Origin of the sequence: Paraburkholderia nodosa (genome assembly GCF_001718195.1) — a bacterium.
Classification (GTDB): Bacteria; Pseudomonadota; Gammaproteobacteria; order Burkholderiales; family Burkholderiaceae; genus Paraburkholderia; species Paraburkholderia nodosa_A.
The window spans coordinates 344,417-400,169 of record NZ_MCNV01000001.1 but is presented as its reverse complement, the minus strand read 5'-3'; the positions used below and the strand labels follow the sequence as shown (position 1 = coordinate 400,169).

Below are 55,753 nucleotides of genomic sequence, written 5' to 3'. Positions count from 1 at the left end.
TCAGGCTCGACGCGCACGCGCTCGGTCTTGCGCAGCCACCACGGCCACAACGCCGCGCCGCCAAGCCGCCAGGCGAGTTCGGGCACGAGCGGCAGATGAAAGAACGCGATGTACCACGACTTCAGCAACTGCGCCGGGACGCGCGGCTTGAGAAAAACATGGTCGAGACACGGGCCGGATATCGAGGTGTACGAAGCAATGCGCGAAGCGTTCGCCGGATCGGTCACGGCCTCCCAGCACTGGATCGATCCCCAGTCGTGCGCCAGCAGATGAAACGGCTGCGCGCCGCAGGTGGCATTGGCGACTGCAAACAGATCGCGCGCGAGTTGCGCGAGCGCGTAGCCAGACTGCGCACGCGGCGCTTCGGAGGCCCCCATGCCGCGCACGTCGTAGGCGATCACGCGAAAGCGCGTCTCCAGTTCGCTGCGCAGCGCGCTCCAGATGCGCGCCGAGTCCGGGTAGCCGTGCACGAGCACGACGGGCGGCGCATCGTTGGGCCCGCTGACGTAGGCCGCGAGGCGCACGTCGTCGGACTGGACGAACACGGGTTCGGGCGCGCCGCGCATGACGTGGCTCACACCGCGCGCGGCGTCGCCGCCGGATGCAGCGGCACACGGCGCGGGGCGGCGCGCGAGGCGTACTGCGCGTTGGTCTCGTCGATCTGTGCAACGAGGCCGTCGATGCGCGCGAGATGCTGCCGGTTGTCGTGATCCCACGGATGAAAGCCGGGCTTGAAAAAGCGCAGCCATTCGAGCGCGATGCCGGGAAACACGCCGTGACGCGGCCCGTAGAGAAACTTCACGAGCTTCCATGTGCCGCGCACCTTGCCTTGGCGTCGGCGGTGCGCGCGCAAAAGCGCCAGATGATAGTCGAACACGATGAGCCAGAAGAGAACCGTGGTGGCGAGCATCGTACCGGTTCGCATGAAATAGCGCTTGACGCCTGGCTCGATCACGAGATTCCAGACATCGAACGAGACCGACTTGTGCTCGGTTTCCTCCAGCGCGTGCCAGAGCCACATCTGCTTGTAGCCCGCCACCGAGCCTTCGATGCGCGTGCCCGTATCGGCGAGCAGCAGGTCGGCGAGCATGGCCGTGTAGTGTTCGAGCGCCACGGTTTGCGCGAGTTGCAGCGAAGGCGGCAACACCTTGCGCGCGAAGTTGAGGATGGCCCACAACCGCTTGTCGAGCTTGTGCGCAGGCAAGCCCGCCGCCTGCAGCAAGTCGTTGTATTCGACATGTTCGCGCGTGTGCATCGCTTCCTGGCCGATGAAGCCCATGACCTGCTTCTTGAGTTCGGGGTCCTCGATGCGGTCGCGATAGTGCCGCACCGAATCCATGAAGAAGCGCTCGCCCGCGGGAAAAAGCAGCGAAAGCGCGTTGAAGAAGTGGGTGACCGGCACGCCCTGGACGTGCCAGTCACAGGCCCTTTCGGGCGGTAATGCGAAGCGGATGTCGCGCCGTATCGGCATCATGTTATGGCTCCCTGTTGTGTGCCTGCTGTTATTCATTGCGTGGCGGCGGACCCGCGCGCGGCGCGGCGGCGCGCCTTCGTGGCTTCGCGCCGCGCGCTCATCACGACCAGCGCCTGGTACGCGGCGGGCAACGTGCGCGCGAGCCAGTCGGCTGCGCGCGCGTCGCGGCCAATCAGCACGCGCCGCGCGTTGCGCCTCACGCCGTTGAGGATGATGCGGGCAGCGTCGTCGGCAGTGGTGATGAAGAACTTCTCGAAGTCGTCTTTGCCTTGCTGCTCGCTCGCCACCATAAAGCCGACCATGTTGTGCGCCACGCGGCTCGATTGCGCGATGTTCGTGCGAATCCCGCCCGGATGCACGCAGGTCGCGGACACGCCGCAGCGCATCATGTCGAGTTCCTGGCGCAGCGCTTCGGTAAAGCCGCGCACGGCATATTTGGTCGCGTTGTAGCCGCTCATGCCTGGTTGTGCGAAAAGACCGAACACGCTCGACGTATTGACGATGTGTCCGTCGCCGCTCGCCTTCAGATGCGGCAGAAATGCCTTCGTGCCATGCACGACGCCCCAGAAGTTGATATTCACGATCCACTCGAGGTCGCTGTACGCCATGCCTTCGATGGTGCTCGACAGCGCGACGCCCGCGTTGTTGAAGACGAGGTTGATGCCGCCGTGCGTGGCAACTGTTTCGTCGGCCCACGCGAATACGGCGTCGCGCTCGCTCACGTCGAGCGCGCGCGTGCTCACGCGTACTGAAGGGGCAAGCGCGCCCACGATGCGAGCGGTCTCCTCGAGCGCCGGGGCGTTCCGGTCGGCGAGCGCGAGATGGCAGCCGGCGCCGGCAAGCTGGAGCGCGAGCGCGCGGCCCATGCCCGAGCCCGCTCCGGTGATGGCGGCGACCTTGTTGTCAAAGCGTTTCATGGGCGGCTCCGGGTGGGACGATTGCGCCTGTTCAGGCGGCCTCGGTGGGTTGCGTGGCCACGGCGAGCGGCGCTTCGTGCTGTGCGGCATGCGGCGCGCGATAGACCTGGTAATCGGCGAGGGAGAAGTGCGCGGTGGCGCGGCGAAAGCGCCAGGTGAAACCGGGCCACAGTGTCGTGTTCCTGCCGTTGCGCGGGTCGAGGTACCAGCTCTTGCAGCCGCCCACCGACCAGATCGCGCGGCCAAGCTTGTTCTGGATGCGCTCGTTGTAGCGCGCTTCCACATAGGGCCGCACATCGATCGAATCGGCGCCGTCGCGCTTCATGGCGGCGAGCGCGCCAAGCACATACTCGATCTGCGATTCGATCATGAACACCATCGAGTTGTGGCCGAGGCCGGTGTTCGGGCCGACCAGCATGAAAAAGTTCGGATAACCAGGCAGACTCGTGCCGAGGTAGGCATGTGCGCCGTTGCGCCAGGTCTCGACGATATCGATGCCGCCGCGGCCCACGATCGTGCCCGGCGGGAATGGATCGGCCACCTGAAAGCCGGTGCCGTAGATCAGGCAATCGACCTCGTGATGCACGCCGTCGGCGGTAACGACGCCGGTGCGGTCCACGCGCACGATCGCGTTCGTCACCACCTGCACGTTCTTGCGTGAGAGCGCCGGATAGTAGTCGTTCGATATGAGCACGCGCTTGCAGCCGATCGTGTAGTCGGGCGTCACGGCCGCGCGCAGTTCAGGATCGGGCACCTGGTGGCGGATATGGCGCAACGCCAGCTTCTGCACGTTCTTCATGAGCGCGGGATGCACCGCGAAGCCGAGCACGCGCGTTTCGAGCATCCAGTAAAGGCCCGCGCGAGCGAGCGCCTGCGTGATGGGCAGCGTGCGGAACAGCCATTGTTCGAAGCCCGAAATGGCGCGGTCGGGCTTGGGCATGATCCACGGCGGCGTGCGCTGGAAGAGCGAGAGTTGCGCCACGCGCGGCGCGATCTGCGGCACGAACTGAATAGCGCTTGCCCCCGTGCCGATCACGGCGACGCGCTTGCCTTCGAGCGCATAGTCGTGGTCCCAGTGCTGCGAGTGGAAGGCCTTGCCTTCGAAGGTGTCGAGTCCCGCAATCGCCGGCAACGCGGGGCGCGAAAGGCCGCCCATGCCCGAAATCAGCACGCGCGCGGTGAGGCGCCGGCCATTGGCGAACGCAAGGCGCCAGCAGTGCGCGGCTTCGTCCCATGTCGCGTTCGTGAGTTCGTGCCCGAAGTTGAGCCACGGGAAAAGCCGGAAGCGATCGACGCAGCGATTCAGATAGGCGCGAATCTCGGGCTGCGGCGCGAACATGCGGGTCCAGCGCGGATTGGGTGCGAACGAAAACGAGTACACGTGCGATTGCACGTCGCAGGCGCAACCGGGGTAATGGTTGTCGCGCCAGGTGCCGCCCACGGAGTCAGCCTTCTCGAACACCGCGAAGTCCTGGTTGCCGCTTTGCAGCAGGCGGATCGCCATGCCCAGGCCGGCAAAACCAGTGCCGATGATGGCGATGTCGATCGCGTCGCCGGTACGGGCGGGTGCGTTCATCCGGAGCGTCTCCCTGTTGTCGATCCATCTATGACTGTGACATTGATGGATGTAAACATAGTGCGATCGACGCCAATGCGCAAGGGGCTAGATTCAGCGCTCTAACACATCAACAACAGTAGGGGCGCAAGGGGACGCCAGCGCGTGAAAGGCCGCCTGGCGGGGCCTTTCACGCGCTCGGGGAAGCAGAAACGAGGAGAGACGACGCGCGCGTTTAACGCTTCTTGAGCGCGGTTTTCTTCGCGGGGCGAGCCGGTTTTGCGGCAGCCGGCGCGCGCGCGGCGCTCTTGCGAGGCGCGGCTTTGGGCGCGCGCTGCTTCGCGGCGCTGGCAGGCGCGGAAGCGGGCGAAGGCGCGGCCTCGCTTGCACGCTCGCGGCCGAGCGTCTTGTCGAGGATCGTCGCGACCCGGCCGCCGAGGTAGTCGCTCGACTGCGCTTCGAGCGCGCGCAGGATCTCGTGCTCGACGAACACCGTGGAAAGCGGGCGCAGCCGCCAGATCGCGTCGACGAGCGCGGGCATGTCCGTGGCGGGCGGCAGCGCGCCCTGATCGTAGCGATCCAGATGGCGCACGACCATTTCCACCAGCACGCGCGCGATGGCGTCGAAATGCGGACGCGTTTCTTCGAGCACGTCGAGCAGTTCGCGTGCGGGAATGCCCTCGCGCACGGTGGCGGCCGCGGCGTCGAGCATGCCCGGATTGCGCGAGACGAACGACAGTCCCTGGCGTTCGAGCAGCCCGAGGTCCGCGAGACGCGAAAGACTGCTCGGCGCCTGCGGCCCGAACAGCTTGATGAGCTGCGGCAGCGAATACGTTTTTGGCCGCGCGTGCGACCACGGACCGCCGATCGCATTCTCCAGGCCGAGGATCGAGCGCAGGTCGCCGCCGTCGTCGATCGCCAGGATGAGATCCTGAATGTTGGCGAGCGTGTAGCCGCGCGCCAGCAGGTGGTTGATCAGCTTGAGCCGCGCAACGTGCGAATCGTTATAAATGCCGACGCGCCCGCGCTTCTCGGGCGGCATGAGCAGGTCGCGGTCCTGATAGGCGCGCACGTTGCGCACCGTCGTGCCCGCCACGCGAGCGAGTTCGTCGACGGTGTATTCGCTGTCGGTAACACGCTCGGGCGCGGAATCGGTCACGGGGGCTTTGGGCGTTTTCGGCATGCCGCGATTTTAGCGCGAGCGGCCCCGCCCACGCGAGCGCACGGGAGGGTGCATGCTCTGGCGCGGGCGTTCTCGCCCTTACGCGCATGCGCCTCCTCGCCGTTGCGCCGGCACGACGCGCCCTTAGAAGCGGTAAGAAAGCGCGAGGAACGAGATGATCGGATCGGCCTTGAGGTCGGCCCGGCTCACGCCGAGCTCGCTGCCGTCCGCTGCCTTGACGATCACCGAGGACGTCGTCTTCAGCGGAATATAGGTGACCGACGCAACGATCCCCAGATGCTTCGTGACGTTGTAGGTGGCCCCGAGATTGAAAACCGGCGACCACGACGACGACGCCTTCGCGCTGATCTGCGTTTGCCCCGACTTGCCGGCGCCGGCCGCGAGCACGGAGCCGAGATCGTCCTGGGTGGCCTTCACGAAGTTCGGGTTGAGCTGGATGTCCGAGAACCAGTTGTACGACACGCCGATGCCGAGGAACGGGCGGAATTTTGCATCGGCGTCGCGAAAGTAATACTGGAAGATCAGCGCCGGGCTCCATTGGCGCACGCTGCCGACGATGGGGTTCGTCGCCGGATCGCTGAGATTCTGGCTACCGAGCGCGCCCGCCGGGCCTGGCGGCTTGATCGTGCCGTGACCATAGAGCTTGAACGTGGGCGGCACGCCCGCCACCGAGGTAAGCGCGATATGGTCCGTGAAGAAGTGGCTGATGACGAGGCCGACCGTATCCGCATTCGATGCCGAAAGCCCCGTGCCCGCCGAAGTGAACGAACTGGGCAGCCGCAGCGGCGTGTTGATCGGCACGGGCGCGACGTCCGTGGTGAGCGGCGTGCTCGAATGCTGCGTCGTGACGTGAAACCAGCCGAGTGCGACGACGTTGTCGCCGGCGTGCTGTGCATACGCACTCGCCGTCAGCCCGGCGGTCAGCGCCGCCACTGCAATGCGTTTCATCATGTCCCTCCCAGGAACGGGTGCGCCTTACCCGCGCGCGGGACGGCTCGATGCATGCTTCGGGATGTCCGGCATGCGTCGTCCGCCTTTGCTGCGCGCGCCTTTGTGGCCCGGCCGCCGCCGCATTGCGCGACGGCCGGGAGTGGCCACCTCGTGAATGGCGCGGTTTGCCGCGCCGGTTATTGTTCGATACGTTACTTCGTCATCCTTACTGAACGAACGCGCCAGCCGTGAAGTACGGGTCCGACGGCGTCGTCATGTCGAGGTAGCCGAACACGCCGCCCGTGAAGATCATCTTGCCGGTGGGTGTCGAGCCGGTGGAGGCGCCCACATGCGTGGTCGTCACCGTGCCCGGTACGGTCTGGGTGAAGTTCAGATCGAGGGCAGTGGCGAGCGCGGCCTGCGAGGCGTTGAACGGATCGAGCAGCGTGGCCTGCGTGCCTTCCAGCGCGAGCGTGCGATAGTCGAACTGGCTGTCCACGCCGATGTATTCGCCGTTCTGCGAGCCCTGCGCGATAGCCGTTTGCGGCGCGAGCACGGAGATGCCCGATTCGTCGTCGGCCACCGGGCCCGTGGCGCCGCTTTGCGGATCGACGCCAACCTGCGGATACGCCACGCCGGTGCGGACGAGCACGGGCACGAGCTGGCCGCGCAACTTGCCGACGATCATGAAGCCCTTGCCGGCCGGCTCCGTGGTGACGAGCGTCGGCTTCACCTGCCCCTGGAAGTGATCGGTTTCGAACGCGCCGCTGCCATCGGCCGACTGCGCGAAATTCGTGCCGGGCTGCTGGCATTTGCCGGCGTTCACGCCCGTGTTGTCGCATTCGGTCCAGGTGCCGTTGGCGTTGATCGTGATCTTTGCGTCGACCGCTGCGGGCTGGAAATTTTGCGAAGGCACCTGGTGATAGCCGAGCTGGCTGTACGTGCCGGCGACATTCGCGAGATTCGTTTCGATCGCGGAGAAGCCGATGAACGGGTAGTACGGGAACGTCGTGTCCGGCACGACGCCAATACCGCCGGAGCCCTTGTACGCGATCTCGGCGCCCGGAATCGTGCCGCCGGCCACGCCTTCGCCGATGAAGACGCGCGCCGGGCGGTTGGGGTCGAGACTCGCGCCATTCAGGCGGAACGCGCACTGGTTGAGCTTCGCCGTGGGCAGCCCGGTTTCCGCCGTCAGCGTGCCGGTGGCGACCTGGCCTTTGCGCGTGGGCGTCACGGTGCCGGTGGTCTGCGGGATCGGCGACTCGACATAAGTGATCTGCCAGGTCATTTTGGCCGTGTCGAGCTGCAGCTTGACGAGTTCGCCGTCGCCGCCGCCGCCGGTGTACACCGTGTTGTAATCGAGCGAGGTGGGGCAAAGCGCTGCTTCCACGAGCGGAGGGCTACTGCTGCTGCCGTTGCCGCCACCGCATGCACTGAGCGCTGCGATCGTCGGTGCGGCAATCGAGAGCGCCGCAAAAAGTTTCCATTTCATACCGCGTCTCCAGAGTCTTGTTGTTGGCGAGAGCGACTGACAGTCATTCGCAGTGCGAAATTAAGGCGGTCGTCAACGATCAGGATGCCGCGACCGCCTGATGAACTACTGTGGCTGGATCAGTGCACCGACGCCGAAGTAAGGCTGATTGGGCGTGGCGCTATTCGCCGAGCTGGCCGTGACGCCGCCGTTCTCCTCGCCGTTGATGAAGATGCCGTAAAGACCGCCCACCGCAATCAGATTGCCCGCTTTGCCCTGGGTATCGGTTACGCCGATCAGGCCGGGGTGCGTCTGCGTGTAATCGAGCGTGAACTGGCTCTGCGTCGTCATCGTCGAGGGCTTGAGGAAGCCGGCTTGCTGGCCGTTGATGAGCGTTGCCGTGTAGGCGAAATTCGAGTCCGCGCCAATGTAGCTACCGTCGAACGCGCCCGACGTGAGCGTCGTCGCGGGCGCGAGCAGGGCGATGCCGGACTCGTCGTCCACGGCGATCTGATTGCTCAGGCTGATGGTTTCGTTCACGTAGCCGGTGCGTACGACCACGGGCACGATGGCCCCATTGAGCTTGCCGAGGATGAGGTGCCCGGCGCCGCCCTGGCGGCTGACGATGACGTTGTTGCCGAGGTTCAAGGGGAACGGCAACGGTGTGGGCGTCTCGATCTGCGGTGCGTCGGTACTGTCGAAATAGCTGCCGCTCGTGCTCGCCGTCCATGCGTTCGCAGCGGTTGCGCAACTCGTGTTGGTCGCGCCAGCCGGCACGCTGCAATTGCCGCTTGCGTCGTACTGCTCCTGCGTCACCTTCGCCGCCGGCGCGAAACTGCTGGAAGGCAGGATGTGATAGAGCAGCGCGTTATACGAGCCTTTGAGATCGGCGAGGCTCGTGCTGACCGACGAAAAGCCGATGAACGGATAGAAGTCGAACGTGCGCGGCGCCACCCCGCTGAAGAGCAGATTTGCAGTGGTGTCGCCGTCGATGTTCACGGTCGCGCCCGGAATGCCGCCGCCCGCCACGCCAAAGCCAACATAGATCGTGGGCGGATTGTTGGCGTTGTACGCCGTTGTGTAGGTGCTGCCGTTGATCGTGCCCGTGCCCGCCTGAAGCTGGAACGCACACGTGATCTGCGCGGCGGTCGGCAGCGAGCCCGCGGGCGGATGCTGCACGGCGCCCGTGATGGTGAGACCCGCACGCGTGTTCTGCACCGAACTCGCGGCCACGGGAATGGGCGAGGCGAGGAACGTGAGCTTGTACGTCATCTTCGTCGGGTCGATGTTCAGGCTCACGACCTCGCCACTGCCTGCACCGCCCAGATACGTGTTCGCCGCGATGTCCGCCGCGGCGGGACACAACGCCGTGGCGGTCGGTGCGCTGCTGGGCGGACCCTGGTTCGCGCATGACGAACCCGAGCATTGCGCCGGGGTGATGGGTGCCGGATTGCTGGCGGTACCTCCGCCGCAGGCGACCAGCAAAGGGGTCGCGGCCGCGGCCAGCATCAAGCTGCTGCGGACAATGCTCTCCATGATTTGTCTGCCTCCCTGTGTCGTATTTATGCGCAGAAGATTGGATCATGACATTGGCCACTGTCAATTGAACGAACCGTCTAAAACGCGTGACGAGGTCGCTCTTGCTTGATGCTTCGCGGTTTGCGCACCCAGCAAGCGGGGTTTTTCCCGAGGCCGTCGTGCACGCGCCGTGGGCCCCTGCGCAATTGGCGTGCCTGAAACGCCTCGTTGACATGTCATCGCGATTCGTTGCGTCCGCGACGGTCCCTGAAAGGCAGAGGAAAGCTGAGGATGGGATCACGTTAGCGAGACAATTGATTCGGATTGCAGATTAAGATGCGCGTGCTGTCTGATGGTGAGGATATTCGGGAGCCGTCATCGCGCCGCCATGCTCGACGGTGAGTGCATACGGGAACGGCCGGGATGAAGCACTGCACAAACCTGCGTAGCAAGGTGGGCGCTCCAAAGAAAACCAAAGGTGAGCGTGTGCGGGAGCGCAAGTTCACTGCGGTGTGCGCCGCACGGGTTTTCGCTGCACCGTTGCGCATATCGGCGGCCAGGTTCAGGTCCATGTGGTGCACGTCACGCAACTCAAAGGTGAGTGTTTCCGGGAACATGAACGCAACGTGAGGCGTTGCTGCGTTGCGGCAGTATCGCCGCGGCCGGGTCGTGATTCGCGGTATAGTCATTCGCGACAAGAGGCCTCGTTGTGCGCCCTGCGCTTCACCGCCGCCGCGTCCGAGCGGTCTGCAACGGAGTTATCGATGGGTATCCTGGAAAGGCTTTGGCCGCGCGCCCGCGCGAAGCAGGCGCCGCAATCGCCGCAAATCCAGACGCTGATCGAGCGTCTGCTCGTGCTCAGCCCTACGCTCAAGCTCGTGCCCGAGTGGCGCGAGCGGCTCGCCCCCGCGCTCGCGCAATCGGTCGCGTACGTGCGCGAGGTGGTGGACCGCATGCCACCCGCGCGCGAAGCGAGCGCCGCCACCTGGTCGAGCGACCCCTATATCCACGCGTTTTTCGCTGCGCCCGACGAGGTCGGCCATGTGCTGAGCCGCTCGCCTGAACTGCATGCCTGGTTCGAGGCTCATCCACTTGCGCGCGAGACTTACGCGGTGCTCGGCATGGCCCTGAACGAGCGGCATGCCTTCGGTGCCGAGCAGCATGGCGACGAGGTGCACACCGATGTCATGCAGACGACGCTGAGCTTCGACGACCATCAGGTGCGTGTATGCGGCGAAACCGAGAGCGACCTTCGCGAGCAGATCGTGCAGCGCGTGGTCGAGCAGATCGCCCTGGAAGGCCTCGAGCAGATCGGCGCCGACGAGTCGCGCCGCGACGTGCTGGAACAGGAGCGTGCGCTGCTCAGGACGCGCCTGCAACTGCTCACGCGCCACGGCGCGGGGACGCAACGCATGCTCGGCGAGCACGCCGTGCCAAACGTCGCCGAAGTGGCGAAGGTCGAGGCGCAGATTGCGCAGAACGAGAGCGAGATTGCCGCACTCGGCCTCAAGAGCGAAGCGCTCGAACACCAGCTCACGGTAATCTGCAGGGTGCTCGCGAATCCCGCGCAATACACGAACGTCGAAATGCGCGAGATCTGCCTGAGTCCGATGAATGTCCTGCTCGCAAACGGCGGCCCGGGCAACAGCGCCTCGATCACGTTCCCGCTCGCGCGGCTGCCGTCGAGCCCGCAAGGTCTGCGCGCCTTCTCTCTGGTGCGCTTCGCGCGCACCGACCTGCAACCGTTGCCGCGTGTGCTCGTGGAAGACAGCCGCTTCATGATCTGAGCGTGGCGTCGCGGTCATAGGTGAGAAGATCCGGGAGCCGCGCGCGTGGCATTGCGACGGTTCGTGAACGAAGCGTGCCGAAATCACCGTCGCGCGTGATCGGCAGCGGAAGTTTCGTGATCCCGATGGACAGGAGAACCTGGTTCCGGCGCGCAAGATTTTCCTGGTAGTCCCAGGTTAAGGGATGCGAATATTGCCGACTACCAGGTGTTGGCAGTCGAAACCTTGCGTGTCCGAGCGCGAGACGCCGAAAGGTGAGCGTTTTCGGGAACCGTGAGCAACGGTGCGAAATGGCGCATCGGATCGCTAACCGCTTATGCAAAAAGCCCCTTTAACAGGGGCTATTTTGTCATCAGCGGCGACACCGCTGCTGGTATGTCGCCGCGAAAGGTGAGTGTTTTCAGGAGTGGTGAATCAGGCGCCCTGCGACGCCGGCCAGGCGAGCACGCCGTTCGCGTCGATCGAGAAGCGCAGCTCGCTGGCATGCGATGCCGGCGCATCTTCTGCGGCGATATCGAAGGTTTCTCCGGCGATCTCGACGGTAACGTAGCGGTCTCCGTGACGCAGCGACGTGCCGGCAATACGCCCTTGCCACGCGCCTTCCTGCGTCGCGACGAGCGCGCGCGGCGAGACCCGCCACATCACGCGCGTGCCCACCGCAAGCGATGGATCGGCGCAGGGCAGGCGCAGTCCCGCCGGCGTTTCGATCGTGCCACCGGCACGCACGATCCCCTCGCCGACGTTGTGCAGGCCGAGCAGTTCGGCCACGCGCAGCGTGGCGGGCCGCCGGAACACGTCGGCCACGGCGCCCGCCTGCAGCACGCAGCCCTGTTCGATCACGAGCACTTCGTCGGCGAGCAGCGCCGCCTCGTCGGGGTCGTGCGTGACGATCACCGTCACTGCGCCTACTTCGCGTTGCAGCGCCCGCAACGACTGCTGTAGACGGCGGCGGCGCGGCGTGTCGAGCGCAGCGAACGGTTCGTCGAACAGCAGCAGTTGCGTGTGCCGCGTGAGCGCGCGCGCGAGCGCCACGCGCTGGCGCTGGCCGAACGAGAGCTGCCGCGGCAGGCGTTCGGTGAGCGTGTCGAGGCCGAGGTGCGCGAGCCAGTAGCGGGCGCTGGCCGCGTCGGCATCGACAGGAAACGCGAGTTGCTGCGCCACGGTCATGTGCGGGAAGAGCCCGTAATCCTGCGGCATGTAGCCGATCTGGCGGCGCTCGGGCGGTAGCGCGCCGAGGTCGGTTGCCCCGAGCGTGACAGAGCCCGCGTCGTTGCGCTCGAGCCCGGCGATGATGCGCAGCGCGAGCGACTTGCCCGAGCCCGAAGGGCCGATGATCGCGAGCCGGCGCGTTTGCGGCTGCCACGCCACATCGAGCGTGAACGCGCCGAGATGCCGGCGCGCCGCGAAGGCAAGACGCAGGCCGGCGTTTTCGGCCGCGGTGGCGGCCGGCGTGATACTGGTGAGTTCGTCGCCGTTGTCCAGGCTCACCGCCGGCGTCGGGCGTGCGCCGCGGCTATAGACGGAGAGCACCGCGCAGATGATCGCAATGCCGAGCGTGGGCAGCAGGAGCGGCATCATCGCGGGCAAGCCCTGGCCGCCGAACACGACGTAGGTATACACAGGCAGCGAATACGGGTGATACGCGACCATCACGGTCGCGCCGAATTCGCCGAACGCGCGCAGCCAGGCGAGCGCGAGCCCCGCGCGGATAGCGGGCCACGCAATGGGCAGCGTGACACGAAAGAAACGGCTGGCGGCGTGATGGCCGAGCGTGGCGGCAACGTCGTCGTAGACGGGATCGACGGCGCTGAACGCCGAGCGTGCCGCGACGATCAGGAAGGGCGCCGCCACGAAGGTCTCGGCGAGCACGATGCCCGTGAAAGAGTCGGTGAGCGAGCCGCCGAAGAGCTGGCCAATGCCGCTATACGGCCCGATGAGAAACAGCAGCAGCACACCGCTCGTGAGCGGCGGCAACGCGAGCGGCAACTGCACGACGAAGCCGAGCAAGGCAATGCCGCGCGCGCGCGAACGCGCGAGCCAATAGCCGAGCGGCACGCCGCCCACCAGGATGACGAGTGCGGCCACGCTCGCGCTCGCGACCGACACGCCGACCGCCGACCAGGTGGCGTGCCAGTCGACGCCGGCCCAGTCCGCCTGCCCGATCTGCGGAATGCTCGCAACGAACGGCGCGCACAGGTAGACCGCGAGCAGCGCGCCGAGCCACCAGAGCGGCTGGGAGCGTTTCACGGCAACCTGTTCGGCACGTTGCGCGGCTTGTGTCATTGCTGTGCGGCGTCGATTACGGCTTGCACCGACGGCGGGATCGCCTGGATCTGACCGTTGACGGCAGGCCTGGTCACATCCACGCCGTGCTCGGCGAGCAGCTTGCGGCCTTCCGCCGAAAGCAGGAAGTTCACGAAGCGCGCGGCGCCGGCGCTGTTGGGAGCGTCGTTGAGAATCGTGAGCGTGTAGTTCGCCTTGATCTTCAGTTCAGGCGCGGGGTGGATCGCCGGAATCTTCAGGTCGGACGTTTCGGTCGAGTAGAAGAAGCCAGCGTCGAGCTGACCCGATTGCAGACGGCCAACGAGCGTTTCTTCCGGCAGCACCTGCTCGGGATTCTCCGGCGTGCCAAGTGTTTTCTGCACGAGATCAGGCTGGTTGTACGCCTGCGCGGCCTTCGTCATGAGTTCGACGGTGAACGCGCCCTTCGGGTCGAGCTTCGGATCAGTGCGGCCGAGGCGGATGCCCGGTTCCTGCAGGACCTGATCCCACTGCTTCGTCTTGAAGTCGGCGGCGAAACGGCTCTTTGGGTTGTAGCCGATCAGGAGCGGCGATTCGGCGAAATTCACGTACCACGTGACGTGATTGCCGCTGGCCTCGCCCATGAGGCTCGTGTTGACCTTCGGGCTCGCGCTGATGAACACATCGCCGCGGCGCAGCTTGCCCTTGATCTCATTGGCGATCTTGTTCGAGCCGGCTGCGTAGCCCTTGAAATGCAGGCCCGTTTCCTTTTCGAACGCGGGGCCCACGCTCTTTTCCATGAGGTTCACGAGCGAGCCTGCATAGAGCACGTTGACATCGGATTCGTCGGCGAATGCGTTGGCGCTCGCACCCATCGCGCCCATCACACCGCTCATCACGACGACTGAGGCCGCCAGCTTGCGGATAAACATGTTCGACACCCCGTTCGTTATAAAGGCCCATATATTACGATGGACTGCTGTATTCATGTGCTTGCGACATTCGCTATTTTGGCGATCCATGCCCGTGCGCGTCACAGTGACACGGCTAAACTGAGGCTCCGGTTCTTTGCCGTTTCATTGTTCTGTTCAATTGTGGAGGTCCTTATGCGTACCAGCGCCCGCAACCATTTCTCCGGCCAGATCAGCGCGGTCAAGGCCGGCGCTGTCAACGACGAAGTCACGCTGCGCGCCGACGGCGGCCTCGAGATCGTTGCGATCATTACGCATGGCAGCGCCGCTTCGCTGGGTCTCGCCGCTGGCAAGCCGGCCTTCGCGCTTGTGAAGGCATCGTCGGTGATCCTCATGGTCGACGGCGATGCGAGCAAGGTGTCCACGCGCAATGTGGTGGCGGGCACGGTTTCGTCGGTCACGAAGGGCGCGGTGAACGCCGAAGTCGTGCTCGCGGCCCCGGGCGGTGCGCAGATCGCGGCCATCGTAACGAACGACAGCGTCGATCGTCTCGGCCTCGCGGCGGGCAAGCAGGCTGCGGCGCTTTTCAAGGCATCGAGCGTGATCGTCGGCGTAGACGGTTGATGCGCTCCAAACTCGCGTGAATGCCATGACACACGGTAGACAGGACTCCGGCGCGCCGCCGCGCGATGTCGATGCGCTGGCCGTCGCGCGCTGCGACACTCTGACGGGGGCGCCGGAGGCGCCGCGCACGCCCGACGCCTGGCTCTTCGCGCGGCTCGTTGCGGCGCGCGAGGTGCGCGGCGAATTGCCGTTGCTCGGTCTAACGCGCGCGCAGTTCGACGCGCTCGGTGCGCGGCACTTCGTGTGTGCGGTGACGAGTGAAGCGCTGCACACGCACGGGATGGCCGATGCGTCGCATGCTGCATTCGCCACCGCAATGCATGACTTTCTCGTTGCGCTTGCCGCGCCGCAAGCCGACCCCGACGACGTGCGTTGCCTCGCCGCGATCGTTGCCCACGCGTGCCTGCGTCCCGATCATCTGTGGCGCGATCTCGGCCTGCGTGGCCGCGATGACGTGACAGGCATGCTGGAGCGCTTCTTTCCCGAGGTCGTGGCGCGCAACGTGGAAGGCTTGCGCTGGAAGAAGCTGCTGGCGCGTGAACTCGCGCTGGCGTCGGGCGCCACGCCAGGCCCTGCGCCCGGTTGCCCCGGCTGCGAGGACTTCGGCTTCTGCTTTCCCGCCGGACGTTAGCCATGTAGAGGGGAACGGCGCGTAGCACGCATCGTGTATGCTTGCGCGCATGACCAAGTCCCCCAACGATCAACCGCGCGCAGACGCTCCCGCGCCCGCCCAGGCGCAGAAACCGGGCCGACCCGAGGTGCGTTTTCGCATGCGCATCCTTCAGGATGGCACGATCGCGCTCGGTCCAGGCAAGGTGTCGCTGCTCGAAGCCGTCCGCGAACATGGCTCGATCTCGGCTGCGGCGCGCAGCATGAACATGTCGTACCGCCGCGCGTGGCTGCTGATGGATGAACTCAACCGCGCGCTGGAGTCGCCGGCCACGGTTTCGGAGCATGGCGGGCAGAGCGGCGGCGGTAGCATGCTGACGCCGGTGGGCGAAGAGATCGTGCGCCTGTATCGCAGCATCGAGGCGCGTGCGGCGGCGGTCTGCGAGGCCGAGATCGAAGCCCTCGTCAAACTCGTGAAATCCTGACGCGATGTGACGTGACGTGCCGCGGCGGCGCACTGCCGCCAACGCCAGGCGCCTAGCCGTGGCGCAGGCAGAAACGCGAGACGGGCACCGCCGCGAGCGTGGGCGGCGCGTTCGCATGGAGCCGCATCATCAACTCGACGAAGCTGGCGAGACTCGCCGTTCGCAATGGGTGCCACGTGACCTGATGCCGTTCGCACACGCGCCTGAGCGTGCTCATCGAATCGTGGTCGATGCAGTCGACGGGAAACACCGCGAGATCCGCGTTGGCGAGGGCTGCGGCGAGCAGGCCCTTGCGATCTTCCACACCGCCGTCGTGCACGGTCAGCTCGCCTCCCGCCGACTCCACCCAGCGCCTGAGCGCGTGATTCGAACCCGGCCTGCCACCCACGTAGACGATCCGGCGGCCCTTTAACGCATCCTCGGGAAGCGTGCGTTGGGCTTGCGGGTCTTCGTGCGCGTGCGTGGTCTGCTCCACCGCGTGAACTTCGGCGCGCAAGGCGTCGATCAGCGCGTGGGCTTCGTCGAGCTGCGCGCGTAGCGTGTGGAGTGCGGCGGCATCGGCATTCGCGCGCTGCTCCGCGATCTCGCGGCGGCTCGTGTGCAGCGCGACCCGCGCGTCGCGTGCCGCGAGCGCTTCCTGCAGCGCCTCGAGCTGCGCGTGCTGCGGGGTGTTTTCGCGCTGCGCCGTCAGCTGTGCGGTTTGCGCATCGAGGGCGTTGCGCGCGGCGTCGCGCTCACGGCTCATCTCGTGCAGGCGCGCCTGCTGACGCTCGATCTTGGCCCGGAGTTCGGCGTTTTCCGCTTCCAGCGCCACGAGGCGGCGCAAGTCCGCGCGATTGGCCGCGCCAACCAGGTGCGAGAGCATGTGCAGCTCGCCGAACGCGGCCTGGCGCACTTCCATCGTCGTGGCCGGATGTGTCATCACCGCCCAGTACGCGGGCGGGATGTCGCCGTTCGCGAGCGCGTCGTTCCAGAGCGCGAGCACGGCCTGCGTGTCGCGCGCACTGGCGAATCGGCGCACCGCGCCTGCATAGCGGCTGTCGAGAGCCTTTTGCAATGCCTTGCCGCCTGCGCCGCCTTCGATCGCCAGTTCGACCGCGGCGTGATGGATCTCGAGATCGCTCGCGCGCTGGGCGTCGAGCCGGGTGAATTTCGGGACGAGCTTGCGCAGCTCGTGCGTGCTCAGGCAGGTGCCGATGATGGAGCAATGCAGATGGGCGTCGAGTTCGACGAGGCGCGTGCGCTGACGCGCGCGGGCGAGTTCGGCTTGCGAAGGGCCGCAGCAGTCTGCGCTCGCCATCGCGCGCAGCGCGGTCTCTTCGGCAGATGTGCCGCCCGGCGTGCGGGCGAGGCGGAACGGCGGTGCGTGCATGGTGACCTCTGATCCACTGCGGAACGCGGGGCTGTGCATGGCGTGAGCGGCGACTGCGCCTCGACCCGGCTGGGCGCCCCGGCTGGGCGCCGCCGGCTGGGCGCCCCCGGCTGGCTGCGCGTCGAGAGCGCAATATACCATGGAATATAACGAAGGCCGGATAACGGCCGGGGGACGCGGTTCAGGTGGCGGTTTCGCGCATGAGCGTCGTTGCGATGCCGGTGACGGTGACGGCATTGGCCACTGACCAGCCTGCGGCCGCCCCGGACGATTGCGCTTCGCAGCGCGCTTCGAATTGCGCTTCGGCCGCGTTCGCGTGCTGCGCAAGCACATGTTCGACGCCGAGCCCGACGAAGGCCGCATCGAGCCGCTCCAGTTCGGCCACGGTGCGGCGCAGCGCTTCGGTGTCGAGACAGAACGCGTCGCTGAAAAGCGCATCGCGCGTCTTGTCGAGGCGGCGCGCGTCGCGAATCGCGCGCTTGAGTTCGCGCTGACGGGCGAAGCGGGCCAGATCGATGCGTCGCGAGAGCGCGACGAGGAGCGGCTGCAGCGACACCCCGGCTGGCGATGCGTGCGCGTCAGCCATGCCGCCACTGCCAGCGCCGTCCCCACGCGCGAGCATGCGCTCGAAGCGCTCGATGCTGTTGCGCAGCCGCCGGAACGCGTCGATCAGGTCGCGGATCAGCTCCGCGCGCTCGTGCCCCGACGCGGGGCGCAGCGTGGTGATCGTGGCCGCGAAGCCGTTCGCACCGGCCGGCGCGGGTACGCGACGCACCTGCGGTATCGATATTGCCGTTGTTGCGCTTACGAGGCGCCGACTACTCGCCAATTCCTGCCTCCGTCTGCTGGATTGTCGTTCGATGTATTCTATAGGATACATCGATTCGGAGACGGAGCGCATGAATCGCGCGGCGCCCGTGTTCCTGTGGCGCCACGCCGCATGAACTAAAATTACCGCTTTGCGCCTCGCTTATTGCCTCGTTGCGCGCGCACCCGATTTTTCGCTTTTCCCGCTGTTCAATGACCACACCTTCTCCGGAGGCGGCATCCGACGACCCGCCCAGCCTTTCGCGCAATCGCGGTTTCCAGCGCTTCTATGGCGCGCGCGTGCTGTCGTCGCTCGCGTTCCAGATGCTCGCCGTCGCCATGGGCTGGCACATCTACGCGCTCACGCATAGTGCGTTCGCGCTCGGTCTCGTCGGCCTCGCGCAGTTCCTGCCGATGTTCTGCCTCACGCTCGTCGTCGGCCACGTGGCGGACCGCTACGACCGCAGACGCATCGCCTCCGTCTGCCAGCTCATCGAATGCGCCGCCGCCCTGACCTTCGCGGCCGGCACGGTCGGCGGCTGGCTGAGCGCGCCGGTCATCTACGCGCTCGCCGCGTGCGTGGGCGCAGCGCGCGCATTCGAGTCGCCCGCCATTTCGTCCTTGCTGCCGGGTGTCGTGCCGCGCTCGCAGCTGCCGAACGCGACCGCGTGGTCGACCTCGGCGAACCAGACCGCGAACATCGTCGGCCCGGCGCTGGGCGGCCTGCTGTACGGCATCGGCGCGACGCCGGCCTACGCGGCCTGCTCGCTCGCGTTCGCGGCGGCCGCTACGCTCTCGGGCACGATCCCGCTGCGCGCCAAACCGCCCGCGCGCGCCCCCGTCACGCTCGAATCGGTGTTCTCGGGCATCGCGTTCATCCGTTCGCAGCCCGTCATTCTCGGCGCGCTGTCGCTCGATCTGTTCGCGGTGCTGTTCGGCGGCGCGACGGCACTCTTGCCCGTGTTCGCCCGCGACATCCTGCACGCCGGGCCCATCGCGCTCGGTCTGTTGCGCTCGGCGACGGCCGCGGGCGCGCTGGCGGGCTCGATCTGGCTCGCGCATTTTCCGCTTCGGCGCCGCCCGGGTCTCGCGATGTTCGGCGGCGTGATCGTGTTCGGCTGCGCGACGATCGCGTTCGGGCTGTCGCATAACATCGTCGTGTCGCTGATGGCGCTGGCGGTGCTGGGCGCTTCCGACGTCGTGAGCGTGGTCGTGCGCACGTCGCTCGTGCAGCTGCGCACGCCCGACGAAAAACTCGGCCGCGTGAGCGCGGTCAATTCGCTGTTCATTGGCACGTCGAACCAGCTTGGCGAGTTCGAGTCGGGCCTCACCGCTGGCTGGTGGGGCGCGCAGCGCGCCGTGCTGGTGGGCGGCGTGGCGACGATCTGCGTCGCGCTGCTGTGGATGCGGCTCTTTCCGGCCCTGCGCGACACGCGCTCGCTCGAGCGCGAAGAGGCGCACGCCACCGCCAGCGCGAACTGATCGCGCATGCGGCAACCCGCGGCGCCCCGTTTCACCGCTGCCGTGCGCCGGGGTTTGCCGTTATCCTTTCGCGAGGGCCCGCTCGCAGCAGCGGAGGTAGCGGACCCCCGTTTTTCTCATCCACCCATCAAGTCATGCATCCATCGACCATCGTCCCGAGGAGCGCCGCATGCGCGTAGGCCGCCCCGTCAAGGCGCTGCCGCAGCCGCTGTGCGATTACTGCGGCGCGAAAGCGGTGCTCGCGCGCTTCGCCGACGAGGCCTACCCGTATCGCGACGATCACGGCCCGCTATGGGTCTGCACGCCCTGCGAGGCCTGGATCGGCGTGCCCGCGCGCAGCACGCGCAACGTGCCGCTCGGCCGGCTTGCCAACGCCGCCCTGCGCGACGCCAAGAGCCGCCTGCACGACGCGCTCGAACCGCTGGTGGCCGCGAAGATGCGGCGCGACAAGGTCAACGCCTTCGAGGCACGGGGCAAGGCCATCCGCTGGCTCGGGGACGAACTGGGCTTCGACCTGCCCAATCCGTCGATCCACCTTCTGAGCCTCGAGCAGTGCGAGCGGGCCATCGCGCACATCGAGGCGTTCATGGCCGCGCGACGCGCCGACGGCGGGGGCGAGCGCGAACCGCGCTGAGCCGGCCGCCGCCAGCCGCTTGCCCGCCTGTCAGGCGATGCGCGGCGCATGTCTGTCACTGATAGTTACATTCGATTTGAGGGTCGGCGCTTAACCTTCGGCGCGCCGTGCCGTTATTGCACGGAACAGACTCTTACTTGCCCTTCCATGGCCAGGACCATCCCTTTTCCGCAGCGCTCGCAAGCCGGTCGCCCCCGACGCAGCAAGTCGATGCTGCTGCCGATCCCGCGCGCGGTCGCCAACGAACTCGCGCTGCAGGTGCATCTCGCGCTCGCCGCGCTGCGCCGCGGCGGCACCGGCGACGACGCACGCGCGTTGCTCCATGCTCACGTGCTCGCGCAATCGATTGCGGAGGCCGGATATGGCGCGCTCGAGCCGGAACAGGTGCGAGCGGCGGATGCCGCGCTGATCGCCTGTTTCGAGAGCGGCAACACGGGCGGCGGCTGGCAGCTGGACGATGCGGGATTCGAGGCTGTTGCGCAACTCGTGAATGTGTACGACCGCCAGTTGCAAGGCGCGCCGCTGTGGGCGCTGACCGAGGCAAGCGAGCGGCTCGAGCGCATGGGCGCAGGCGATGCCAGCCAGCACGCATTGCGCAAGAGCGCGTGACGCGCGCGACGCCGGGTACGCACCTTGCGGCCGGGGTTGAATGACCGTCGCCGCACAGACGCAGTGGGTAGCAGGCAGTATGGTGAAGTGAACGATCCCTCTTTGAAAGACAAGCCGGATCGAGGCGACAGACGGAAGGCCGCCGGCGGGGGATGCATCCCCAAAAAATGCATGGCCGCGCCGATCGAGCCAGGGATGCGCTGTGGCGAACCGGGCGCGTGCCCGAGCGGGCCGCCGGTGCGCGCTGTGGTGACATTGGCACGAGATTTGACGCGGGATGCGAATCGTGTTGACTTCGGACAGGTGGCGCGCCTAAAATTCGCCCGTCTTAACAAAAGGGGCTGACGCCTTGGACAGTAGCAGTTGTCGATCTTCGAACAGTTTCGCTGCCTGACCGGCAGGACGTCCGCGCTCCTTTTCTTCCAGCCGCCGTCTTGCCAGCCAGGCAGATGGTGCGCGTCCAGCAGTAAATCCTCGTGCACTCTTGAATAGCGTCGACCGACGCCGCAGCGCCTTGACCGTATCGAGCGCCGCGGATGGCCGACATCGCGCCGTAAGCCCGCCCTGATCGATGCGCGCTTGCGGCACGGTTCGTTCGTTGCGCCCTGAGCGCGACGCGCGGATCGACACATGCGCGCTTTGAAGCCCTTGAAGCCGCTTCGCGTTCGAGCTACCGACTCGATGCAAGCCCTGGGCTCAGCCGCCGTGACGATAAGGAGTTCCGATGTCTGACAGTGACAGTTATCCGTTATGCCGCTTCCTTTCGAATTGCACTGAGGAAAGCGGGCAGACGCGAGCCGCCGCGCGCTGAAAGATTGCGCCCTGCCGGGTCTGCTGGCTTTCCTCCCCAACGCGTCCCCCGCGACGCCAGGAGAACCAGTATGAACTTCGGCCTTCTTTTGCCGCATCTGTCGCAACTGCAGCAAACGCAGCACACCTTCCATCCCGATCTGCTCGGCGCGCGTGAGCGCGCGAGCGCCCCGCCGCCCTGCCGGGAATCGCGACTCGCCGCGCGCTGGCGAGACCTGCGAGCGCGCGTGTTTCGGGTCTGAATCAGACAAGCAGTAACGGATCCCCGCGCGTATGCCCTGCCGGCCAGGCCGGCCCTACGCGCCGCGCGAGGGATTCGCGCAATAACCCATCGCCGGTGCTTCGACATGAACCAGTTCAACCACACATTGCGAACGACCCGCCGCGCAGCGCGCGCCTGCGCCGGCGTGCTCGTGCCCACGCCAGTACTCGCTAACGGAGGCCGCTAATGGAGTTCAGCTTCAACCTGAACCGCACGGCCAACGCCTCGGCGTGGCGCGTGCTGCCGAACCGCTGGGACTTCGTGGCGTTCCCGCTGATGATCGGCCTGATCGCAATGGCGGCCGTGGGCTTTCACGAAACGATGGCGCCCATTGCCACGTTGAAGGCGCAGCCCATCTCGCTCGATCCCGCGAACCTGCCCGAGTACGCCATGCGCACCACGCTGCGCATGCTTGCGGCGATGGTGGCCTCGCTCATCTTCACGCTCGTGTACGGCACGCTCGCGGCGAAGAGCCGCCGCGCGGGCCAGGTGCTCGTGCCGATTCTCGACATCCTGCAGTCGGTGCCGGTGCTCGGCTACATCTCGTTTACGGTCACGTTCTTTCTCGCGCTCTTTCCCTCGCGCGTGCTGGGGGCCGAGCTCGCGGCGATCTTCGCGATCTTCACGAGCCAGGCGTGGAACATGACCTTCAGCTTCTACCAGTCGCTGCGCACGGTGCCGCGCGATCTGGATGAAGTCTCGCGAGGTTTCCATCTCACGGGCTGGCAGCGCTTCTGGAAGCTCGAAGTGCCGTTCTCGATGCCGGGCCTCATCTGGAACATGATGATGTCGATGTCGGGCGGCTGGTTCTTCGTGGTGGCCTCCGAAGCGATCACGGTGGGCAACAACACGATCACGCTGCCGGGTGTCGGCGCGTATCTGGCCCAGGCGATCGCGGAAAAGAACCTGCACGCCGTGGGCTGGGTGATCCTCGCGATGGTCGTCGTGATTCTCGCGTACGACCAGTTCCTGTTCCGCCCGCTCGTCGCGTGGGCCGACAAGTTCCGCATGGAGAACACGAGCTCGGGCGACGCGCCCGAATCGTGGCTGCTCGACCTGATTCGCCGCACGCGTCTCATTCACCGTCTGCTCGTGCCGATGGGCTTCCTGCTCGCCACGCTCGCGCGCATTCCGTTGCGCGTGCAACTGCCGAAGTCGCTGCCCGTCGTCACCACGATCAGCAAGCGCTCGCGTATCGGCGACATCGTCTGGGCCGCGTTCGTGATCGCGCTGACTGTGTTCGTGGTGTGGCGCGTCGTGGCCTATGTGCGCACGGGCGTCACGCTCGATGAAGTCTGGCACGTGTTCGTGCTCGGCCTCATCACGCTCTTTCGCGTGCTGCTCTTGATCGCTATCGCTTCGGTGATCTGGGTGCCGCTCGGCGTGCTGATCGGCCTGCGTCCGGCGATTGCCGAGAAGGTTCAGCCGCTCGCGCAGTTCCTCGCCGCGTTCCCGGCCAACCTGCTGTTCCCCGTGTTCGTGATCGTGATCGTGCGCTTTCACCTGAACCCGGACATCTGGCTCTCGCCGCTCATCGTGCTCGGCACGCAGTGGTACATCCTCTTCAACGTGATCGCGGGTGCCAGCGCCTATCCGAACGACTACAAGGAAGCGGCCACGAACTTCCGCATTCGCGGCTGGCAATGGTGGAAGAAGGCCATGCTGCCGGGCATTTTCCCGTACTACATCACGGGCGCGATCACGGCTTCCGGCGGCGCATGGAACGCGAGCATCGTCTCCGAGTTCGTGCAGTGGGGCGACACGAAAGTCGTCGCGCATGGCCTCGGCTCGTACATCGCCCAAACGACCGCCGCCGGCGACTTCCCGAAGATCATTCTGGGCATCGCGATGATGTCCCTGTTCGTTACGTTGTTCAATCGCGTGCTCTGGCGTCCGCTGTACACCTACGCCGAGTCCCGGCTGCGCCTCGATTGAGATGGAGTGACATCATGCTGAATCCGAAAATCGTCTCTTCCGACCTGCTGCCGATGCGGCCCGCTCCCGGCCAGGAAGTGCTCGCCGTCAAGCATGTTTCGCGCGGCTTCGCGAAGAAAGAGGACGAGCGCCTCGTGCTCGACGACGTGAACCTCACGCTGCGCGAGGGCGAGATCGTCGGCTTGCTGGGCCGTTCCGGCTCGGGCAAGTCCACGCTGCTGCGCATCATCTCCGGGCTCATCGAGCCGACCGAAGGCGAGGTGAACTGGCTCGGCAAGCCGCTCGAAGGGCCGGCCGAAGGCGTGTCGATGGTGTTCCAGACCTTCGCGCTGTTCCCGTGGCTCACGGTGCTGCAGAACGTGGAAGCGGGCCTCGAAGCGCAGGGCGTGGGCGCGCGCGAGCGCCGCGAGCGGGCGCTGGCGGCCATCGACCTGATCGGTCTGGACGGCTTCGAAAACGCCTATCCGCGTGAGCTTTCGGGCGGCATGCGCCAGCGCGTGGGCTTCGCGCGCGCGCTCGTGGTCGACCCGACGCTCCTGCTCATGGACGAGCCGTTCTCCGCGCTCGACGTGCTCACGGCCGAAACGCTGCGTACCGATTTGCTCGACCTGTGGACGCAAGGGCGTCTGCCGATCAAGTCCGTGCTGATCGTCACGCACAACATCGAGGAAGCGGTGTTCATGTGCGACCGCATTCTCGTGTTGTCGTCGAACCCTGGGCGCGTGTCGGCAGAGATCAAGGTGCCGTTCAAGCATCCGCGCAACCGGCTCGACCCGGCGTTCCGCAAGCTCGTCGACGACATCTACGCGAAGATGACGGCGCGCGAAGCCGCCGAGGCCACGACTCGCCGTCTCGAAGTGGGCAGCCGCCTGCCGGACGTGTCGACCAACATCATGGCCGGTCTGATCGAAACGCTGGCGGCCGCACCGTATCACGGCCGCGCCGACATGCCGGAAATCGCGCGCTCGCTGCATCTGGAAGTCGACGACCTGTTCCCGATCGTGGAAATGCTGCAGCAGCTCGGCTTCGCCGACGTGCGCGAAGGCGATGTGCTGCTCACGCCGCCCGCCCGCGTGTTTGCGGAGATGGGCACGCAGGCGCGCAAGCTCATGTTCGCCGATCACCTGCTGCGCAACGTGCCGCTCGCGGCGCGCATCAAGAAGGTGCTCGACGAGCGCCCGGGCCATCGCGCGCCGCGCGTGCGCTTCGAGCAGGAGCTGGAGGACGTGCTTTCCGATGTCGACGCCGAAGAAACGCTCGATACCGTGATCGAGTGGGCGCGTTACGGCGAGGTCTTTTCGTACAACGACCAGTCGGAAATCTTCAGTTTCGAGGACGTCGAGGCGTAAGGCCTGCGTCCCTGCAAAAACAAGAACGGGCGGCGAGGGTGACACCTCAACCGCCCGTTTTTTTGCCTGCAGAATCTGCTGGCCTTACTGGCCGATCCCGATCAGCTCGATTTCGAACGTGAGATCGCTGTTCGGCGGAATCGGGCCGACCGCGCGATCGCCATAAGCGGTCGCCGCCGGGCAGGTCAGCTTCGCCTTGCCGCCGACCTTCATCTTCTGCACGCCTTGCGTCCAGCACGGAATCACGCGATTGAGCGGGAAGGTCGCCGGGCCGCCGTGCTTGTCGGAGCTGTCGAATTCGGTGCCGTTCGCGAGCGTGCCGCGATAGTTCACGCGCACGACGTCGGTGGCGGTGGGCTGCGGACCGGTGCCTTGCTTGATGTGTTCGACGACGACGCCCGACGGCAACTTGTCGATGGGGTTGGCGGCGAACGCGGTCGTTGCAACGGTGGCAGCGGCGACCAGGGCAATCAGTGATTTCATGAGATGTCCTCGTTGAATGGCAAATCGATTATATCGGGCGCGCCGCGCAAGCAGAGGAAAGGTGAGCTTCTTCGGGACTCACCGCGCCGCGCGTGCAGCGCCTCATGCCACCGCTCGCAGACCCTTGATTAGACGGAGAACTTTACCCTGCCAGCGTTGCGCCGCGACGTTGCTCGCCCCGTATCGGTGAGACTTTTCGGGAGATCGATCGGGCGAAGCGACGGGTGAGGCCGGCGCGCGCGAGCCGCGCACCGGCCATGATGTCCACGCATCAATTCGGCTTGCCGCTCGACGACCCGTTACCGTCGCCCGACGCACCGGCGCGGCCGGCGCGCGGCTTGCCGCCTTGCGCGCCCGTCTTCGAAGCGCCGTGCGCCTGCGCCCGCGCGCGATCGTTGTCGGTGGCGTCGTCGTCGTGATCGTCGCCGTGCGTATGCCCTTCGACATCGTCACCGCGCGCCATGCCCACGAGGAAGTTGCGCTGCGGATTCGCCAGCTCGATGCCGCGCTCCGTGAAGCGCAGCAACACGCGCTTGTTGAACTCGCGCTGCACACCCCAGCGCGCCGAGTCCTTACACTGAATCTGCCCGACAAGCGTGACGGCCGCGCCATCCACCTGATCGACCCCCCAGTATGCGAAGTCGCTGAGAATGCCGTTCTTGAACGCGTCTTCCTTGCGGATCTCGGCGCCGATGTCCTTGAGCGTGTCGATGGCGCGCTGCAGATCCGCGCCATGCGCGATCTGCACCTTCACCGCCGCGTTGCCGATGCCGCGATTCGTGTTGTTCACCGTCGTCACCGAGCTGAACGGCACGGTGTAGAGCGAACCGTCGCCGCCGCGCAGGCGCACGGTGCGGATCGAGAGAAACTCGACCGTGCCCGAGACGCCCGCCACCGTCACCCAGTCGCCCACCTGCATGGCGTTTTCCGTCAACAGGAAGATGCCGGTGATGAAGTCCTGCACGAGCTTTTGCGAGCCAAAGCCGAGCGCCACGCCAAAAATACTCGCTCCCGCGATTAGCGGCGCGGTGTTCACGCCGAGCTGCGAGAGCGCGGTGAGCCCGACCACGACGAGGATCGAAACGAGCAGCGTCGTGCGGAACATCGGCAAGAGCGTGCGCAGTCGCGCGGCGCGTACGAAGTCGCCCGCGTCGGTCCATGCGTTCAGGCGCCGCTCGGCCGCGCCGTTCGCGAACTCCCAGATCGCGACGGCGGCAATGACGGCGATCACGATAGTGAGGAGTGCAGAGCCCAGCAGATGCCCCATCGGCGCGAGCGCGAGAATGCGTGCGGGACGCAGGCCCCAGACGTGCAGCAGCAGGTCGAGCGAGACGATCCAGATCGCCACGACGACGATGCGCCGCAGTGCCGGGTAATAGCGATACGCACGGCGCTGGCCGAAGCTCATCTTCTCCTGATCGTCGCGCAAGCCGAACGCGCGGCTCAACGCCCCGAGCAGCACGATGGCGCTCACGCGCGCGGCGAGCAGCACGACGAGCGAGAGTCCGCCCGCGCGCAGCAGCGCCGCGTAGCCGCCGCGCAGATCGAGCGCCCAGACGAACCAGAGCGCGAGGACGACGAAGAGCGCCACGCCCACCCAGATGTCGGCGAACCATTGCATGAACCAGGCATACGAGCCATGGCGTGCGGCGGCGGCGCGCATGGCGTCGGCCACGGGGCGGCGCAGCTGCAGGATCATCACGGCAAGCGCGAGGTGGCCGACCAGCGTGACGACCTTCACGAGTGCGAGATGCGCGTCCTCGGTCATGCCGAGCGGCACCGCGCCGCCAATCGCTCCGCCCACGCCGCCGATCACGACGACGCGCACGAGCCAGCGCTGCGCGTAAGCGGCCCAGTCGTCGGGTAGCGGCACGAGGCGCAGCGCGGCGGCGTCGGGCGCGAACAGCAGCTTGCCGAACATCACGATCACGCGGCAGATCACATACGTATCGACGATCTGGCCCACGGCTTCGGCGGGCGCGGCGTCGTCGGGGCCGAAGAGCGACAGCACGCCCGCGGCGCACAGGCCGAAGGCGATCACGGGCACGACTTCGAGCAGCATCACGAGCAACGCGCCCGGCAGACGCTGCAAGAGGCGCCAGTGATGCGCGCCGCGCAGCGCGTGGTACGCCTCTTTCGCGCGGTCGGCGGCGGTTTTTGGCGAGGCGCTGGCGTTGTCCTCGGCTTGCGCCGCGACCACGGTGGCGCGCGCTGCCGCGTTGGCGCCCGCGTTCGCGCGGGGGCCGGCGTTCGGGTCGCTGTCCTTTTCGTCCTGGCCGCTCTTGCCCTCGGCCGGCTCCATGCCTGCGGCTTCGCGCAGGGCGTCTTGTTGCGCGTCGGCCTTCGCATCGGCGGCTTTCGCCTGCGCGGCGAGCGCGAGGCTCGTGCCCGTCGCTTCAGGTGTTTGTGGCTGCGGCGTCGGCGTGCCGCCTTGCGCAGGGCCGGCGTCCTCGCGCTGTTTCGCGGCCTGATGCGCGGCAATGGCGCGCTCCGGCGTGGCGACGACGCGGCGCAGCAGCGTGGCGAGCGCGAGCGCGGGCACGAGCGTGAGCAGCAGCACGCGCAGCAGCGCGAGCATCAGCGCGTGGCCTTCCGGCGTGTTCAGATGGTCCTGCCACCAGTTGCGCGTGGACCAGAGGCCGAGCAGCGTCGCGAACGTATGGCTCAGATGCTGGCCCATCGTGCGCGCGCCGTGCGCCGCGTGATCGGCGATCTGCACGACCAGACCGTTGGAGCGCAATGCGCCCGCGAGCGGCGCCGAAGCGGCTGTGGATGCCGCCGCGCCGGAGGCCGCGGCGGGCGCACTGGCCGCCGCGCTCGCCGAGGCGGGCGCGGCCAGCGCGCCAGCGGCGGCGATGGCGCGCAGCGTGTCTTCCATGTGGCCGCGCTGCACGGGATCGTCGAGAACCTGCAGGGCGGCTTGCGCCTGGGTGGGCGTGAGCGCCACGGGGGCGGCCGGGTTGGCCGCGTTGGCATTAGCGGCGGGCGCGGCAGGCTGCGCGGGATGCGCTGGGCTCGCGCCGGGCTTGAACGCTTCGGCGACGGTGGCCGGTGTCGCCGCCGCTGCACGCGACGCGCCGAGCGCGAGCGTCAGGCCGGCTGAAACGGCGAGGACGGCAACGAGAGCTTGCAGGCGCGACGCGCGCGGGAACCGAAAGGCAGAAGAAAGGGACATCCTTGTCATGGGCTTACGGGTCGCGACTGCGGCGACCCTTCAGTGGCGGCGGAGGAAAAGACAGCGGGACCAAACGCGCGGCTGGAAGCGCGTTGGCGCGGCGCATAGCCTGCCGGCGCCCGATTCGTCGGAACGTTCGACGCGCTGCCGCAATTTCGGTGCCCACTTTGTGCGTGGGTGGCCCGCAGGGCGTTTGCGGAACCGCCAAAAAATGGCGCGCCGCGCGAAACGTGAGTGCTGACTATGCCGGGAGTATGCCTCTTTTACCTTACGAACGCGGATGAGACGCGCATGCCGGGCGCCGATAAAAGGGACGTTTCATTGCCATACGCGGTTCGTGGCGTACGCGGGTTTTGATCAGTGGCGCGTGCGCCCGGGCGAATGCTACCGTTGCACGGTCAACATTCAGGCCCGCCAGAGGCCGACGAGGAGAGCCATGAACAGCGTCAGCATGACCGGAGTGCGCAAGGGCAAACTGAGCCGCACGCAGTTGATCGTCGCCGCGACAATCGGCAATGCGCTCGAATTCTTCGATTTCACCGTCTACAGCTTCTTCGCGCTGACCATCGGCAAGCTGTTCTTTCCCACCATGTCGAGCTACGGGCAGTTGCTGGCCTCGGTGGCGACCTTCGGCGTGGGCTTCGTCATGCGGCCGCTGGGTGGCGTGGTGATCGGCGCGTATGCCGACCGCGCCGGACGCAAGCCCGCCATGACGCTCACCATCTTCATGATGGCGCTAGGCTGCATGCTGATCGGCCTCGCCCCCACCTACGCGCAGATCGGGGTGGCCGCGCCGGTCCTGATCGTGTTCGCGCGCTTGCTGCAGGGATTTTCCGCGGGCGGCGAAGTGGGCGCATCCACCACGCTGCTGATCGAGGCAGGCACGCCCGTCAATCGCGGCCTGCTCGGCAGCTGGCAGTTCGCGAGCCAGGGGATGGGCGTTTCGCTCGGCGCATTAACGGCCGGACTCCTGACGACTTTCCTCGCCGCCGACACGCTGCTCGCCTGGGGCTGGCGCGTGCCTTTCCTCATGGGCGTAGCGATCGCGCCGCTCGGTATGTGGATTCGCCGGCGTCTTGACGAGCAGTTGCCGCCGCAGGCGAGCGTGGTGCGCATGCCGGTGCTCGCCGTGCTGCGCGATCACTGGCGGCGCTCGGCGCTCGGCATCCTGCTGACGATCGGCTCCACGGTCACGGCCTATGTCGTCACGTTCTATATGCCGACGTATGCGATTCACGAACTGAAGGTGCCCGCGCCCACGGCCTTGCTGGCGGGGCTCGTTTCCGGCGTCGTGACCTTTCTGGTGGCGCCCGTATCGGGCCTGCTCTGCGACCGGTTCAGCCGCCGCGCGCTGATCTTCTGGCCGCGCGTGGGTGTCTTGCTGTTGATCTACCCGGCGTTCCTGTGGCTCGCGAGCGGCCCGGATGCCGCGCGTCTTTTGATCACCGTAGGCGGCCTGAGCGTGCTGCTTGGGCTGCAGGCCGCGCCCTCCATCACGATGCTGCCCGAGATGTTCCCGCGCGCCGTACGCGCGACAGGCATGGCGATCGTCTACGGCATCGGCGTGGCGATTTTCGGCGGCTTCGCGCAGACCGTTGCCACCTGGCTCGTGAAGAGCACGGGCAATCTGCTCGCGCCCGCGTGGTACGTGATGGCGTGCGTGGCGATCTCGTGCCTCGCGTTGCCGTTTATTCGCGACCTTACGGGCAAGCCGCTCGAGGATTGACGGTTAGCCTTTCTGGCGCGCCGCTTCGAGATTCGCGTCGAGCTGCCGCGCCAGACCGTAGAGCATGCCGAGCGAGGGCGCCGCGACGCCCACACGCTGTGCCAGTTCATAGGGCGCGCCAAGAAGTGCTTCGACTTCGAGCGAGCGGCCCGCTTCCACGTCTTGCAGCATCGAGGTCTTGAACGCGCCTAGCTTGCGCGTGATCGCGTTGCGCTCCTCGATGGTCATCGCGAGGCGAATGCCGAGCGCTTCGCCGATCGCACGCGCCTCGGCCATGACCGCGCTCACGAGCTGCGCCGTGAGCGGGTCGTCGAGAATCACGTCGGCGGTCGAGCGCGTGAGCGCACTGATGGGGTTCATCGTCATGTTGCCCCAGAGCTTCGCCCAGATATCGGCCTGCATCGGCGCGGCCTTCGTGACCTCGAAGCCGGCCCGCGCCAGCAGGTCGCGCGCTTCCTGCGCGTGCGCGGCCATGTGCGCCGAGCCCTCGCCGACGATCAGATGATTGCCGCCGCCCTTGCGGATCACGCCCGGCCCCGCAATCGACGACGACAGATGCACGACACAGCCCGAAGCCTGCGCGGGCGGCAGCGCCTTCGAGACGACACCACCGGGATCGACCGCTTCGAGCGGGCCATTCGCATGCGTGCCGCCGAAGCCGTGGAGAAACCACCAGGGCACGCCGTTCATCGCCGAGACGATATGCGTGTGCGGGCCCACGAGCGGTGCGAGCGAAGCGGCCGACTGGGCGAGCGCCTGACCCTTCAGGCAAACGAAGACGATGTCTTGCGCGCCGAGCGATGCGGCGTCGTTCGTGGCGTTGACGGCTTGCGTGTAGCGCGTGTCGCCTTCGACGATCGTCAGACCGTCGCGGCGAATCGCTTCCAGATGCGCACCGCGTGCGAGCAGGTTCACGGCGATGCCCGCGCGCGCCAGACGCGCCGCGAGCAGGCCGCCGATCGCACCGCCGCCGATGACGGTGATCTTCCGGTTCGGGGTGTTCATACTTTCACTCCTGATAAGACGGGTCGATGCGCGTGACACGACGGATCAGCGCGTCGAGCACGTTCTGGCCCGCGCCGTGTTCGGGCGAGAACTGCAAGGCGTCGCGCGTCGAGCGTTCGGTAATGGCGGGCGAGATCGGCAGCGTCTGACCGCGCATCGAATCGGTCACGACCTGCACCTCGCACGCGCGATTGAGCGTCCAGAGCAGCGCAAAAGCGTGCGCGAGGGTCACACCATGCGAAAGCAGCCCGTGGTTGCGCAGAATGAGCAGCCGCTTGTCGCCCATCGACTTCAGAATGCGCGATTTTTCTTCGGCGTGCACGGTGATGCCTTCGAAGTCGTGATACGCGACCATGTCGTGCAGTTGCGCCGAATAGAAGTTCGTATACGCGAGGCCGCCTTCCATGCACGCCACCGCGAGCCCTGCCGTAGTGTGCGTATGCATCACGCAATGCGCGTCTGCCACGTTTGCATGTATCGCGCTGTGAACCACGAAGCCGGCCGGGTTGATCGGATACTCGCTCGGACTCAGGATATTGCCCTCGAGATCGATCTTGACGAGATTCGAGGCCTTGATTTCGTCATACGTGAGCCCGAACGGGTTGATGAGGAAATGCTTGTGCGGCCCGGGCACGCGCAGCGTAATGTGATTGAAGATCAGCTCGGTCCAACCCATGAGATGAAACACGCGATACACAGCGGCGAGTTGCACGCGCACCGCCCATTCCGTGGGGTCGCACCATTCGGGGCGCGTGCGCTGGATGTTTTCATTCATGAAAGTCTCCTCGTGGCGGGCTCTGATCACGCCGATCCTACGCGCAAATAAATGCGTGTGCAAGCATCAAACTTTCCATGAAATGCCTGCAGAACAGCGCTTTCATCGATGCTATCCTGACGGCGTGGCCGCATTTCGCGGCCGGTGAAAACCAGGCGGGAAGATCCATGACGGGGAAGTACAACATCGCGGAGCTGTTCACCTATCGGCTCCATGTGCTCAAGAAGCAGACCGATCGCACGATGAGCGACGCGTTCGAGGCAGCGCTCTCCCTGTCGCTCACGGAGGCGCGGCTGCTGCTCAGCGTGGGCGCGTTCGGATCGTTGTCGGTGTCGGATCTCGGGCGCGTATCGAATCTCGACCGCAGCCAGGCGAGCCGCGCCACCGACGTGCTCGAACGCAAGGGCCTGCTCGCCAAGACCTCGAACGAGGCGGACGGGCGCGGCGTGCTCGTGGCGCTCACGGCGCAGGGACGCAGCACCTACCGGCGCGCCACGGCGATCTCGAAGGCGACGAACGACGCGATTCTCGCCACGCTGAGCGAGCACGAGCGCGAAGTGCTGGCAAGCGTGCTGGCCAAGCTCATACAGAGCGGGGAAGCGGGCGAATGAAGCGCGCCCCGCGCGCGACGCGATGAACGCGGGATGAACGCGCGTTAGCCGCGCGCCGCAGGCTGGCGGAATTTCGCGGCCAGTTCGCTTGCGCTGCGTGCAAGCAACGACACGTCGCTGCCCACGGCGACGAACGTCGCGCCAGCTTCCAGATATTCGTTCGCAATGACCGGATCGGCCGCGAGCACGCCCGCGCCTTTGCCTTGCGCGCGCACAGTGCGAATGCCGTTGTAGATCGCCTCGCGCACCTGCGGCGAGCCTGGCTGGCCCAGCAGGCCCATCGAAGCGCTCAGGTCCGCGGGCCCGAAGAACACGCCGTCCACACCTCCTGCCTGCGCGATGGCTTCGAGCTGCGCGAGCGCGCTCGCCGTTTCCACCTGGACCAGCACGCACAGTTCTTCCGCTGCATGATGCAGATAATCCGCAGAGCCGTTCCAGCGCGAGGCACGCGCAAGCGCGCTGCCCACGCCGCGCACGCCGTGCGGCGGATAGCGCGTCGCGGCGACGGCGGCGCGTGCCTCCTCGGCGTTCTCGATCATCGGCACGAGCAGGGTTTGCGTGCCGATGTCGAGCAGTTGCTTGATGATGGCCGCGTCGTTGCGCACGGGCCGCACAATCGCGTGCGTGGGGTAGGGTGCGACGGCCTGCAGTTGCGCGAGCGTGCTGCGCAAATCATTGGGCGCGTGCTCGCCGTCGATCAGCAGCCAGTCGAAGCCCGTGTTCGCAAGCAGTTCGGTTACGTACGAGTCGGCGAGTGCGGCCCACAGGCCGATTTGCGGGCGGCCTTGCGCGAGCGCGCGCTTGAACGGGTTGGCGGGTACGGCCATGATGACGGCATCCTGATCAGATGAAATGGAAGCCGATGCCGCCCAGCGGGCCGTAATCGGCATGGAACGTATCGCCCGCGCGTGCCGGAATCGGCGCCGTGAACGAGCCGCTCAGGATCACGTCGCCGGCTTCCAGGCGCTCGTCGTGGCGCGCGATCTTGTTGGCGAGCCAGGCAACGCCGGTTGCCGGATGGTCGAGCACCGCGGCGGCCAGGCCGCTTTCCTCCACGGCTCCGTTCCTGTAGAGCAGCGCGCCGACCCAGCGCAGGTCCACGTCGAGCGGCTTCACCGGGCGGCCGCCCAGCACGACGCCCGCGTTGGCGGCGAAGTCGGAAATCGTGTCGAACACCTTGCGCGGCGCGTGGGTTTCGCGGTCGAACTGCTCGATGCGCGCGTCGATGATCTCGATGGCCGGCGTCACATAGGCCGTTGCGTCGAGCACATCGAAGAGCTTGACGTCGGGCCCTTGCAGTGGCCGGTTCAGCACGAACGCCAATTCCACTTCCACACGCGGCGCGATGAAGCGGTCCGCGCGAATCTCGCTGCCTGCGGGGATGAACATGCTGTCGAGCAGCGGCGCGTAGTCGGGCTCGTCGATCTGCGACGCGCGCTGCATGGCGCGCGACGTCAGGCCGATTTTGCGGCCCTTGATCGTGTGGCCCGCGGCGAGCTTGAGTTTGACCCACTCGCGCTGGATCGCGTAGCCGTCGTCGATTGTCATCTCCGGATGCAACCGCGAAAAATGCCGCAGCTGCGTGCGCGTGCGTTCGGCTTCGTCGAGCCGTGCGGCCAGCTCGCAGATGGTTTGCTGATCTAGCATCATGAACTCGCGTTTTTGAGCCGGGCGTGCAGGTTGTTGTGCTTCCACGCGCCTTCCTCGCTGAACTCGACGATTTCGAGCGAGAGCGCGAGGCCGTGCGACGCGAAGGCTTGTTCGAAGTGCTGCTTGATCGCCTCGAAGAGCGCATCGCCCGTCGCCCGTCGCACGGCCTGGGAGCGGCCTGCGCCGATCTTCAGGCAGCCGTGCAGAAAGGCGTTCCCGGGGTTGCCGTCGGCAATGAAGTACTGCTCGCAGCGCAGCGCACGGGTGCGAATGCCGCCGCGTGGATACACGCGCGCGCCGTTCTCGTCGCGTTGTGCATCGAGCACGTGCGCAAGCGATTCGCATAGCTGACCCATGCTGTTCGCATCCGCGAGATTCGCGCTGTATTCGAGGGTGAGATGGGGCATGGCGTTCTCCCGTGTTTGAGCCGCTTAAGCCGGTAGCGGCATGACCGGCAGGATGGCGTTGATCTGCCCTGTGCCGGAGCTGCCGAAATACGGCGTGACGACTTCCGCCCGACCTTCATAGCGGTCCCACCCGAGCGCGCCGAGCAGCATGGCCGTGTCGTGCATACCGCCTTCACCCCAGCACTTTTCGTTGTACATCGGCAGCATGTCGCAGAAGGTTTTCCAGTCGCCACGCTCCCACATCGCCACGACGTTGCGATCGGTCGCTTCGAGAAACGGGTCCCAGACCTTGTGCATGAAGGCTTCGGCCGTGCCGTTGTTGGCGAAGTGGTGGCTCAGCGACCCGCTCGCGAGTATCGCCACCGTGCCGTCGTAGCGCTCTTCGATCGCGCGGCGCACGGCCAGGCCAAAGCGCGCGCTGGTGGCGAGGTCGTGCCACATGCACCAGCCCGCCACCGAAACCGTGCGGAAATGTTCGTCGCCGTTCATGTAGCGCATGGGGACGAGCGTGCCGTATTCGAGGTCGAGCGTCGTTTCGCTATGGGCGCGCGTCTTGACGCCCATTTCGTTCGCGACATCGGCAATCAGATGGCCAAGCTGCGGATTGCCGGGGTACGCATACGGCATGTTCTTGATGAAATGCGGCAGCTCGTTGCTCGTGTAGACGCCTTCGAAGCGCGGCGCACAGTTGATGTGATACTCGCTGTTCACGAGCCAGTGCACATCGAACACGACGATCGTATCGACGCCCAGTTCGCGGCAGCGGCGGCCGATCTCGTGATGGCCGTCGATGGCCGCCTGGCGGCAGCCTTTGTGGGGGCCGTCCAGTTCGGAGAGGTACAGCGAAGGCACGTGCGTGACCTTGGCCGCCAGCGCGAGTTTGCCCATTACACGCCCCAGTGCGGAATGTGATGCGAGCCGAGCGAAACACACACGTTCTTCGGCTCGAGGAACACTTCGTAGCTCCATGTGCCGCCTTCGCGGCCGACGCCAGAAGCCTTCGTGCCGCCGAACGGCTGGCGCAGGTCGCGTACGTTCTGGCTATTCACGAAGCACATGCCCGCTTCGACGGCGGCGGCCACGCGCAGCGCGCGGCCGGTGTTCTCGGTCCACACATAGCTGGACAGACCATAGGCGATGTCGTTGGCAAGGCGGATCGCATGAGCCTCGTCGTCGAAGGGAATCAGGCACGCCACCGGGCCGAAAATTTCTTCCTGCGCAATGCGCATGCGGTTATCGACATCGACGAACACGGTCGGCATAACGAAGTTTCCGTTCTTCACCGCGTCGGGCAGCGCCGGCGCGTCGAGGCCGCCGCAAGCGAGCGTCGCGCCTTCCTTCGGTCCGAGCTCGATATAGCTGCGGACCTTCGCGAGATGGCCCTGGCTGATCATCGGGCCGACGATGGTTGTCTCGTCGAGCGGATCGCCTACGCTGATGCGCTTCGCACGCTCGACGAAGCGCTCGGCGAACTTCGCGTAGATCGAACGCTGCACGAGAATGCGCGAGCCCGCCGTGCAGCGCTCGCCGTTGTTCGAGAAGATCATGAACACGGCGGCGTCGAGCGCGCGTTCGAAATCGGCGTCGTCGAAGATCACGAACGGGGATTTGCCGCCCAGCTCCATCGAGAACTTCTTGAGGCCCGCGGCCTGCACGATGCGGTTGCCCGTAGCCGTCGAGCCCGTGAACGAAACGGCGCGCACGTCGGGGTGCGCGACGAGCGGCTCGCCCGCTTCCTTGCCATAGCCGTGCACGACATTGAGCACGCCCGCCGGAATTCCGGCATCGAGCGCGAGCTGGCCGAGCATCGAGGCCGTGAGCGGCGATAGCTCGCTCATCTTCAGCACGGCGGTATTGCCGAACGCGAGGCAGGGCGCGACCTTCCACGTGGCGGTCATGAACGGCACGTTCCAGGGCGAGATGAGCGCGCACACGCCCACGGGATGAAACAGCGTGTAGTTCAGATGCGTGGCCGTGGGGTAGGTGTGGCCGTCCACGGCGGTGCAGACTTCGGCGAAGTAGCTGAAGTTGTCGGCGGCGCGCGGCACGAGTTGCTTGCCGGTTTGCGAAATGGTCTGGCCGGTGTCCTTCGTTTCGGTCTGCGCGATTTCGGGCACGTTCTTCGCGATCAGCTCGCCGAGCTTGCGGATCGCCTTCGCGCGCTCCGCGGCGGGCGTTGCCGCCCAGGCGGGAAAGGCGTCTTTCGCGGCGCGCACCGCGAGATCGACTTCCTCTGCGCCGCCGCGCGCCACTTCCGCGAGCACGTCCTGGTTCGCGGGATTCACGGTTTCGAAGTAGTCGCGTCCGCTGTGTGCGCGGCCGTTGATCAGATGGTCGATTCGCATGTCTAACGTAGTCCGTGTTCGATTCGTTGGCGGATCAGCGCCCGTAGTCGACGTCGCTCGCGACGGTGTTGACGAGACGGCCCAGACCGTCGATCTCGCAGACGACTTCGTCGCCTGCATTCACGTTGACGACGCCTTCGGGCGTGCCGGTCAGAACGACGTCGCCGGGGGCGAGCGTCATGAAGCCGCTCAAATACTCGATGAGTTCCGCGATGCCGGTGACGAAATCGCGCGTGTTGCCGTTCTGCTTGAGTTCGCCGTTCACGTAAGTGCGCAGGCCGAGCGCGTTGACGTCGGCGACATCGGCGGCATCGACGAACCAGGGGCCGAGCACGGTGCCGCCGTCACGGTTTTTCACGCGCAGGTTCGGGCGGTAGTAGTTCTCCAGATAGTCGCGGATCGCGTAGTCGTTCGCGATCGTGTAGCCGGCCACGTACTGCATGGCGTCCTCGCGTTTCACGTGCTGCGCGGTGCGGCCGATCACGACGGCGAGCTCGCACTCGTAGTGCATGAACGTGACGTCGGCGGGGCGGCGCGTGGTGCCGCGATGGCCGATCACGCTGCCCGGCCCCTTGAGGAACACGAGCGGCTCTTCCTGCTTCGAGAACTGCAGTTCTTTGGCGTGCTCGGCGTAATTGAGCCCGAGTGCGAAGATCGTGCCGGGCTCGAACGGCGCGAGCCAGACGACTTCATGTTCCTCGCGCACGCGGCCGTCGGCGAGCCGCACGCGGTCTCCTTCGGGCGTGGCTTCGTGGATGGCGCCTGCATAGGCAACGCGTGCGCGCATCATGCTTGTGCTCCCAGCGCCACGTCTGCCGCGACGAATTCGATTTCGAGTGGCGCCCAGTCTCCAATGGAGATCGCTGCACGCGCACCGGCCTGAACCACGGGTGCGCCGTGCGGCACGCCGAGCGTGATGACGTCGCCGGGGGCGAGCGTCATGAAGTCGGTGATGTCAGCGAGCAATTGGGCTACGCCACGAACGCTCGTGGCCGTCGTTGCATGGAAGGCCGCGCCGCCTTCGACGTTGACCGCAACGGCAAGTTCATCCGGATCGGCCACATGCCGGCGCGCGACCACGGCGGGGCCGATTACGCAGAAGTTGTCGCGTGCGCGAAACCGCACCGAGGGGCGATAGACGCTCGCATGCGGCACGCTCAGATCGGCCACGAGCGTATACCCCGCGATGTAATCGAACGCTTCAGGTGCGGCGACGCGCGCGGCGGTGCGCCCGATCACGACGCCGAGCGATGCGCCCACCTGGACGCCCTCGCCGCCGGGCACGGCCACGCGCGCGCGGTGGCCTGCGAGCGTGTTGCGCGGCTTCAGGTAGAGAATGGGCGCGCGCGGCGGCGCCTTGTAAGGGGGCGCGTTCACGGCGTCGCCCAGCGCTTCGAGCGCGTGGCGGTCGTTGAGCAGCGTGCCGTAGACAGCGCCGCTCACCGGCGCCCGGCAACGCACACCTGTGGCGAGCAGCCCGCGCACGGCAGCGGCGCTGACGTCGCGCGGCAAGGCCTCGCCTTCGACGTGCAGCAGATGATCGGCAACGGAAAACATGGCTTGGATTGGCTTCACGGAAACACTAATATGTGAGTAATAGTGCGCTTGCTATGATCCGTCGTCAATCGTCGATGAGAACTTTTCGGGTTTCTCCTGGGCCTGTTCGTCGAATTCTTCGTTTAGCTGAAACCGCCATGTCCGATACTTCGCGTCCGACCACTCGCGTTGCGCACCGCAACCTGCCCATGCTGCTGCTGCGCGCGCGCGAAAAGATGATGGAACGCTTTCGCCCGCTCATCACGTCGCACGGCCTCACTGAGCAGCAGTGGCGCGTGATCCGCGCGCTCAATGAAAGTGGACCGCTCGAGCCGCGGCAGATTTCCGACCTGTGCACGATCTCCAGCCCGAGCATGGCGGGCGTGCTCGCACGTATGGAGACGCTCGGCCTCGTAACGAAGGAGCGTTTCGCCGACGACCAGCGGCGCGTGCTCGTCTCGCTCACGAAGAAGAGCCATCAACTCGTGAAAGCGATTTCGAACGAATTGGAGGCGCGCTACAAGGCGCTGGAAGCGGAGGTGGGGCCGGAGGTGGTCGAGCGTGTGTATCGCGCGATCGACGATCTGCTCGCCGGCCTGGAGGCGTGAGCGCGGCGGGCGCTTTCGGGCGCGCCCGCGGGCAAAGGTGAAGCTTTTCGGGAGCGGTCTGCGCCGATCGTTCGGACCGCGTAGGAGGGCGTGGCGCGACTACGCGAGCGAAGCGAACGCCTCGTCGAGTTCGGCGGCGTTTTGTGGACGCACCACGCGCGCGACCTCCGCACCGTCGCGCAGGAAAATGAGTGTGGGCCAGAGCTTCACGCGAAACGAGCGGCCGAGCGCGCGGCCCGGTCCGTCTTCCACTTTCAGGCGACGCACCTGCGGATTACGCTCGAACGCCGCGCCGATCAGCGGTTGCGCACCCTGACAATAGCCGCACCAGTCGGTGCCGAATTCGACGACGGCGGCCCCGCTGAGCGAGTCGATTTCCTTGCGGGCGGGCGCGTTCGTGGCGTAGCTCATCGTGTGATTCCTCGTATTGGCATCTGCAGACATCCACATACGATACCGCATCGCGCGGCAACGTTCAGGCTTCGCAATGGACGCCCCAAATGGACAGTCGCGCGAGAGGTGAGGCTTTTCGGGAGTGAGCAGGTTGCCAACCGGTCACGCACCTTGAACGGAGTGGCGCGAGCGCGCGGGACGTGCCGCCATGAGCAGAAGTACCTTGAAAACAAGGGTGAAATGCAAATCCGGCGTGGGGTGCGGTGAGCGAGAACCGATCGGCAGACGCACTCGAAGCGGCGAGAATCCACGTTTCGAAGCGCAATGGTGAGCGTTTGCGGGAGAGGTCGTAACGCGCCATCGGCGCTCGTGTGAAGCGAGGCGAGGCACCTGCCGATCCATCGTGCGAAATCCACATTAGCCCTGATTTCAAGGCGTTTTTTAGTCGCCGGGCGTGACGAAGCGACAAGCCGTCGCGCTCGCGGCTTCTGCGCGTGGGCGGCAAAGGTGAGAAGATTCGGGAGTGCGCTTTGCGTTGCTCCTCGCGCTGCCGGGCCTCGAATGGACGCCCGCACCCGATGGGTATATAACATTAAAAAAGTGCGTGATTCTTTTGACTACTGCTCACCAAGGGAGATCGAGTTCATCATGACGAGCGACGACAAGCAAAAGCAGGACGCTCAAAAGCCTGGCGCCGGTTCATCGCAACCGGATCTGGAGAGCCTGAACGCCGCCTTCAGCCACGTCGACGAAGGCGTGAAGTCCGGCAAGATCGCGGCGGGCGCGGCCAAGGGCCTCGTCTTCAGCCTCGTCGAAACGCTGGGCGCGCTGGTGGGCGACCCCGACCTGCCGCAACACGCGCGTTCGGGCTACGAAGGCTTGCTCGAAGCCGCGCGCGAACTGCGCGCCAAGCTGGAGCACTAATCGTTCTCAACGCGTGCGGCGGCTCTGCCGGGTCAGCAGTCGCACGCTCACGCAGCCAGCAGGGCGGCTGCGAGGCCGTCCGGTGCTGCGCCGATGCGTAGCTCCGGCGTGCCGTGCCAGTCCGCGCAACGCTGCAGCGCCCGGCGCAAGTCGGCCACCAGACGGCCGCTCGCGCGTACGCCGGGCTCCAGATGCAGCGATTTCACCTCGAACACCTGCTGCGCCCGATGCGCCTTTGCGTCGATGCGCCCGATCAGCCGTCCGCGATTCAAGATCGGTAGTGCGAAGTAACCGTATTTGCGCTTCGCGGCCGGCACATAGCATTCCATGGCGTAATCGAAATCGAATAGCGCGAGCGCTCGCTTGCGATCCCACACCACCGGATCGAAGGGCGAGAGCAGGGTCGTGACCGTGGAGGCGAGCTTGCCGCTCGCCGCTTCGCCGATGAGGGCCGCGTGCTCGCGATGCACGAACGCATCGTGTTTCCAGCCTTCTACCCGCACGGGCAGCAGCTCGCCCGCGTCGGCGAGTGCGTGGAGGGCATCGGCATACGGGCGGCGCGGCAGGCGGAAGTAGTCGGCGGCCCAGTCCGCGCGGATCACGCCGAGCGCGCGGCAGGAGCGCAGGAGCAGCTCGCGCTCCGCTTCGGCGCGTGGCGGCAGGTCGCGCGCATCGTTCCAGTGCGGCAGTACGCGCTCGGCCACGTCGTACACACGCTGGAAGTTGTGCCGCTGCGCCACCATCAGCGCGCCGGTTGCGAACAGTACTTCCAGATGCCGCTTCTCCGGCTTCCAGTCCCACCAGCCGCTGCCTTTGTCGCCCTCGGCGCGCGCGAAGTCGGCGGAACGCACGGCGCCCTCGGCGCGGATGCGCTCGAGCAGGGCGTCGATCTCGTCACGGTATTGGTCATGCCACTCGGCTGCGTATTTCCAGCCCATGCCGGCAGGGTCGAGCATGCGATGGCGCAGCAGCCCGTAGTCCTCGATCGGCAGGAAGCAGGCCTCGTGCGCCCAGTATTCGAACAGGCGCCCCTGCGCGAGATGCGCGTCGAGCCAGGCCGGCTCGAACGCGCCAATGCGGCTGAACAGCACGAAATAGGGACTGCGCGCGACCACGTGGATCGTGTCGATCTGCAGCTGCGCCATGCGGCGGATCGCATCGAGCACGTCTTCTTGCGTAGCCTTGCGGCGCGGCGGCGTGAGCAGCCCTTGCGCCGCGAGGTGCAGCGTGCGAGCCGCCGCGAGCGGCAGAACTAGCGAGGAACCGGCTTCGGCAACCGTTGGCGCTTCTGCAACCTCCACAGCGCGCTCACGCATGAACGCCTGCGACCACCGTCACCGGCCGCAGCGCAGCGAGCCGTTGATGGATCTGCGCGACCACGGCCGCGCCTTCGCCCACCGCCGCGGCCACGCGCTTGGTCGAGCCCGCTCGCGCGTCGCCGATCGCGTAGACGCCTTCCACCGAGGTCGCGAGGCTGCACGACTCGTTGTCGCCGGTCAGCACGAAGCCGTGCGGGTCGAGCTTCACGCCGCATGCTCGCAGCCAGCCGGTGTTCGGGTCCGCGCCCGTGAAGAGGAACAGATGGCGCGAATCGAAATGGTCGACGCCCTCCGGGCACGGCATCTTCAGGCGCACCGAGGCGAGGCCGCTCGTGTCTTCGTCCAGGCCGCCGATCTCGCTGTGCCCATGCACGTGCACGTTCGAGAGCGAAGCGATACGGTCGATCAGATAGCGCGACATCGTCGATTCGAAACCGGCCTTGCGGATCAGCACGTCGATCTGGCGCGCGTGCGTGGAGAGGTAGACGATCGCCTGGCCAGCGGAATTGCCGCCGCCCACGAGCACGATGTTCTCGTGCTTGCAAAGCTTCGCCTCGACCGGCGAGGCCCAGTAGTAAATGCCGCGCCCCGTATAGCGATCGATGCCCTCGATCGCGGGCTTGCGGTACACGGCGCCGCTCGCGATCACGACTGTATGCGCGCGCACATCGCCGCTGCAGGTTTCGAGCCGCCGCGGTTCTTCATCGCAGATCAGCTTGCGCACCGAGACCGGAATGGCCACGTGTGCGCCGAACTTCTGCGCCTGCACGAACGCGCGGCCGGCGAGCGCCTGGCCGGAGATACCGGTGGGAAAGCCCAGATAGTTTTCGATACGCGAGCTGGCGCCCGCCTGGCCGCCGGGCGCGCGCGAGTCGAGCACGATCACCGAAAGGCCTTCCGAAGCGGCGTAGACCGCCGTGGCGAGACCGGCCGGGCCCGCGCCCACCACGGCGACGTCGTAGACGCGCTCGCCGTCGAGCTCGGGCAGGATGCCGAGGCACGTGGCCAGTTCGGGCGCGCTGGGACGGCGCAGCACCGACCCGTCGGGGCAGATCACGAGCGGCAGGTCCTCACAGCGCGCGGCGAAACGCTCGATCACGCCGCAAAGCATGCCTTCGTCGCGCTCGTCGAGCACGGAATACGGATGGCCGTTGCGCGAAAGGAAGCCTTGCAGCGAAACGAGCGTGGGATCGTCGTGCTTGCCGACGAGAATCGGGCCGCCCGCGCCCTTTTCGATCAGCGAGACGCGGCGCAGGATCAGCGCGCGCACGATGCGCTCCCCGAGTTCGGCTTCGGCGACGATGGCCGCGCGCAGCCGCTCGGGCGGAATCAGGATCGCATCGACGGGTTCGAGCGCCATGCCGTCCACGAGCGCCGGGCCGCCCGAGAGCTGGCCCACTTCGGCGAGGAAATGCCCGCGCCCATGCTCGACGATGAGGCGCTCGCGGCCCAGCCCGTCGCGCTGGAAAACTTTGACCGAACCGGAGAGCAGCACGAACATGCCGGGGCCGGTTTCGCCCGTACGAAAGAGCAGCTCCCCTGCCGACCAGTGGCGCTCTTCGCCGAAGCGCGCGAGGCGCGCGATTTCGTCGTCGGTGAGCTGGGGGAACATCTGATGGCGCCGCGTGGAGAGCGTCGAGAACGGCGCTTCGGCGGGTTGCGGCTGCGTGTCGGAGTGGCGGCTCGCGGAAGGAAGTTCCTCGGATTCGGGAACCTCAGCTTCGGTGATCGTGCCCATCTGGCGGTTCTCCTCGTGCGGGCGGCTCGGGAGCGGGCCGCCCGGATCAGACAGCTTTAGGCGTGATGTTGACCGGGACTTCGGTGTGGGCGTGCATCTGGAGGGACTCGAGCGTGCGGCCGGCGTCGCGCCACGCGTCGAGACCGCCCAGCAGCGGCACCACATCGGTAAAGCCGGCCTCGGCTAGCTTCTTCGCCATCCAGGCCGCGGAAATTTCATTGGGGCACGAGCAGTAGATCACGAGTTTCTGGTCGTTCGGGTACTTGCCGACGATCTCGTCGAGCTTGCGCTCGTCGGCGAACAACGCGCCCGGAATGATGTACGGATCGAGCTTGCGCTTTTCTTCTGAACGAATGTCGAACACGACCGGCGGCGGCTTGGCGCCCATCGCGCGGTAAAGGTCTTCCACCGTGATGCGCGCGTTCGCGAGCTTTTTGATGAGCTGGCGGCGGCGCTGCCAACGGTAGGTCGCGTAAAGCACCAGCAGCACGGCCACCACGACGAGGGCGAAGCGGCCAAGGCGGCTTGCGCCGCTCATCAGCATGTCGATCTGCGGCGCGAACATTACGCCGACGAGCAGGCCGGTGCCGGACCACAGCGCCGCGCCGATGCCGTCGAAGCCGACGAACTGGCGGTAGGGCACGCCCATCGCGCCGGCCATCGGCACGGACACGAGCGACAGCCCCGGCACGAACTTGGCGACGGCGAGCACGCGCACGCCCCAGCGGCCGAAAAAGCGCTCGGTTTTTTTCACGCAGGTGTCGCGCGAGAGCGAGAGCTTGCAGAGCGTCTTGAGCGTGTTGCCGCCGTAGAGGCGCCCGGCCATGAACCAGACGCTGTCGCCAATCAGCATGGCGAAGATGGCGAGCCCGAGCACCGGTGCGACCTGCTGGCCGATCGAACCGGGATGCATGGCCGCCATCGCGCCGAACAACACGAGCGCGGGCATCGCGGGCACGGGCAGCCCAAGCGATCCGGCGAGCACATTGATGAACACCAGCGCAGGCCCGTATTGCGCGACGAGGTCATGTAGCATCGGCTTACTTCCGTTGCGCCGTCAGGCGAGGAACGGGAAAGATAGAAGGGTAACGTAAAGATTATGGACGTATTTCGAACGCGTGCAAGCGACCCCCTGCACGCGCGTGAGAATGCCTGCCGAGTAGGGCAGGCATATGAAAAAAGCGCCGGATTAAAAGAGAGAAACGCGAGGTGTTCGCGAGAGGCGCCCGATGAGTGGAAAGCGACAGTACGCGGCACACGAGACTGCGCGTGCCGCGTTCGTGTCGTCAGTTTCGGTGCGCTTAGCGCGTGTGTGATTCCCCGGGCAGCTCGGCGCCTTGTGCGCGAATGGCCGCGATCAGCTCGGCCGGCGTGATTTCGTAACGCACTTCGCGATGGATGCCCGGCTTGCGCTCGTCGACTTCGACCAGCAAGAGGCTTTTGCCGTCGGCCGCCGATTCGAGGCGCAGTGAACGCAGTTCGCGTCCGGTCGCGTCGTCATGCTCGGTGAGCAGGGTCATGTTTCCGGAAGACCCGGTCGTGCGCATTGATGTTGTCCTCGTGCGTTGGGTGGTCGAGCCATTGTACGGGGTCGGCTGCGCGGCGTGTTCATGCAAGTGAGCGCAGACACACACAGCGAGATCGCTGTGCCGCGACCCTGGCCAGCCAGTGTAACGCGACTCGCCGGCGCAACGCCCGTTTTTGCGCGCCCTGCAACGGGCCATGCGAAATGCGTTGCGCGTTGCACCGCTGTCATGGTTGCGAAGCAAAGCGATGCCAGGCGCCAGGCGTGCGCAACAGAAAAAACGGCCCACCCGGGCAGGCCGGGCGAGCCGTTGAAACGCCGTTGTTACTCGGATCAGCAAACCGGGGTACGGCTTGCTGACGGTTTTCATGGTGCCGCCCGCGCGCCGCACTGTCGAGATGGGACTAACGCCGATCTCTCAGACCAATAGACGGAGCCACCCGACTGCGTTTGCGGCGCGGCGTGCGAGCCGGTCGTTACGCTGCGATCTCCTCGGCCGCTTCGGCAAGATTGACGCTCTGGCGGCGCGCCGGGGTGCGGGCGGGCTTTGCGCGCTTTTCCGCTTCGGCGCCTGCCACGGTGAAGAGGCGCACGGCCTCGTCGAGCACGTCGGCCTGCTCGGCGAGCCGCTGCGCCGTGGCGGCGGCCTGCTCGACGAGCGCGGCGTTCTGCTGCGTGGCGCTGTCCAGATGCGCGACGGCCTGATTGACCTGGCGGATGCCTTCGGCCTGCTCGCCGCTGGCGTTCGCGACCTCGGTGATGATCGACGAGACGCGGCTCACGGCTTCGTCGATCGAGCGCATCTGCGCCGTCGTGTTGCCGACGAGACGCGTGCCCTCGGCGATCTCGTTGACGCTGGCGTCCACGACCTGCTTGATCTCCTTGGCCGATGCCGCGCAGCGCTGCGCGAGCATGCGCACCTCGCCCGCCACCACGGCGAACGAGCGGCCGGCCTCGCCCGCGCGCGCGGCTTCGACAGCGGCGTTGAGCGCGAGGATGTTGGTCTGGAACGCGATGCCGTCGATCACGCCGGTGATGTCGCTGATCCGGCGCGATGCGTCGGTGATGCCCGTCATCGTGCGCTCCATCTGCGCGGCGATCGAGCCGCCCTCGGCGGCGGCGGACTGCGCGTCGCGTGCGAGATCGAGCGCGCGGGCGCTGGCTTCGGCGTTGGCCTGCACGGTGGTCGTGAGCTGATCCATCGTGGCCGCGGTTTCTTCGAGCGATGCCGCCTGCATTTCGGTGCGGCGCGAGAGATCGAGATTGCCGCTCGAGATTTCGTGCGCGGCGTCGAGCATGCCGTCGATCTGCGAGCGCACGTCGAACACGATCGCCGTGAGATTGGCCTGCAGCTGATTGAGCGCCTGGAGCACGTCGCCGAGATCGTCGTTTGTGGCGACCGCGAGCGTGGCCGTGAGGTCGCCCGCGGCCATGCGCGTGGAGGCCGTGGTCATCTGCGCGAGCGGTGCGCCGAGGTGGCGCGTGGTCAGACGCCAGGCGCCGAACGCACACAGGCAGGCCGCGCCGAATGCACCCCAGAACGGCAGCGGCGGCAGGCCCTGCCAGGCGGCGAAGCCGGCCGCGGCGAACACGGCGGGCACGGCGCCATAGCCGAAGGCGATACGCGTGGCGATGGGCACGCGCAGGACTGACTGCAATGCGCCCACGAGGCCTGTGCGCACCACGGAGCCGTGGCGCAGCCGCACGCCTTGCAGACGGCCCTCGCGCATTTGCGTGTAGAAGGCTTCTGCCGTGCGGATTTCCTCGCGCGTGGGCTTCACGCGCACGCTCAGATAACCGACCACCGTGCCCTGCTCGGAGACGGGCGTTACGTTCGCGCGCACCCAGTAGTGGTCGCCGGACTTGCGGCGGTTCTTGACGATCGCGGTCCAGGGATGGCCATCGCGCACGGTCTCCCACAAGTCGGCGAACGCTTCGGCCGGCATGTCGGGATGACGAATGATGTTATGTGCCTTGCCGATCAGCTCTTCTTTCGTAAAGCCCGACACCGCGACGAACGCAGGATTGCAGTACTGAATGCGGCCCTTGAGATCGGTGGCCGAGACGAGCATCTGCGAAGCGGGATAGTCGAATTCCTGCTGCGTGACGGGTTGATTGTTGCGCATGAGATTCCTTCGATGGGGCCGCTTGAGACCCAACAACACAGCCAGGCATAACGGCATTTCCCTTACAAACTTTAGGGGTATGCGCGCGTGAGGCAGGTCTGGTCCGATCCGCGCGCAGCGAGAAAATCCGTTGTGCTATCAATGGATTGGCGCGGATGTTGGGGGGTGTATGCACAGACTTTTCCCCGTTAACTGTGGACAAGTCCAGTGCCTCCAAAACGTGCAACTTCTCTGTCGCCTGGCGCATTGACGTTTGCGATCAGGGACTTAGGTTCGCTGTCCAGAAGTTGTGCACAGGGCTGCCAACAAAATCTGTGGAAAAGACGGGTGCGTTTCGAGGCGCTGCGAGACGGTGTTGCCGCGCTTGGGACCGCCGTGGGTTAACCGAAGCGCATCAAGGACTTGATGCGGTCTTCCAACGGTTACGCACAGGGCTGCCAACAAAATGTGTGGACAAGTCATGGCGTGCGGAACGGTTCGTGTTGCCAACGAAACCGGCCTCGACGGCGCGCTTCGAACGACGCGCCTCACCGGCGACTTAACCTTGAGTTATGTCGTCGTAACCGATTTCAATTGCCGCCTCGCTGCAAGGCATGAATACTCGGGTGCGGCGCACGAAGCGCCGACGGACCATCCGGAGGAGACTAAATGAAAAAAGTTGCAACGCTCGCAGCAGTCGTCATGGGATGCACGTATCTCGGGCCGGCTCAGGCGCAGGACGCCACGAGCGCTACTCTGAAAAAAATCCGCGATACAGGCGTGATTGCCCTGGGCGTGCGGGAATCGTCAGTGCCGTTCTCCTACTACGACAGCGAGCAACACACGATCGGCTATGCGCAGGACATCGCGCTGAAGATCGTCGACGAGGTGAAAAAGGAGCTGAAGCTCGACAAGCTCACGGTCAAGGAAATTCCGATCACTTCGCAGAACCGCATTACGCTCGTGCAGAATGGCACGATCGATATCGAGTGCGGTTCGACCACGCACACGAAGGATCGCGACAACCAGGTCGCGTTCACGAACAGCTTCTTTCAGTACGGCGTGTGCCTGATTGCGAAAAAGGATTCCGGCATCAAGGATTTCCCCGATCTCGCAGGCAAGACGGTCGTGACCACGGCGGGCACGTCGGAGGACCGGCTGCTGCGCGAGATGAACAACGACAAGAAGATGGGCATGCAACTCATCGCCGCCAAGGACCACGCGGAGTCGTTTCTCAACGTGAAGACGGGGCGCGCGGTCGCGTTCGTGATGGACGAGCCGCTGTTGTACGGGGCGCGGGCCAAGGAGGCGGACCAGCAGGACTACGTGATCACCGGTACGCCGCCGCTCTCGGAGGTTTATGGCTGCATGGTGCGCAAGGACGATCCCGTCTTCAAGAAGCTGGCCGATGGCGTGATCGCTCGCATGCAGACTTCGGGTGAAGCGCAGCGGCTGTACACGAAGTGGTTCACGCAGCCCGTGCCGCCCAAGGGGATGAACCTGAACTATCCGTTGTCCAACGAGAATCGGGCGCTGTTTGCGCATCCGAACGATCGCGCGCTCGACTGATCGCAGGTTTTCAATGCGGCGGCCGCAAGCGCACGGCCGCCACGCATGGCCGCGTAGATGTGAAGGTTCGAAGTCCCGACGACTGCGCCGAGCTTTTCCAGCATGAAGAAAATCGATGTCGCCAGCGGTGTCGCTAAAAGCCAATTCCATTTGAAAGAAAATACAAAATATGGAATGATATCGATTCTCATTACCGTGGAACCCTCCCCAGCCCCAACCAGGTCTATGCGCTGCTCTTGAACCGCTGCGAAGGCGGCATGACGTCCGGCAGTCCCGTGGATGGTGCAGTGCGTGTGCTGCCCAACGCCGTGAAAACTGCGCGCCGACGTTTCCTGCACGCTCTTTCTCTCGTCGCCGACGAATGCGACGGCGGCGAACCTGGCTTCACATTGCTGCTGCTGTTGATCGGTCTCGGCATGCAGGACTGCTGGCGCGCCTGCCGTTTCTCACGCGCGCGCTCGAGTGGGCGGGAGTGGCCTTCCTGCTGTACGTTGCGACTCTGGAGTGAAACATGAGCTTTTCCGATACCGCCGAGATCGACGCGCCGGCAACGCCGCGCGCACGTCTCGACGCCGAACGGCGCGACGAGCGCGCGAAGCGCTCGCGCCGTGCGACCTTCATCAAGTGGTTGCGCAAGGTGCACGGCTGGGTGGGCCTGTGGGGCGCTGCGCTCGGCCTGCTGTTCGGCGCAACGGGATTCGTGCTCAACCATCGCGCTGAGCCGCTGCGCATTTCGCCGGGCGCGCCGCAAGTCTCGACGGTGCAGATTGCCGTGCCCGACCCCGCGCCCGAAACGCCGCGCGAGATGGTGAAATGGTTGCGCTCTCAACCGGATCTGAAACTGCCCGCGCGCATGGGCCGCGTGCAGAAGGAGCCCGAGCACAACGTGGCCTGGGGCGATCGCCAGGTCGTGCAGCCCGAGCACTGGCAGATCATGTTCACATCGCCCGGCGAGAGCGTGATGGTCGAGTACTGGCTGGGCAACGACAAGCTCACGCTCAAGCGCAACGACAACTCGCTCGTCTCGACGATCACGAATCTGCACAAGGGAACGGGGATGAGCGTCGGCTGGGTGCTGTTCATCGACAGCTTCGCCGGGGCGCTCATTCTGCTTTCGCTTACGGGCGTGCTGCTGTGGACTGAGCTCAACAAGCGCAAGACGTTGGGTGCCGTGCTGTTGTTCGGCTCGATTATCGTGGCGGTATGCGTGGGCCTGGCGTAAGCCTCAACGTGTGAACCCGGCAACGGGCGCGAACGTCGATGTTCGCGCCCCGTTCTTCTTTCAGTCTTTCACGCCGCGCTTGCGCAGCAAGTACGTGTCCATGATCCATCCGTTCGCTTCGCGCGCCTGGCCGCGAACACGGACGATCTCGTCTTTCACGTCTTCCAGCCGGCCCGCCATCAGGATCTCGTCCGGGGTGCCGACATAGGCGCCCCAGTAGATATCGAGTGCTTCGCCCGCGATCTGCGCGTACGCGTTCTGCGCGTCGAGCATGACCACCGCGCTGTCCACGTCGTGCGGAAAACCGCCCTCCGCGAGCCGCCTTCCCGTCGTGATGCTCACCGGCTTGCCGATGAAGTTGAGCGGCACGCGGTGCTTCGCCGCGAGCGCCTGCACGCTGCTGATGCCGGGGATCACCTCGAAGTCGAACGCGAGCCGGCCATCGGCCAGGATCGAATCGAGAATGCGGATCGTGCTGTCGTAGAGCGACGGGTCGCCCCAGACGAGAAACGCGCCGCATTGGCCGTCGGTCAATTCCTCTTCGATCAGGCGCTCGAATACGCGCTGTTTGTCGCGGTTGAGCTCGTCCACGGCGGCCTTGTAATCGAGACCTTCGTCGCGGCGCCGCTCGGGGCTCGTGGCCTCCACGATGCGATAGTCGTGGTCCTTGATGAAGCGAGCGCAGATTTCCTTGCGCAGCGCGACGAGCTTGTCCTTGGCCGCGCCCTTGTCCATCACGAAGAACACGTCGGCTGCGTTGAGCGCTTCGATTGCCTGCACGGTCAGGTACTTCGGATCGCCCGCGCCGATGCCGATGATGAGGATCTTTTTCACGTTGCAGTTCCGGAATGGGAGTCGTCGGTGCGGCGCAATGATAGCGCGGGTTCGGCGCGGTGCCGCGCTCGCCGGCAGGGCAATTTTCTTCAATACGCCGGCGGCGCGCGCGTCTACCCTCGACGCATATTGATCGCCCATGAGCGTAGCGAGGAAAACCGTGAGCACTGCCTTGTCGATGGCCGCCTTCGCGCTGGCCACTTCCATCACCCCTGGACCCGTCAATATCGTTGCGCTGAGCGCGGGCGCGCGCTACGGGCTGCGCGCGAGCCTGCGCCACGTCACCGGCGCGACCGTGGGCTTCACGTTGCTGCTGCTGCTGATCGGTCTCGGCATGCAGGAGCTGCTGGCGCGCCTGCCGTTTCTCACGCGCGCGCTCGAATGGGCGGGCGTGGCTTTTCTACTGTACGTCGCCTACCGGCTCGCGACCGACGACGGCCGCATCGACTCTCCGAACGCGGCGCGCGGTCCCTCGCTGATGGTGGGCGCCACGATGCAATGGCTCAACCCCAAGGCGTGGCTTGCCTCGGTGGCGGGCATGGGCTTATATGCGGCTTCCGGCGAAAATGCGCTCGTCTGGCAGTTCGCCGCGATCTATTTCGTGGTGTGCTACGTGTCGATTGCGTGCTGGGCGTGGGCAGGTGCGTCTCTGCGCCAGGCCTTGCGCGAACCGTCGCGCGTGCGTTTCGTGAACCGCGCGATGGCGTTGTTGCTGGCGGGCAGTGCGGTTTGGCTCGTGCTTGCCTGAGCGCGCGGCGGCGACGTTAGCCGCGATACTGGCCCGGCGTTGCGGCAACGAACTGGCGGAACGCGCGCTGCAGGTGCGCCTGATCGGCGAAACCCGCTTGCGCCGCAACATCGGCAATGGCGTGCCCTTGACGCAGTTGCGCGCGGCTGAACTCGATACGCCGGTTCACGACATACGCGTGCGGCGTCATGCCGTATTGCTCGCGAAACGCGCGAATGAGGTACGAGGGCGAAAGATCGGCGGCGGCGCAGATTTCTTCGAGTTTGAGCGTGCGCGTGTAGTTGCCGTCGATGAATTCTGCTGCGCGCGCGAGGCGCTCGTTCGGTTCGCGTGCGCTGACCGGTGCCGGATTCAGGGACTGCTGGAGCCTCGAGAAATAGGCTACGACGGCGCATTCCTTGCGCAGCGCCGACTCATTCGTATCGACGAGCAGCTCGTAAAGCGCGTTGAGCCCGTCGAACAAATCGCGCTCCCAGCTCAAGGTCTGTTCGAACGGGCGAAAGGCCTCGTGCGCGCCGAAGCCCAGGTCGTGCTGCAGATTCGCGAGCCACGCCGTGTCGAGATAGAACATGCGGTAGGCCCAGGGCTCGTCGGCGGCCGGGTTACAGGCGTGCACGACTTCCGGGTTGATGACCACCACCGCGCCCGCGCTGATATGCGAGAGCGTGCTCCCGTTCAGGTAGGTGCTGCGCCCGCCCGTGACCGCGCCGATCGAGAACGTGCCGTGTGCGTGACGGCCGTAGCGGACCTTGCGGCCGTCGGCGATCGCGCGCACCTCGATGAACGGCAGGTCAGCGTCGCGCCAGAAGTAAGGTTGTGCGTCGGACGTCGTGGCTTGCGGCATGGGAGACCCCGGAGTGATGCTGCGCGCATCGAGCGACGCAGGTGGTCCATCTTAGCGCAACGCGAGCAGGCAGGCGGGACGTGATAGGCTTGTTCGAATCGCAGGGGTCATTCCCTTTCCATGCCAGGCGCTGCACATGAACGAAACGAAGCCGACGAAGCCAACGCTTACAGCGATTCGCCCGCTGACCGAGCAGGACGCCGAGGCGTTTCACGCCATGCGTTTGTACGCGACCAGAAATAATCCCGCCGGCATCGTCCCGACCTATGAAGAGGAATCGAAGCGCACGCCCGAAGAAAGCCGCGCCCGGGTGCGTGCCACGGAGAACCAGGTCGTATTCGGCGCATTCGTGGACGACACGCTAGTCGGCATCACCGGCCTCATGCGCGAGCCGCGCCGCAAGCTGGCACACAAGGGGCTCATTTGGGGCGTCTTTGTCGATCCTGCATGGCGAGGCGCGGGCATTGCGAGGCAATTGATGGAGGGCGTCATCGCTCACGCTCGTGCGCTAGGCTTGCTCCAGGTGCAACTGGTGGTGAGCGTGCTGAACCCCCGCGCCCAGGCGTTCTACCGCTCGTGCGGCTTCGTGCGCTACGGAGTCGAGCCCCGCGGCCTGTACCTCGACGGCGAGTACGCCGACGACGAACTGATGGTGCTCTTTCTCGACGACCCGGCCGTTCCCGACTGAGCGCCGCGGCGCGGCCGGACAATGCGCAACGCAGAGCGAACGTCAAGTGTGGCGTAACGCACAGTGCGCTCGGGCGAATTATGCGTAGTCATCATTTCGTCATACCTGAACGTCGATAATCCACCGCGAATAATTGGCCGACGTGTCCCGAGCTGCGCAACCATAGCGCAGCCGGCGCGACGAAGGCCCGGGGATTTCGACATGACCATTCGTCACCGCATCACGCTACTCATCGTCCTGATGTTCGTCGCGCTGTCCGCCATCGGCGGCTACGCGGCCTTGCAGGCCCGCCGCAGCGCCACCGACGTCCGCCAGGTTACCCAGGGCGTCGTGCCGAGCGCTCTCGCTTCATCCGACCTCGTGTCGCTCGTGAAAGACGTGCAGCTCGCGACCATGACGCTCGTCTACGCACCCGACGCCACGGTCGCGTCGCTCGCGCAAAACGAACTCAAGGACAAGGAAGCCGCGTTGCGCGCCGCGCTCGACGTGCAGCGCAAGGCGGCAGCCAGCCATGCGCAGGAAGGCCTCGTTTCGCAGGCGCAGGAAAGCCTCGCGAACTACTTCTCCGCGATCGACGACACCGCGAAGATGAAGGCGAGCGGCAAGAACGACCTCGCGCAGGCCTATCTCTTCGCGAACGTCGCGCAGTACCGCGACGAACTCGAAGGCATCGTGACGACGATGCGCGTGGAAAAGAACCGCCAGAAGGACGACGCAATCCGCACGCTCAACGGCACGCTCGACACCACGACGAGCGCGATCGCAGGCGTGACGGGCGGCGCGGTGCTGCTGCTCACGCTCATCGGCGCGCTGCTCTACCGCCAGATCACGCGACCGCTTTCGCGCATGCAGGCTATGATGAGCGAGATCGCGTCCAGCCAGGACTTCACGCGCCGCGTGCCCGTGGGCCGCATGGACGAAATCGGTCATTCGATCGTCGCCTTCAACGGCATGATCGAGAAGATCCAGCAAAGCTCCGCGCAGCTCAAGCGCAAGACCGCCGACATTCAGGCGATGCTGCAGAACATGCAGCAGGGCATTCTCACGGTGGTCGAAGGCGCGACGATCCACAACGAATATTCGGCGTATCTAGAAGCAATCTTCGAAACGAACGAGATTGCGGGCCGCTCGCTGATGGACCTCGTGTTCTCGCACACGGATCTCGACGCCGACACCCTCGCGCAAATCGACGCCGCCGTGCACGCGTGCCTTGGCGAAGACGACGTGAACTTCGCCTTCAACCAGCATCTGCTCGTGAACGAAATCACGCGCATGCTGCCCGATGGCCGCGCGAAGGTGCTCGACCTGAGCTGGTCGGCCATCACCGACGAAAACGACGTGGTCGTGCGCCTCATGCTGTGCGTGCGCGACGTGACGGAGTTGCGCGAACTCGCGGCCGAAGCGGGCGAGCAGAAGCGCCGCCTCGAAATGATCGGCGAAATTCTCGCGGTGAGCGAAGAGAAGTTCCATCACTTCGTGGAAAGCTCGACGAGCTTCATTCACGAGAACGAGCACATCATTCGCCAGCACGACTGCGCGGACACGAGCGCGATTGCCGCGCTGTTCCGCAACATGCATACGATCAAGGGCAATGCGCGCACGTACAGCCTGCAGCATCTCACGGGCGTGGTGCACGAAGTCGAGCAGCGCTATGACGCGTTGCGCCGCGAGGACACGAGCCACGCGTGGGACCAGCAGGCGCTGATCGCCGATCTGGAGCGCGTGAAGACGGCGCTCGAGCACTATTCGAGCATCAACGAAGTGAGCCTCGGGCGCGGCCCGCGTGCGGCTGGCGCGCAAAACGGCGCGGCGAGCCTCACGGTCACGCGCGAAGCGATCGAAGAGACGCTGCGCATCGTCGATCGCACTGACGACAACGACCTGCCGGCCCTGCGTGCGATGCGCGCCGAACTGCGCGCTACGCTGCGCGCCATCGGCACCGAGCGCGTGGCCGATGCGCTCGCGGGCGTGACCGGCTCGCTGCCCTCGCTCGCCCAGGAACTCGGCAAGGTGGAACCGGTGGTGCGGATCGCGGACAACGGCTATCGCCTGCGCAGCGAGGCCGCCGGCACGGTGAAGAACGTGTTCATGCACCTGCTGCGCAACTCGCTCGACCACGGCATTGAGATGCCGGCGCAGCGCCGCGCCATCGGCAAGGACGAGTCGGGTCACATCGACATCGACGTGAACGTGCACGACGGTGCGCTGCAACTGACGCTCGCCGACGACGGCCGCGGCCTTGCGCTCGCGCGCATTCGCGGCATCGCGGTGGAGCGCGGCTGGCTGCAGGCCTATGAAGCGGTGAGCGACGACGTGATCGCGGCGTTCATTTTCCGCCCCGGCTTTTCGACGGCGACGAGCGTGACCGAAGTCTCCGGCCGCGGCGTGGGCATGGACGCGGTGCGCGATTTCCTCGAACGCGAGGATGGCGCCATCGAACTGCGTTTCACCGATGATCGCGCGGGCGCCGATTACCGGCATTTCCAGACCGTGGTGCGTTTGCCGCAGGAGTGGGCCGTCAAGGTGGCGAATGCAACGCAGGCAAAGCAAGAGGAAGC

General features: G+C 66.0%; 50 protein-coding genes and 1 pseudogene (2 of these 51 cut by a window edge). 20 read left to right on the top strand and 31 right to left on the bottom strand.

Translation table 11 applies throughout. The features are described 5' to 3' along the window. From BFD71_RS01695 to BFD71_RS01660, 8 genes are all read right to left on the bottom strand, one after another. Positions 1-566: the 5' portion of an alpha/beta fold hydrolase gene (locus tag BFD71_RS01695; RefSeq protein ID WP_069261538.1), read on the bottom strand. It extends 325 nt beyond the left edge of the window; 566 of the gene's 891 nt are visible here — the first part of the coding sequence; the start codon lies at positions 564-566; its stop codon lies off the left edge, out of view. Positions 567-574: 8 nt separating this feature from the next. Next, positions 575-1,474, bottom strand: a complete 900-nt coding sequence (locus tag BFD71_RS01690; protein ID WP_069261537.1) for a metal-dependent hydrolase — start codon at positions 1,472-1,474, stop codon at positions 575-577. Between the two features lie 32 nt (positions 1,475-1,506). Continuing rightward, positions 1,507-2,391 carry an SDR family NAD(P)-dependent oxidoreductase gene (locus BFD71_RS01685; protein ID WP_069261536.1) on the bottom strand — a complete coding sequence of 295 codons (885 nt, stop codon included), beginning with the start codon at positions 2,389-2,391 and terminating at the stop codon, positions 1,507-1,509. A 31-nt stretch (positions 2,392-2,422) separates the two neighbouring features. Further along, positions 2,423-3,967: a flavin-containing monooxygenase gene (locus BFD71_RS01680; RefSeq protein ID WP_069261535.1), complete on the bottom strand. Its 1,545-nt coding sequence runs from the start codon at positions 3,965-3,967 to the stop codon at positions 2,423-2,425. A gap of 214 nt (positions 3,968-4,181) precedes the next feature. Then, positions 4,182-5,129 carry a MerR family transcriptional regulator gene (locus tag BFD71_RS01675; protein ID WP_083244991.1) on the bottom strand — a complete coding sequence of 316 codons (948 nt, stop codon included), beginning with the start codon at positions 5,127-5,129 and terminating at the stop codon, positions 4,182-4,184. Positions 5,130-5,252: 123 nt separating this feature from the next. Beyond that, positions 5,253-6,077 (bottom strand): OmpW/AlkL family protein, encoded by an 825-nt coding sequence (locus tag BFD71_RS01670; RefSeq protein ID WP_141710540.1) that lies wholly within the window; start codon positions 6,075-6,077, stop codon positions 5,253-5,255. Positions 6,078-6,285: 208 nt separating this feature from the next. Beyond that, on the bottom strand, positions 6,286-7,551 hold the full coding sequence (locus tag BFD71_RS01665; RefSeq protein ID WP_069261533.1) for a DUF2957 domain-containing protein: 1,266 nt from the start codon (positions 7,549-7,551) through the stop codon (positions 6,286-6,288). A gap of 105 nt (positions 7,552-7,656) precedes the next feature. Continuing rightward, complete coding sequence (locus BFD71_RS01660; RefSeq protein WP_069261532.1) at positions 7,657-9,066, bottom strand: DUF2957 domain-containing protein; 1,410 nt, start codon at positions 9,064-9,066, stop codon at positions 7,657-7,659. 746 nt (positions 9,067-9,812) lie between these two features. On the opposite strand from BFD71_RS01660, the gene BFD71_RS01655 reads away from it, so the two are divergent. Further along, entirely contained in the window at positions 9,813-10,835 is a 1,023-nt protein-coding gene (locus tag BFD71_RS01655; RefSeq protein WP_069261531.1) for a hypothetical protein, read from the top strand. Between the two features lie 414 nt (positions 10,836-11,249). On the opposite strand, the gene BFD71_RS01650 is transcribed toward BFD71_RS01655, so the two are convergent. Both BFD71_RS01650 and BFD71_RS01645 read right to left on the bottom strand, forming a co-directional pair. Next, the gene (locus tag BFD71_RS01650) at positions 11,250-13,118 is read right to left on the bottom strand and encodes an ABC transporter ATP-binding protein/permease (RefSeq protein WP_069261530.1); all 1,869 of its coding nucleotides are present in this window, start codon (positions 13,116-13,118) and stop codon (positions 11,250-11,252) included. Then, the gene (locus BFD71_RS01645) at positions 13,115-14,008 is read right to left on the bottom strand and encodes an extracellular solute-binding protein (protein WP_069261863.1); all 894 of its coding nucleotides are present in this window, start codon (positions 14,006-14,008) and stop codon (positions 13,115-13,117) included. Before BFD71_RS01645 ends, BFD71_RS01650 begins: the two co-directional genes overlap by 4 nt. A 174-nt stretch (positions 14,009-14,182) precedes the next feature. Here BFD71_RS01645 and BFD71_RS01640 point away from each other — a divergent pair, with 174 nt between their 5' ends. The 3 genes from BFD71_RS01640 to BFD71_RS01630 are packed head-to-tail and all read left to right on the top strand — an operon-like array spanning position 14,183 to position 15,705. Next, positions 14,183-14,611, top strand: a complete 429-nt coding sequence (locus tag BFD71_RS01640) for a TOBE domain-containing protein (protein WP_069261529.1) — start codon at positions 14,183-14,185, stop codon at positions 14,609-14,611. A gap of 25 nt (positions 14,612-14,636) precedes the next feature. Continuing rightward, the gene (locus BFD71_RS01635) at positions 14,637-15,242 is read left to right on the top strand and encodes a nitrogen fixation protein NifQ (RefSeq protein WP_069261528.1); all 606 of its coding nucleotides are present in this window, start codon (positions 14,637-14,639) and stop codon (positions 15,240-15,242) included. A gap of 49 nt (positions 15,243-15,291) precedes the next feature. Beyond that, positions 15,292-15,705, top strand: a complete 414-nt coding sequence (locus tag BFD71_RS01630; protein WP_370684236.1) for a winged helix-turn-helix domain-containing protein — start codon at positions 15,292-15,294, stop codon at positions 15,703-15,705. Positions 15,706-15,757: 52 nt separating this feature from the next. On the opposite strand, the gene BFD71_RS01625 is transcribed toward BFD71_RS01630, so the two are convergent. After that, positions 15,758-17,077 carry a DUF2325 domain-containing protein gene (locus tag BFD71_RS01625; RefSeq protein WP_069261527.1) on the bottom strand — a complete coding sequence of 440 codons (1,320 nt, stop codon included), beginning with the start codon at positions 17,075-17,077 and terminating at the stop codon, positions 15,758-15,760. 181 nt (positions 17,078-17,258) lie between these two features. Further along, complete coding sequence (locus tag BFD71_RS01620) at positions 17,259-17,852, bottom strand: hypothetical protein (protein ID WP_069261526.1); 594 nt, start codon at positions 17,850-17,852, stop codon at positions 17,259-17,261. Positions 17,853-18,097: 245 nt separating this feature from the next. On the opposite strand from BFD71_RS01620, the gene BFD71_RS01615 reads away from it, so the two are divergent. From BFD71_RS01615 to BFD71_RS01595, 6 genes are all read left to right on the top strand, one after another. Next, positions 18,098-19,366: an MFS transporter gene (locus tag BFD71_RS01615; RefSeq protein WP_069261525.1), complete on the top strand. Its 1,269-nt coding sequence runs from the start codon at positions 18,098-18,100 to the stop codon at positions 19,364-19,366. A gap of 169 nt (positions 19,367-19,535) precedes the next feature. Next, positions 19,536-20,000 carry a zinc-finger-containing protein gene (locus BFD71_RS01610; RefSeq protein WP_069261524.1) on the top strand — a complete coding sequence of 155 codons (465 nt, stop codon included), beginning with the start codon at positions 19,536-19,538 and terminating at the stop codon, positions 19,998-20,000. 210 nt (positions 20,001-20,210) lie between these two features. Beyond that, on the top strand, positions 20,211-20,609 hold the full coding sequence (locus tag BFD71_RS01605) for a hypothetical protein (RefSeq protein ID WP_256094447.1): 399 nt from the start codon (positions 20,211-20,213) through the stop codon (positions 20,607-20,609). 881 nt (positions 20,610-21,490) lie between these two features. Continuing rightward, a complete protein-coding gene (locus tag BFD71_RS41250; RefSeq protein WP_176732804.1) occupies positions 21,491-21,661 on the top strand; it encodes a hypothetical protein in 171 nt (56 codons plus the stop codon). A 206-nt stretch (positions 21,662-21,867) separates the two neighbouring features. Next, a complete protein-coding gene (locus BFD71_RS01600; RefSeq protein ID WP_069261522.1) occupies positions 21,868-23,616 on the top strand; it encodes an ABC transporter permease in 1,749 nt (582 codons plus the stop codon). Positions 23,617-23,630: 14 nt separating this feature from the next. Continuing rightward, positions 23,631-24,965 (top strand): ABC transporter ATP-binding protein, encoded by a 1,335-nt coding sequence (locus BFD71_RS01595; protein ID WP_069261521.1) that lies wholly within the window; start codon positions 23,631-23,633, stop codon positions 24,963-24,965. A gap of 84 nt (positions 24,966-25,049) precedes the next feature. Here the strand turns inward: BFD71_RS01595 and BFD71_RS01590 are convergent, their stop codons facing one another. Both BFD71_RS01590 and BFD71_RS01585 read right to left on the bottom strand, forming a co-directional pair. Continuing rightward, complete coding sequence (locus BFD71_RS01590; RefSeq protein ID WP_069261520.1) at positions 25,050-25,448, bottom strand: FKBP-type peptidyl-prolyl cis-trans isomerase; 399 nt, start codon at positions 25,446-25,448, stop codon at positions 25,050-25,052. 271 nt (positions 25,449-25,719) lie between these two features. Continuing rightward, positions 25,720-28,623 carry a mechanosensitive ion channel family protein gene (locus BFD71_RS01585; RefSeq protein WP_069261519.1) on the bottom strand — a complete coding sequence of 968 codons (2,904 nt, stop codon included), beginning with the start codon at positions 28,621-28,623 and terminating at the stop codon, positions 25,720-25,722. Between the two features lie 436 nt (positions 28,624-29,059). Here BFD71_RS01585 and BFD71_RS01580 point away from each other — a divergent pair, with 436 nt between their 5' ends. Continuing rightward, on the top strand, positions 29,060-30,349 hold the full coding sequence (locus BFD71_RS01580) for an MFS transporter (RefSeq protein WP_069261518.1): 1,290 nt from the start codon (positions 29,060-29,062) through the stop codon (positions 30,347-30,349). A gap of 3 nt (positions 30,350-30,352) precedes the next feature. On the opposite strand, the gene BFD71_RS01575 is transcribed toward BFD71_RS01580, so the two are convergent. Further along, the gene (locus BFD71_RS01575) at positions 30,353-31,354 is read right to left on the bottom strand and encodes a 2-dehydropantoate 2-reductase (protein WP_069261517.1); all 1,002 of its coding nucleotides are present in this window, start codon (positions 31,352-31,354) and stop codon (positions 30,353-30,355) included. Between the two features lie 4 nt (positions 31,355-31,358). Further along, the gene (locus tag BFD71_RS01570) at positions 31,359-32,129 is read right to left on the bottom strand and encodes a class II aldolase/adducin family protein (protein WP_069261516.1); all 771 of its coding nucleotides are present in this window, start codon (positions 32,127-32,129) and stop codon (positions 31,359-31,361) included. Positions 32,130-32,296: 167 nt separating this feature from the next. On the opposite strand from BFD71_RS01570, the gene BFD71_RS01565 reads away from it, so the two are divergent. Beyond that, complete coding sequence (locus BFD71_RS01565; protein WP_069261861.1) at positions 32,297-32,740, top strand: MarR family winged helix-turn-helix transcriptional regulator; 444 nt, start codon at positions 32,297-32,299, stop codon at positions 32,738-32,740. Positions 32,741-32,784: 44 nt separating this feature from the next. On the opposite strand, the gene hpaI is transcribed toward BFD71_RS01565, so the two are convergent. From hpaI to BFD71_RS01530, 7 genes are read right to left on the bottom strand one after another with little or no spacing between them, the layout of a single operon-like run. Next, positions 32,785-33,567, bottom strand: a complete 783-nt coding sequence (hpaI, locus tag BFD71_RS01560) for a 4-hydroxy-2-oxoheptanedioate aldolase (protein WP_069261515.1) — start codon at positions 33,565-33,567, stop codon at positions 32,785-32,787. A gap of 16 nt (positions 33,568-33,583) precedes the next feature. After that, the gene (hpaH, locus tag BFD71_RS01555) at positions 33,584-34,387 is read right to left on the bottom strand and encodes a 2-oxo-hept-4-ene-1,7-dioate hydratase (protein ID WP_069261860.1); all 804 of its coding nucleotides are present in this window, start codon (positions 34,385-34,387) and stop codon (positions 33,584-33,586) included. Further along, the gene (locus tag BFD71_RS01550; protein WP_069261514.1) at positions 34,387-34,797 is read right to left on the bottom strand and encodes a 5-carboxymethyl-2-hydroxymuconate Delta-isomerase; all 411 of its coding nucleotides are present in this window, start codon (positions 34,795-34,797) and stop codon (positions 34,387-34,389) included. The genes hpaH and BFD71_RS01550 overlap by 1 nt, the downstream gene beginning before the upstream one ends. Before the next feature lie 24 nt (positions 34,798-34,821). Continuing rightward, positions 34,822-35,685, bottom strand: coding sequence for a 3,4-dihydroxyphenylacetate 2,3-dioxygenase (gene hpaD, locus BFD71_RS01545; protein ID WP_069261513.1), 864 nt, complete (start codon positions 35,683-35,685; stop codon positions 34,822-34,824). Further along, a complete protein-coding gene (gene hpaE, locus BFD71_RS01540; protein WP_069261512.1) occupies positions 35,685-37,142 on the bottom strand; it encodes a 5-carboxymethyl-2-hydroxymuconate semialdehyde dehydrogenase in 1,458 nt (485 codons plus the stop codon). Before hpaE ends, hpaD begins: the two co-directional genes overlap by 1 nt. 34 nt (positions 37,143-37,176) lie before the next feature. Beyond that, positions 37,177-37,932, bottom strand: coding sequence for a fumarylacetoacetate hydrolase family protein (locus tag BFD71_RS01535; RefSeq protein WP_069261511.1), 756 nt, complete (start codon positions 37,930-37,932; stop codon positions 37,177-37,179). After that, positions 37,929-38,699 carry a fumarylacetoacetate hydrolase family protein gene (locus BFD71_RS01530; RefSeq protein WP_069261510.1) on the bottom strand — a complete coding sequence of 257 codons (771 nt, stop codon included), beginning with the start codon at positions 38,697-38,699 and terminating at the stop codon, positions 37,929-37,931. Before BFD71_RS01530 ends, BFD71_RS01535 begins: the two co-directional genes overlap by 4 nt. A 188-nt stretch (positions 38,700-38,887) precedes the next feature. Here BFD71_RS01530 and hpaR point away from each other — a divergent pair, with 188 nt between their 5' ends. Beyond that, positions 38,888-39,286, top strand: coding sequence for a homoprotocatechuate degradation operon regulator HpaR (gene hpaR, locus BFD71_RS01525; protein ID WP_069261859.1), 399 nt, complete (start codon positions 38,888-38,890; stop codon positions 39,284-39,286). Positions 39,287-39,385: 99 nt separating this feature from the next. Here the strand turns inward: hpaR and BFD71_RS01520 are convergent, their stop codons facing one another. Beyond that, complete coding sequence (locus BFD71_RS01520) at positions 39,386-39,697, bottom strand: thioredoxin family protein (RefSeq protein WP_069261509.1); 312 nt, start codon at positions 39,695-39,697, stop codon at positions 39,386-39,388. Positions 39,698-40,327: 630 nt separating this feature from the next. On the opposite strand from BFD71_RS01520, the gene BFD71_RS01515 reads away from it, so the two are divergent. After that, entirely contained in the window at positions 40,328-40,603 is a 276-nt protein-coding gene (locus tag BFD71_RS01515) for a hypothetical protein (RefSeq protein WP_028207911.1), read from the top strand. A gap of 47 nt (positions 40,604-40,650) precedes the next feature. Here the strand turns inward: BFD71_RS01515 and BFD71_RS01510 are convergent, their stop codons facing one another. The 5 genes from BFD71_RS01510 to BFD71_RS01490 all read right to left on the bottom strand — a co-directional run bounded on the left by BFD71_RS01510 (position 40,651) and on the right by BFD71_RS01490 (position 47,311). Continuing rightward, positions 40,651-41,919, bottom strand: coding sequence for a winged helix-turn-helix domain-containing protein (locus BFD71_RS01510; protein WP_069261508.1), 1,269 nt, complete (start codon positions 41,917-41,919; stop codon positions 40,651-40,653). Next, the gene (locus BFD71_RS01505) at positions 41,912-43,660 is read right to left on the bottom strand and encodes an FAD-dependent oxidoreductase (protein WP_083244990.1); all 1,749 of its coding nucleotides are present in this window, start codon (positions 43,658-43,660) and stop codon (positions 41,912-41,914) included. The genes BFD71_RS01510 and BFD71_RS01505 overlap by 8 nt, the downstream gene beginning before the upstream one ends. A 46-nt stretch (positions 43,661-43,706) precedes the next feature. Further along, a complete protein-coding gene (locus BFD71_RS01500) occupies positions 43,707-44,696 on the bottom strand; it encodes a DedA family protein/thiosulfate sulfurtransferase GlpE (protein ID WP_069261507.1) in 990 nt (329 codons plus the stop codon). Positions 44,697-44,961: 265 nt separating this feature from the next. Continuing rightward, positions 44,962-45,207 carry a hypothetical protein gene (locus BFD71_RS01495; protein ID WP_028207914.1) on the bottom strand — a complete coding sequence of 82 codons (246 nt, stop codon included), beginning with the start codon at positions 45,205-45,207 and terminating at the stop codon, positions 44,962-44,964. 454 nt (positions 45,208-45,661) lie between these two features. Further along, positions 45,662-47,311, bottom strand: coding sequence for a methyl-accepting chemotaxis protein (locus BFD71_RS01490; RefSeq protein ID WP_069261506.1), 1,650 nt, complete (start codon positions 47,309-47,311; stop codon positions 45,662-45,664). A 648-nt stretch (positions 47,312-47,959) separates the two neighbouring features. Here BFD71_RS01490 and BFD71_RS01485 point away from each other — a divergent pair. From BFD71_RS01485 to BFD71_RS01475, 3 genes and pseudogenes are all read left to right on the top strand, one after another. Further along, entirely contained in the window at positions 47,960-48,859 is a 900-nt protein-coding gene (locus tag BFD71_RS01485) for a transporter substrate-binding domain-containing protein (protein ID WP_069261505.1), read from the top strand. A 212-nt stretch (positions 48,860-49,071) separates the two neighbouring features. Continuing rightward, positions 49,072-49,236, top strand: a pseudogene (locus tag BFD71_RS41945) (PKHD-type hydroxylase); the annotation flags it as partial. Between the two features lie 134 nt (positions 49,237-49,370). Continuing rightward, positions 49,371-50,081, top strand: a complete 711-nt coding sequence (locus BFD71_RS01475; protein ID WP_069261503.1) for a PepSY-associated TM helix domain-containing protein — start codon at positions 49,371-49,373, stop codon at positions 50,079-50,081. A gap of 60 nt (positions 50,082-50,141) precedes the next feature. Here BFD71_RS01475 and cobF read toward each other — a convergent pair whose 3' ends face one another. After that, complete coding sequence (gene cobF, locus BFD71_RS01470; protein WP_069261857.1) at positions 50,142-50,915, bottom strand: precorrin-6A synthase (deacetylating); 774 nt, start codon at positions 50,913-50,915, stop codon at positions 50,142-50,144. A gap of 160 nt (positions 50,916-51,075) precedes the next feature. Here cobF and BFD71_RS01465 point away from each other — a divergent pair, with 160 nt between their 5' ends. Further along, the gene (locus tag BFD71_RS01465) at positions 51,076-51,663 is read left to right on the top strand and encodes a LysE family translocator (RefSeq protein ID WP_141710539.1); all 588 of its coding nucleotides are present in this window, start codon (positions 51,076-51,078) and stop codon (positions 51,661-51,663) included. A gap of 16 nt (positions 51,664-51,679) precedes the next feature. Here BFD71_RS01465 and BFD71_RS01460 read toward each other — a convergent pair whose 3' ends face one another. Continuing rightward, on the bottom strand, positions 51,680-52,507 hold the full coding sequence (locus BFD71_RS01460; RefSeq protein WP_069261501.1) for a helix-turn-helix transcriptional regulator: 828 nt from the start codon (positions 52,505-52,507) through the stop codon (positions 51,680-51,682). 136 nt (positions 52,508-52,643) lie between these two features. On the opposite strand from BFD71_RS01460, the gene BFD71_RS01455 reads away from it, so the two are divergent. Beyond that, entirely contained in the window at positions 52,644-53,195 is a 552-nt protein-coding gene (locus BFD71_RS01455; RefSeq protein ID WP_069261500.1) for a GNAT family N-acetyltransferase, read from the top strand. A 201-nt stretch (positions 53,196-53,396) separates the two neighbouring features. After that, on the top strand, positions 53,397-55,753 hold the 5' portion of the coding sequence (locus tag BFD71_RS01450) for a HAMP domain-containing protein (RefSeq protein ID WP_069261499.1). It continues 13 nt past the right edge of the window; 2,357 of the gene's 2,370 nt are visible here — the first part of the coding sequence; its start codon is at positions 53,397-53,399; its stop codon lies beyond the right edge, outside the window.

Excerpts from the sequence above, each read along its gene's own strand:
- BFD71_RS01490 (WP_069261506.1), bottom strand. The coding sequence starts at position 47,311 with ATGCGCAACAATCAACCCGTCACGCAGCAGGAATTCGACTATCCCGCT.
- BFD71_RS01685 (WP_069261536.1), bottom strand. The coding sequence starts at position 2,391 with ATGAAACGCTTTGACAACAAGGTCGCCGCCATCACCGGAGCGGGCTCG.
- BFD71_RS01600 (WP_069261522.1), top strand. The coding sequence starts at position 21,868 with ATGGAGTTCAGCTTCAACCTGAACCGCACGGCCAACGCCTCGGCGTGG.
- BFD71_RS01510 (WP_069261508.1), bottom strand. The coding sequence starts at position 41,919 with ATGCGTGAGCGCGCTGTGGAGGTTGCAGAAGCGCCAACGGTTGCCGAA.
- BFD71_RS01585 (WP_069261519.1), bottom strand. The coding sequence starts at position 28,623 with ATGTCCCTTTCTTCTGCCTTTCGGTTCCCGCGCGCGTCGCGCCTGCAA.
- BFD71_RS01660 (WP_069261532.1), bottom strand. The coding sequence starts at position 9,066 with ATGGAGAGCATTGTCCGCAGCAGCTTGATGCTGGCCGCGGCCGCGACC.
- BFD71_RS01505 (WP_083244990.1), bottom strand. The coding sequence starts at position 43,660 with ATGGGCACGATCACCGAAGCTGAGGTTCCCGAATCCGAGGAACTTCCT.
- BFD71_RS01455 (WP_069261500.1), top strand. The coding sequence starts at position 52,644 with ATGAACGAAACGAAGCCGACGAAGCCAACGCTTACAGCGATTCGCCCG.
- BFD71_RS01520 (WP_069261509.1), bottom strand. The coding sequence starts at position 39,697 with ATGAGCTACGCCACGAACGCGCCCGCCCGCAAGGAAATCGACTCGCTC.
- BFD71_RS01495 (WP_028207914.1), bottom strand. The coding sequence starts at position 45,207 with ATGCGCACGACCGGGTCTTCCGGAAACATGACCCTGCTCACCGAGCAT.
- BFD71_RS01650 (WP_069261530.1), bottom strand. The coding sequence starts at position 13,118 with ATGACACAAGCCGCGCAACGTGCCGAACAGGTTGCCGTGAAACGCTCC.
- hpaE (WP_069261512.1), bottom strand. The coding sequence starts at position 37,142 with ATGCGAATCGACCATCTGATCAACGGCCGCGCACACAGCGGACGCGAC.
- BFD71_RS01645 (WP_069261863.1), bottom strand. The coding sequence starts at position 14,008 with ATGTTTATCCGCAAGCTGGCGGCCTCAGTCGTCGTGATGAGCGGTGTG.
- BFD71_RS01595 (WP_069261521.1), top strand. The coding sequence starts at position 23,631 with ATGCTGAATCCGAAAATCGTCTCTTCCGACCTGCTGCCGATGCGGCCC.
- BFD71_RS41250 (WP_176732804.1), top strand. The coding sequence starts at position 21,491 with ATGAACTTCGGCCTTCTTTTGCCGCATCTGTCGCAACTGCAGCAAACG.
- BFD71_RS01530 (WP_069261510.1), bottom strand. The coding sequence starts at position 38,699 with ATGTTTTCCGTTGCCGATCATCTGCTGCACGTCGAAGGCGAGGCCTTG.
- BFD71_RS01485 (WP_069261505.1), top strand. The coding sequence starts at position 47,960 with ATGAAAAAAGTTGCAACGCTCGCAGCAGTCGTCATGGGATGCACGTAT.
- BFD71_RS01610 (WP_069261524.1), top strand. The coding sequence starts at position 19,536 with ATGCGCGTAGGCCGCCCCGTCAAGGCGCTGCCGCAGCCGCTGTGCGAT.
- BFD71_RS01460 (WP_069261501.1), bottom strand. The coding sequence starts at position 52,507 with ATGCCGCAAGCCACGACGTCCGACGCACAACCTTACTTCTGGCGCGAC.
- BFD71_RS01580 (WP_069261518.1), top strand. The coding sequence starts at position 29,060 with ATGAACAGCGTCAGCATGACCGGAGTGCGCAAGGGCAAACTGAGCCGC.
- BFD71_RS01630 (WP_370684236.1), top strand. The coding sequence starts at position 15,292 with ATGACCAAGTCCCCCAACGATCAACCGCGCGCAGACGCTCCCGCGCCC.
- BFD71_RS01655 (WP_069261531.1), top strand. The coding sequence starts at position 9,813 with ATGGGTATCCTGGAAAGGCTTTGGCCGCGCGCCCGCGCGAAGCAGGCG.
- BFD71_RS01665 (WP_069261533.1), bottom strand. The coding sequence starts at position 7,551 with ATGAAATGGAAACTTTTTGCGGCGCTCTCGATTGCCGCACCGACGATC.
- BFD71_RS01500 (WP_069261507.1), bottom strand. The coding sequence starts at position 44,696 with ATGCTACATGACCTCGTCGCGCAATACGGGCCTGCGCTGGTGTTCATC.
- BFD71_RS01575 (WP_069261517.1), bottom strand. The coding sequence starts at position 31,354 with ATGAACACCCCGAACCGGAAGATCACCGTCATCGGCGGCGGTGCGATC.
- BFD71_RS01535 (WP_069261511.1), bottom strand. The coding sequence starts at position 37,932 with ATGATGCGCGCACGCGTTGCCTATGCAGGCGCCATCCACGAAGCCACG.
- BFD71_RS01680 (WP_069261535.1), bottom strand. The coding sequence starts at position 3,967 with ATGAACGCACCCGCCCGTACCGGCGACGCGATCGACATCGCCATCATC.
- BFD71_RS01550 (WP_069261514.1), bottom strand. The coding sequence starts at position 34,797 with ATGCCCCATCTCACCCTCGAATACAGCGCGAATCTCGCGGATGCGAAC.
- hpaR (WP_069261859.1), top strand. The coding sequence starts at position 38,888 with ATGCTGCTGCTGCGCGCGCGCGAAAAGATGATGGAACGCTTTCGCCCG.
- BFD71_RS01570 (WP_069261516.1), bottom strand. The coding sequence starts at position 32,129 with ATGAATGAAAACATCCAGCGCACGCGCCCCGAATGGTGCGACCCCACG.
- hpaD (WP_069261513.1), bottom strand. The coding sequence starts at position 35,685 with ATGGGCAAACTCGCGCTGGCGGCCAAGGTCACGCACGTGCCTTCGCTG.
- BFD71_RS01515 (WP_028207911.1), top strand. The coding sequence starts at position 40,328 with ATGACGAGCGACGACAAGCAAAAGCAGGACGCTCAAAAGCCTGGCGCC.
- BFD71_RS01590 (WP_069261520.1), bottom strand. The coding sequence starts at position 25,448 with ATGAAATCACTGATTGCCCTGGTCGCCGCTGCCACCGTTGCAACGACC.
- BFD71_RS01625 (WP_069261527.1), bottom strand. The coding sequence starts at position 17,077 with ATGCACGCACCGCCGTTCCGCCTCGCCCGCACGCCGGGCGGCACATCT.
- hpaI (WP_069261515.1), bottom strand. The coding sequence starts at position 33,567 with ATGGCCGTACCCGCCAACCCGTTCAAGCGCGCGCTCGCGCAAGGCCGC.
- BFD71_RS01605 (WP_256094447.1), top strand. The coding sequence starts at position 20,211 with ATGCTGCTGCCGATCCCGCGCGCGGTCGCCAACGAACTCGCGCTGCAG.
- BFD71_RS01675 (WP_083244991.1), bottom strand. The coding sequence starts at position 5,129 with ATGCCGAAAACGCCCAAAGCCCCCGTGACCGATTCCGCGCCCGAGCGT.
- BFD71_RS01640 (WP_069261529.1), top strand. The coding sequence starts at position 14,183 with ATGCGTACCAGCGCCCGCAACCATTTCTCCGGCCAGATCAGCGCGGTC.
- hpaH (WP_069261860.1), bottom strand. The coding sequence starts at position 34,387 with ATGCTAGATCAGCAAACCATCTGCGAGCTGGCCGCACGGCTCGACGAA.
- BFD71_RS01475 (WP_069261503.1), top strand. The coding sequence starts at position 49,371 with ATGAGCTTTTCCGATACCGCCGAGATCGACGCGCCGGCAACGCCGCGC.
- BFD71_RS01635 (WP_069261528.1), top strand. The coding sequence starts at position 14,637 with ATGACACACGGTAGACAGGACTCCGGCGCGCCGCCGCGCGATGTCGAT.
- BFD71_RS01690 (WP_069261537.1), bottom strand. The coding sequence starts at position 1,474 with ATGATGCCGATACGGCGCGACATCCGCTTCGCATTACCGCCCGAAAGG.
- BFD71_RS01670 (WP_141710540.1), bottom strand. The coding sequence starts at position 6,077 with ATGAAACGCATTGCAGTGGCGGCGCTGACCGCCGGGCTGACGGCGAGT.
- BFD71_RS01615 (WP_069261525.1), top strand. The coding sequence starts at position 18,098 with ATGACCACACCTTCTCCGGAGGCGGCATCCGACGACCCGCCCAGCCTT.
- BFD71_RS01565 (WP_069261861.1), top strand. The coding sequence starts at position 32,297 with ATGACGGGGAAGTACAACATCGCGGAGCTGTTCACCTATCGGCTCCAT.